Source organism: Variovorax sp. P1_H2, assembly GCF_056405295.1.
On sequence record NZ_JBFUCJ010000040.1, the window covers coordinates 1 to 51,783 of the forward strand.

At 68.3% G+C, this 51,783-nt stretch carries 41 protein-coding genes and 1 pseudogene; 26 read left to right on the forward strand and 16 right to left on the reverse strand.

The window, feature by feature from the left end; genetic code table 11:
* Positions 1–126 precede the first annotated feature (126 nt).
* Positions 127–744 carry a 5-formyltetrahydrofolate cyclo-ligase gene (locus AC1D2E_RS15815; RefSeq protein ID WP_478198255.1) on the reverse strand — a complete coding sequence of 206 codons (618 nt, stop codon included), beginning with the start codon at positions 742–744 and terminating at the stop codon, positions 127–129.
* 9 nt (positions 745–753) lie between these two features.
* Between AC1D2E_RS15815 and AC1D2E_RS15820 the strand changes: the two genes are divergently transcribed.
* From AC1D2E_RS15820 to otsA, 7 genes are all read left to right on the forward strand, one after another.
* Complete coding sequence (locus AC1D2E_RS15820) at positions 754–2,775, forward strand: lytic transglycosylase domain-containing protein (protein ID WP_478198256.1); 2,022 nt, start codon at positions 754–756, stop codon at positions 2,773–2,775.
* Positions 2,776–2,783: 8 nt separating this feature from the next.
* A complete protein-coding gene (locus AC1D2E_RS15825) occupies positions 2,784–3,416 on the forward strand; it encodes a mechanosensitive ion channel domain-containing protein (RefSeq protein ID WP_478198257.1) in 633 nt (210 codons plus the stop codon).
* A gap of 99 nt (positions 3,417–3,515) precedes the next feature.
* On the forward strand, positions 3,516–4,199 hold the full coding sequence (locus AC1D2E_RS15830; RefSeq protein ID WP_478198258.1) for a glutathione S-transferase family protein: 684 nt from the start codon (positions 3,516–3,518) through the stop codon (positions 4,197–4,199).
* Positions 4,200–4,236: 37 nt separating this feature from the next.
* Positions 4,237–5,508, forward strand: coding sequence for a multifunctional CCA addition/repair protein (locus AC1D2E_RS15835; protein WP_478198259.1), 1,272 nt, complete (start codon positions 4,237–4,239; stop codon positions 5,506–5,508).
* 55 nt (positions 5,509–5,563) lie between these two features.
* Complete coding sequence (gene otsB, locus AC1D2E_RS15840; RefSeq protein WP_478198260.1) at positions 5,564–6,331, forward strand: trehalose-phosphatase; 768 nt, start codon at positions 5,564–5,566, stop codon at positions 6,329–6,331.
* The gene (locus AC1D2E_RS15845) at positions 6,328–8,193 is read left to right on the forward strand and encodes a glycoside hydrolase family 15 protein (protein WP_478198261.1); all 1,866 of its coding nucleotides are present in this window, start codon (positions 6,328–6,330) and stop codon (positions 8,191–8,193) included. The genes otsB and AC1D2E_RS15845 overlap by 4 nt, the downstream gene beginning before the upstream one ends.
* Positions 8,190–9,575, forward strand: a complete 1,386-nt coding sequence (gene otsA / locus AC1D2E_RS15850) for an alpha,alpha-trehalose-phosphate synthase (UDP-forming) (protein WP_478198262.1) — start codon at positions 8,190–8,192, stop codon at positions 9,573–9,575. Before AC1D2E_RS15845 ends, otsA begins: the two co-directional genes overlap by 4 nt.
* Positions 9,576–9,587: 12 nt before the next feature.
* Here the strand turns inward: otsA and AC1D2E_RS15855 are convergent, their stop codons facing one another.
* Positions 9,588–9,917, reverse strand: coding sequence for a hypothetical protein (locus tag AC1D2E_RS15855; protein ID WP_478198263.1), 330 nt, complete (start codon positions 9,915–9,917; stop codon positions 9,588–9,590).
* 179 nt (positions 9,918–10,096) lie between these two features.
* Between AC1D2E_RS15855 and AC1D2E_RS15860 the strand changes: the two genes are divergently transcribed.
* Complete coding sequence (locus tag AC1D2E_RS15860) at positions 10,097–11,566, forward strand: aminotransferase-like domain-containing protein (protein ID WP_478198264.1); 1,470 nt, start codon at positions 10,097–10,099, stop codon at positions 11,564–11,566.
* A gap of 73 nt (positions 11,567–11,639) precedes the next feature.
* Here AC1D2E_RS15860 and AC1D2E_RS15865 read toward each other — a convergent pair whose 3' ends face one another.
* On the reverse strand, positions 11,640–12,617 hold the full coding sequence (locus AC1D2E_RS15865; protein WP_478198265.1) for an ABC transporter substrate-binding protein: 978 nt from the start codon (positions 12,615–12,617) through the stop codon (positions 11,640–11,642).
* Between the two features lie 341 nt (positions 12,618–12,958).
* Between AC1D2E_RS15865 and AC1D2E_RS15870 the strand changes: the two genes are divergently transcribed.
* Positions 12,959–13,372 (forward strand): PaaI family thioesterase, encoded by a 414-nt coding sequence (locus AC1D2E_RS15870; protein ID WP_478198266.1) that lies wholly within the window; start codon positions 12,959–12,961, stop codon positions 13,370–13,372.
* A gap of 33 nt (positions 13,373–13,405) precedes the next feature.
* Here the strand turns inward: AC1D2E_RS15870 and AC1D2E_RS15875 are convergent, their stop codons facing one another.
* The 5 genes from AC1D2E_RS15875 to AC1D2E_RS15895 form a co-directional block, all read right to left on the reverse strand.
* Complete coding sequence (locus AC1D2E_RS15875; protein WP_478198267.1) at positions 13,406–14,617, reverse strand: serine hydrolase domain-containing protein; 1,212 nt, start codon at positions 14,615–14,617, stop codon at positions 13,406–13,408.
* Between the two features lie 14 nt (positions 14,618–14,631).
* Positions 14,632–15,558 (reverse strand): ROK family protein, encoded by a 927-nt coding sequence (locus AC1D2E_RS15880; RefSeq protein WP_478198268.1) that lies wholly within the window; start codon positions 15,556–15,558, stop codon positions 14,632–14,634.
* Between the two features lie 90 nt (positions 15,559–15,648).
* Complete coding sequence (locus AC1D2E_RS15885; protein WP_478173250.1) at positions 15,649–15,843, reverse strand: DUF2905 domain-containing protein; 195 nt, start codon at positions 15,841–15,843, stop codon at positions 15,649–15,651.
* A 9-nt stretch (positions 15,844–15,852) separates the two neighbouring features.
* Positions 15,853–16,635, reverse strand: a complete 783-nt coding sequence (gene hisN, locus AC1D2E_RS15890; protein WP_478198269.1) for a histidinol-phosphatase — start codon at positions 16,633–16,635, stop codon at positions 15,853–15,855.
* A gap of 38 nt (positions 16,636–16,673) precedes the next feature.
* On the reverse strand, positions 16,674–17,771 hold the full coding sequence (locus AC1D2E_RS15895) for a class I SAM-dependent methyltransferase (RefSeq protein WP_478198270.1): 1,098 nt from the start codon (positions 17,769–17,771) through the stop codon (positions 16,674–16,676).
* Positions 17,772–17,792: 21 nt separating this feature from the next.
* Between AC1D2E_RS15895 and AC1D2E_RS15900 the strand changes: the two genes are divergently transcribed.
* The 10 genes from AC1D2E_RS15900 to AC1D2E_RS15945 all read left to right on the forward strand — a co-directional run bounded on the left by AC1D2E_RS15900 (position 17,793) and on the right by AC1D2E_RS15945 (position 36,740).
* On the forward strand, positions 17,793–18,590 hold the full coding sequence (locus AC1D2E_RS15900) for an SDR family oxidoreductase (protein WP_478198271.1): 798 nt from the start codon (positions 17,793–17,795) through the stop codon (positions 18,588–18,590).
* 115 nt (positions 18,591–18,705) lie between these two features.
* Positions 18,706–19,095, forward strand: coding sequence for a dihydroneopterin aldolase (locus AC1D2E_RS15905; RefSeq protein ID WP_286504645.1), 390 nt, complete (start codon positions 18,706–18,708; stop codon positions 19,093–19,095).
* 367 nt (positions 19,096–19,462) lie between these two features.
* Complete coding sequence (gene ttcA / locus AC1D2E_RS15910; protein ID WP_478198272.1) at positions 19,463–20,377, forward strand: tRNA 2-thiocytidine(32) synthetase TtcA; 915 nt, start codon at positions 19,463–19,465, stop codon at positions 20,375–20,377.
* 2 nt (positions 20,378–20,379) lie between these two features.
* Complete coding sequence (locus tag AC1D2E_RS15915; protein ID WP_478198273.1) at positions 20,380–21,015, forward strand: DUF4136 domain-containing protein; 636 nt, start codon at positions 20,380–20,382, stop codon at positions 21,013–21,015.
* Positions 21,016–21,056: 41 nt separating this feature from the next.
* Positions 21,057–21,695 (forward strand): histidine phosphatase family protein, encoded by a 639-nt coding sequence (locus AC1D2E_RS15920; protein WP_478198274.1) that lies wholly within the window; start codon positions 21,057–21,059, stop codon positions 21,693–21,695.
* Between the two features lie 366 nt (positions 21,696–22,061).
* A complete protein-coding gene (locus AC1D2E_RS15925) occupies positions 22,062–29,258 on the forward strand; it encodes an amino acid adenylation domain-containing protein (RefSeq protein ID WP_478198275.1) in 7,197 nt (2,398 codons plus the stop codon).
* 40 nt (positions 29,259–29,298) lie between these two features.
* Positions 29,299–34,293, forward strand: a complete 4,995-nt coding sequence (locus tag AC1D2E_RS15930; protein ID WP_478198276.1) for an amino acid adenylation domain-containing protein — start codon at positions 29,299–29,301, stop codon at positions 34,291–34,293.
* 10 nt (positions 34,294–34,303) lie between these two features.
* On the forward strand, positions 34,304–35,020 hold the full coding sequence (locus tag AC1D2E_RS15935) for a 4'-phosphopantetheinyl transferase family protein (RefSeq protein WP_478198277.1): 717 nt from the start codon (positions 34,304–34,306) through the stop codon (positions 35,018–35,020).
* Complete coding sequence (locus AC1D2E_RS15940; RefSeq protein WP_478198278.1) at positions 35,017–35,823, forward strand: serine aminopeptidase domain-containing protein; 807 nt, start codon at positions 35,017–35,019, stop codon at positions 35,821–35,823. The genes AC1D2E_RS15935 and AC1D2E_RS15940 overlap by 4 nt, the downstream gene beginning before the upstream one ends.
* Positions 35,820–36,740: an alpha/beta hydrolase family protein gene (locus tag AC1D2E_RS15945; RefSeq protein ID WP_478198279.1), complete on the forward strand. Its 921-nt coding sequence runs from the start codon at positions 35,820–35,822 to the stop codon at positions 36,738–36,740. Before AC1D2E_RS15940 ends, AC1D2E_RS15945 begins: the two co-directional genes overlap by 4 nt.
* A gap of 10 nt (positions 36,741–36,750) precedes the next feature.
* On the opposite strand, the gene AC1D2E_RS15950 is transcribed toward AC1D2E_RS15945, so the two are convergent.
* On the reverse strand, positions 36,751–39,900 hold the full coding sequence (locus tag AC1D2E_RS15950; protein WP_478198280.1) for an efflux RND transporter permease subunit: 3,150 nt from the start codon (positions 39,898–39,900) through the stop codon (positions 36,751–36,753).
* Positions 39,897–41,111, reverse strand: a complete 1,215-nt coding sequence (locus tag AC1D2E_RS15955) for an efflux RND transporter periplasmic adaptor subunit (RefSeq protein ID WP_478198281.1) — start codon at positions 41,109–41,111, stop codon at positions 39,897–39,899. Before AC1D2E_RS15955 ends, AC1D2E_RS15950 begins: the two co-directional genes overlap by 4 nt.
* 205 nt (positions 41,112–41,316) lie before the next feature.
* On the opposite strand from AC1D2E_RS15955, the gene AC1D2E_RS15960 reads away from it, so the two are divergent.
* The 7 genes from AC1D2E_RS15960 to mdoH all read left to right on the forward strand — a co-directional run bounded on the left by AC1D2E_RS15960 (position 41,317) and on the right by mdoH (position 49,266).
* Positions 41,317–41,811, forward strand: a complete 495-nt coding sequence (locus AC1D2E_RS15960) for a hypothetical protein (protein ID WP_478198282.1) — start codon at positions 41,317–41,319, stop codon at positions 41,809–41,811.
* A 137-nt stretch (positions 41,812–41,948) separates the two neighbouring features.
* Entirely contained in the window at positions 41,949–43,316 is a 1,368-nt protein-coding gene (miaB, locus tag AC1D2E_RS15965) for a tRNA (N6-isopentenyl adenosine(37)-C2)-methylthiotransferase MiaB (RefSeq protein ID WP_478198283.1), read from the forward strand.
* The gene (locus AC1D2E_RS15970) at positions 43,316–44,743 is read left to right on the forward strand and encodes a sensor histidine kinase (RefSeq protein ID WP_478198284.1); all 1,428 of its coding nucleotides are present in this window, start codon (positions 43,316–43,318) and stop codon (positions 44,741–44,743) included. The genes miaB and AC1D2E_RS15970 overlap by 1 nt, the downstream gene beginning before the upstream one ends.
* Before the next feature lie 68 nt (positions 44,744–44,811).
* Positions 44,812–45,411, forward strand: a complete 600-nt coding sequence (locus AC1D2E_RS15975) for a hypothetical protein (protein ID WP_478198285.1) — start codon at positions 44,812–44,814, stop codon at positions 45,409–45,411.
* Between the two features lie 58 nt (positions 45,412–45,469).
* Complete coding sequence (locus AC1D2E_RS15980) at positions 45,470–46,849, forward strand: sigma 54-interacting transcriptional regulator (RefSeq protein WP_478198286.1); 1,380 nt, start codon at positions 45,470–45,472, stop codon at positions 46,847–46,849.
* Between the two features lie 195 nt (positions 46,850–47,044).
* On the forward strand, positions 47,045–47,248 hold the full coding sequence (locus AC1D2E_RS15985) for a hypothetical protein (protein WP_478198287.1): 204 nt from the start codon (positions 47,045–47,047) through the stop codon (positions 47,246–47,248).
* A gap of 5 nt (positions 47,249–47,253) precedes the next feature.
* Positions 47,254–49,266, forward strand: coding sequence for a glucans biosynthesis glucosyltransferase MdoH (gene mdoH, locus AC1D2E_RS15990; RefSeq protein ID WP_478198288.1), 2,013 nt, complete (start codon positions 47,254–47,256; stop codon positions 49,264–49,266).
* A gap of 601 nt (positions 49,267–49,867) precedes the next feature.
* Here the strand turns inward: mdoH and AC1D2E_RS15995 are convergent.
* From AC1D2E_RS15995 to AC1D2E_RS16020, 6 genes and pseudogenes are all read right to left on the reverse strand, one after another.
* Complete coding sequence (locus AC1D2E_RS15995; RefSeq protein ID WP_478198292.1) at positions 49,868–50,293, reverse strand: peptidoglycan recognition protein family protein; 426 nt, start codon at positions 50,291–50,293, stop codon at positions 49,868–49,870.
* Positions 50,286–50,477, reverse strand: a complete 192-nt coding sequence (locus tag AC1D2E_RS16000) for a hypothetical protein (RefSeq protein ID WP_478198289.1) — start codon at positions 50,475–50,477, stop codon at positions 50,286–50,288. Before AC1D2E_RS16000 ends, AC1D2E_RS15995 begins: the two co-directional genes overlap by 8 nt.
* A gap of 11 nt (positions 50,478–50,488) precedes the next feature.
* A pseudogene (locus AC1D2E_RS16005) lies at positions 50,489–50,605 on the reverse strand (Hcp family type VI secretion system effector); the annotation flags it as partial.
* Positions 50,606–50,738: 133 nt separating this feature from the next.
* Positions 50,739–51,176, reverse strand: a complete 438-nt coding sequence (locus tag AC1D2E_RS16010) for a hypothetical protein (RefSeq protein ID WP_478198290.1) — start codon at positions 51,174–51,176, stop codon at positions 50,739–50,741.
* The gene (locus tag AC1D2E_RS16015; protein WP_478198293.1) at positions 51,170–51,370 is read right to left on the reverse strand and encodes a peptidoglycan recognition protein family protein; all 201 of its coding nucleotides are present in this window, start codon (positions 51,368–51,370) and stop codon (positions 51,170–51,172) included. Before AC1D2E_RS16015 ends, AC1D2E_RS16010 begins: the two co-directional genes overlap by 7 nt.
* Positions 51,371–51,388: 18 nt before the next feature.
* The coding region (locus AC1D2E_RS16020; RefSeq protein ID WP_478198291.1) for a peptidoglycan recognition protein family protein at positions 51,389–51,783 on the reverse strand (395 nt) is incomplete at its 5' end.

The following is a 51,783-nucleotide window of genomic DNA, read 5'->3' on the forward strand; positions in this document are numbered from 1 at the left end:
GCAGGGGGCTGAGGAGCCGTGGCTCCAAGCCTGCCTGCGCAGGCTTGGACGGCTCCGAAGGGCCGCTGCCTCTGGCGGCGACTCGAGGCGCCCGGACACGAAGTGCCGGGCAACCTGGGGGCGAGCTCACCCTATCGGCCAGACCACGCCGTTGTCGTTCAGGATGGCGTCGAGCGGCAGGTCGTGCGCCTCCGGCTCGAAATCGTCGATGAAGCCGTTCGCGAAGCCCAGCCCGACCGTGAACGGCCGGGGCTCCAGCGCCGCCAGCGTGCGGTCGTAGAAACCGCCGCCGTAGCCCAGCCGATAGCCGCCGGCGCTGTAGCCCAGGCAGGGCACGAACAGCAGCGTCGGCACGATCAGTTCGGTGTCCTTGGGCTTCGGGATGTCGAAGGCGTCGTTCTCCGTCGGGCAACCCGGATACCAGGCGTGGAAGGTCAGCGTCTTGTGGACCCGGTCGACCACCGGCAGCCCGATGCGGCGGCGCTGCGGCTCGTCGAGCAGCTCGCCATCCTCTTTCCAGCGGTGCAGCGCCGGCAGCGGGTCGAATTCGCCCTTGATCGGCCAGTAGGCACCGATCACGGTGTCCGGCCGCCCCACCAGCCAGATCCGCATCACGCGCTGCAGCAAGTCGGCGCGCGCAAGGCGGTCGGGCATGGCGAGGCGCTGCTCGATCAGCGCCGCGCGCAGTTGTCCCTTGAGAAAAGTGGCCGTTCCCGAGGTGTCGGCACCCTTTGACTTGTCCATAATCCCCCGATGCAGTTCGCAAGCATTTTGGCATCCGCGCGGCGCCTCCCCCGCGCCTCTTTTTCCACCCTCGCTTTTTCGCTCGTCCTGGCCGCCGCCGCGGCACTCCAGCCGGCCCGCGCGCAAATCGGCGGCGACGATGTCCTGCTGCAGATGAAGCAGGCTGCCCAGCGCGGCGACAAGGCCCGGCTGACCGGGCTGCTGCCGCAGGCGCTCGGCCATGCGCTCGAACCCTGGGCCGCCTACTGGGAACTGAAGGCCCGCCTCGGGGAGGCCAGCACCCAGGAAGTGCAGGATTTCCTGGCCCGCTATGCCGGCACCTACCAGGAAGACCGGATGCGCAACGACTGGCTGCTGCTGGCCGGCCAGCGCCGCGACTGGGACAGCTTCGGCGCGCTGCACCCCGACTTCCGCATGAACGACGATGCGCAGGTGCGCTGCTACGCGATCCTGGTCGAGACGCTGCGCTCGGCCAGCGCGACCCAGGCCCAGGCCGACGAGGTGCGGCGCAACTGGTTCGCCCAGCGCGAACTCGACGATGGCTGCCTGACCGCCGCCGACCGAATGATCGGCGCCCGCCTGATGTCGCCCAACGACGCCTGGAAGAAGGCGCGGCTGGCGATCGAGGCCAACCGTCCACAGGCGGCCCGCGCCGCCGTGACGCTGGTGGCGCCGGATGCCATCGGGCTGTTCGACGAAATGAACGCCAACCCGGCCAAGTTCCTGGCCGGCCGCGCCACCGCGGTCGCCAAGTCGCGCCGCGAGCTGGTGGTGCTGGCCCTGATCAAGATGACAGTGGCCGACCCGGCCGTGGCCGCATACCAGCTCGAGGCCAAATGGGACACCACCCTGTCGAACGAGGAGCGCAACTGGCTCTGGGGCGCCATCGGCCGCCAGTTCGCCACCAAGCTCTCGCCGCTGGCCAACGGCTATTTCGCCAACGTCACCAAGCTCGGCGACCTGACGGACGACATGCTGGCCTGGAAGGCCCGCGCGGCGCTGCGCACCCGCAGCTGGAAAGACGTGCAGGCCGCCATCGACGCCATGAGCGAGGCCCAGCAGCAAGACCCGACCTGGGTCTACTGGAAGGCCCGCGCCCTGCTCGCCGGCGGCGGCGACGCGCGCCGCGACCAGGCCCGCATCCTGTTCGAGAGCATCGCCGGGACCCGCGGCTTCTACGAGCTGCTGGCGCTGGAGGAACTGGGCCAGCGCGCCGCCGTGCCGACCAGGCCGGACCCGCTCACGCCGGAGGAAAAGGCCGCCGCGCGCAGCAACCCCGCGCTCAACCGCGCGCTGTACGCGATCATGATCGGGCTGCGCCCCGAGGGCACGCGCGAGTGGAACTACGCCACCAACCTGCACGACAAGGGCGGCATGGGCGACCGTGAGCTGCTGGCCGCCGCCGACATGGCCTGCCAGCGCGAGGTCTGGGACCGCTGCATCAACACCAGCGAACGCACCAAGGGCGTGATCGACGTCGAGCAGCGCTTCCCGATGCCCTTCCACGACACGGTGCTGCGCAAGAGCCAGGAGATCGGCCTCGACCCGGCCTACGTCTACGGCCTGATCCGCCAGGAAAGCCGCTTCATCATGGACGCCCGCTCGGGCGTCGGCGCCTCCGGCCTGATGCAGGTGATGCCGGCCACCGCGCGCTGGACCGCCAAGAAGATCGGCCTGGGCGACTTCACGCCGGGCCAGCTCAACGAGCGCGAGACCAACATCACGATCGGCACCAACTACCTCAAGCTCGCGCTCGACGATTTCGACGGCTCGATRGCCCTGGCTGCGGCGGCCTACAACGCCGGCCCGGGCCGGCCGCGCAACTGGCGCAACGGCCCGATCATGGAGGCCGCGATCTGGGCCGAGAACGTGCCTTTCAACGAGACCCGCGACTACGTCAAGAAGGTGCTCGCGAACACCACCAACTACGCCGCGGTGATCAGCGGCCAGCCGCAGTCGCTGAAGTCACGCCTGGGCAGCGTGGGCCCGCGCAACGCCAGCGAGCCCGAGCCCAACAAAGACCTGCCCTGAGGAAGGGAGTGAACCGAACCCTGCAGAGCCTGCGTGCCCAGCTGCCCGGCTGGGCCGTCGAATGGCTGGAAATCATCATCCCCGTGGCACAGGTGGCGCTGATCCTGCTGGCCGCCTGGCTGACATACAGGCTCGCGCGCCGGCTGATCCTGCGGGTGACCACGGGCTACGCACTGCCCGGCAACGTGGCCCTGATCACGCGCCGCACGGCCGCCTTCCTGATCTATGGCGGCGCCCTGCTGTGGGGCCTGGAGCGGCTGGGCGTCTCGGGCACCGTGCTGTGGACCGCCTTCACGAGCTTCGCCGCCGTCGGCGCGGTGGCCTTCTTCGCCGCCTGGAGCGTGCTGTCGAACATCTTCTGCGCGCTGCTGATCTTCACCACGCGCATGTTCTGGCCCGGCGACACGGTGGAAGTGCTGGAGAACGGCGAGAAGCCGGGCCTCAAGGGCCGCGTGCTGGACATCAACCTGGTCTTCACCACGCTGGAGGAAAGCGGCAGCGCGCAGCAGGGCACGACGCTGAAGATCCCCAACAGCATGTTCTTCCAGCGCGCCGTGCGCCGCTGGCACGGGGGCGCCCCCGTGCTGCCGCCGACGGTCGACCTGGCGCCGCCGCGCGCTCCCGACCTCCCGGCCGGCTGAGCGACGCGAACCGCGCATCAATTCCGGTTCGCGATGGCATCAATCGCGGCGCGCGACGCCGCTAGCATCGAAGGCTTTGCATCTCTCCGGAGGACCGCCATGACCCAGCTCTACATCGGCAACAAGAACTACTCGTCCTGGTCGATGCGGCCCTGGGTGCTGATGAAGCAGGCCGGCATCCCCTTCGAGGAAGTGAGGATGCGCTTCGACTCCTTCGATGCCGGCTCGCAGTTCAAGAACGCCATCGCTGCCCTCAATCCGGTCGCCAAGGTGCCGGTGCTGGTCGACGGCGGCCTGGTGGTCTGGGACACCCTGGCCATTGCCGAGTACCTGGCCGAGACCCATCCCGACAAGAAACTGTGGCCCGAGGCAGCGGCCGATCGCGCCCGCGCGCGCAGCATCTGCGCCGAGATGCACTCGGGCTTCAGTGGGCTGCGCGGCCATTGCGGCATGAACATCGAGGCTTCGTTGCCCGAAGTCGGCGCCCGGCTGCTGCGCGAGCAGCCGGACGTGAAATCCGATCTCGAACGCATCGTCCAGATGTGGGGCGAACTGCTGGCGCAGCACGGCGGGCCGATGCTGTTCGGCGATTTCACCATCGCGGACGCGTACTTCGCGCCGATCGGCACGCGCATCAAGACCTACGGGCTGCCGGTGCCGCCCGCCATCACGGCCTACATCGACCGCGTGCAGTCGCTGCCCGGCGTCAAGGCCTGGATCGACGAGGCGCTGGCCGAGAAGGACTTCCTGCCGTTCGAAGAGCCGTACCGCAGCGGGCGCTGAGCGCCTGCGCCGCGGCCTCTGCGCCTAGACTCGGCGCATGCAAACCTATCTCGTCGGCGGCGCGATCCGCGACACCTTGCTCGGCCGCACCGGCAGCGACCACGACTGGGTGGTGGTCGGCGCCACGCCCGAGCAGATGGCGGCGCGCGGCTACCTGCCCGTGGGGCGCGACTTCCCGGTCTTCCTGCATCCCGAGACACGCGAGGAATACGCGCTGGCCCGCACCGAGCGCAAGAGCGCGCCCGGCTACCGCGGCTTCGTCGTCCACGCCGCGCCCGACGTCACGCTCGAGCAGGACCTGGCACGGCGCGACCTGACGATCAACGCCATCGCGCTGCCGGCCGAGCGCATCGCCGCCGCCGACCGGCTCGACCTCGATCCGGCCGATCTGATCGACCCCTTCCATGGCCAGCGCGACCTGCGGCAAAAGCAGTTGCGGCACGTGACCGACGCTTTCCGCGAGGACCCCGTGCGCATCCTGCGCGTCGCGCGCTTCGCGGCCCGCCTCGCCGATTTCCAGGTGGCACCGGAAACCATGGCCCTGATGTGCGAGATGGTCGAGGCTGGCGAGGTCGATGCGCTGGTGCCCGAGCGGGTCTGGCAGGAACTCGCGCGCGGCTTGATGGAAGCGCGGCCCTCGCGCATGTTCGAGCTGCTGCGTGCCTGCGGCGCACTGGCGGTGCTGCTGCCCGAGGTCGATCGCCTGTGGGGGGTGCCGCAGCCCGAAGCCCACCATCCCGAGGTCGACACCGGCGTGCACCTGATGATGGTGCTCGACATGGCGGCCAGGCTCGCGGCGCCGCTGGGCGTCCGCTTCGCCTGCCTGGTGCACGACCTCGGCAAGGGCAGCACGCCGGCCGACGCGCTGCCGCGCCACATCGGCCACGAACAGCGCAGCGCGACGCTGCTGCGCGCGCTGTGCGAGCGCTGGCGGGTGCCGGTCGAGGTGCGCGAACTGGCCGACGTGGTGGCGCGCGAGCACGGCAACATCCACCGCAGCGGCGATCTCGGCGCCGCGGCGACGGTCCGGCTGCTCGAGCGCTGCGACGCCTTCCGCAAGCCCGAGCGCTTCGAGGACGTGCTGCTGGCCTGCGAGTGCGATGCGCGCGGGCGTCTGGGCCTGGACGAAGCACCGTATCCGCAGCGCCCCCGCCTGCTCGCGGCCCTGGCGGCGGCGYGTGCGGTGGCGACCGAGCCGATCGCGCGCGACGCCCAGGCGGCCGGCGCCACCGGGCCGAAGATCGGCGAGGCGATCGCCCGCGCGCGGGTCGCGGCGGTCGCGGCGGCCCTGCCCGCCCCTGCTTCCTGATTGGCGAACTTGGCCGACGCGCCCGGGAGCGCGAGTCTGCTATGGTTTTGCCTCCATGCAGACGCCCCCCCGACTCCGCCCCGACGCGGCCCTCTTCCTCGATTTCGACGGCACCCTGGTGGACCTCGCCGAGACACCCGAGGCGATCCGCGTGCCTGCGGCCCTGGTGGGCTTGCTCGGCGACCTCCATGGCCTGCTCGGCGGCGCGCTGGCGGTGGTCTCCGGCCGCCAGATCGACGTGCTCGATCGCTTTCTTGCGCCCCTGCGCCTGCCGGCCGCGGGCGAGCACGGCGTGCAGCGCCGCGATGCCGACGGCCGGATGCAGGAGCAACGCGCCCCCGATCTCACGCGGGTTCTAGCTGCCGCCAACGAACTCGCCCGGGTGCACGAGGGTCTGCTGGTGGAACGCAAGCACGCCGCCATCGCGCTCCACTACCGGCTCGCACCACAGCTCGAAGCGGTCTGCCGCGACGCCCTGGCGCGCATCATCTTCGACCAGCCGCAGTTCGAACTGATGCACGGCAAGTTCGTGTTCGAAGTCAAGCCCGCGGGCATCCACAAGGGCATCGCGATCGCCGCCTTCATGCAGGAGGCACCGTTCGCCGGGCGGACGCCGGTGTTCGCCGGCGACGACACCACCGACGAGAACGGCTTTGCCGTGGTGCAGCCGATCGGCGGCATCGCGATCAAGGTGGGCTCGGGCCCCAGCCAGGCGCTGCACCGGCTCGATTCGCCACGCGCGATGTTCGAATGGCTGATCGTGGCACGGGACCTGCTGGCATCGCCCGACAAGACAGACACCCCGAGGAGGACCGAGGAATGACCCCCGCCCACGCTGAGGCCGCCGCCAAAAATCACACCGGCGTTTCGACTGCGATCCCGCACGGCGGCTTCGCGCCGCCGGCGCCGGCCTCGCTCGATGTCGGCGTGATCGGCAATTGCGCCTACAGCGCGCTGGTCGACGCCCGCGGCCGGGTGGTCTGGTGCTGCCTGCCGCGCTTCGACGGCGACCCGGTCTTCAACGCCCTGCTCGATCCGGGTGCGGACGCCAGCGCATGGGCCATCGAGATCGAGGACTTCGCGTCCTCGAAGCAGTGGTACGAGCCGAACACCGCGGTGCTGCGCACCCGGCTCTTCGACAGCGCCGGCCAGGGCATCGAGATCACCGACCTGGCGCCGCGCTTCCACAGCCGCTCGCGCTATTTCCGGCCGCTCACGATGGTGCGCCGGGTCAAGCCGATCCAGGGCACGCCGCGGATCCGCGTCTCCCTGGCGCCGCGCTTCCAGTGGGGCGCGACGGCGCCGACGATCACGCGCGGCAGCAACCACATCCGCTATGTCGGCCCCGACTTCACGCTCCGGCTGACCACCGATGCCTCGGTCTCGCACATCCTTTCGCACCAGCCTTTCGTGCTCTCGCGCGAATACAACTTCGTGCTCGGCGCCGACGAAACGCTGACCGACGGCATCGTCGACACCGCACGCCACTTCGAGCAGGAGACCATCGCCTACTGGCGCACCTGGAGCAAGCGGCTGGCGATCCCCTTCGAGTTCCAGGAAGCGGTGATCCGGGCCGCGATCACGCTCAAGCTCTCGCTCTACGAGGACACCGGGGCGATCGTCGCGGCGATGACCACCAGCATCCCCGAGGCGCCGGGAAGCCAGCGCAACTGGGACTACCGCTACTGCTGGCTGCGCGACGCGTTCTTCGTGGTGCGCGCGCTCAACAGCCTGTCGGAAGTCGGCACGATGGAAGACTACCTGCGCTGGCTGTCCAACGTGGTGATCGGCTCGCACGGCGAGCACATCCAGCCGCTCTACGGCATCGGGCTCGAGCGCGAGTTGCCGGAATCCTTCGTCGAAGGCCTGCCGGGCTATCGCGGCATGGGGCCGGTGCGGGTCGGCAACCAGGCGCAGGAGCATTTCCAGCACGACGTCTACGGCAACATCGTGTTGGGCGCGGCGCAGTCCTTCCACGACCACCGGCTGCTGAGCCGGGCCGGCGTCAACGAATTTCCGTACCTGGAGGCGGTCGGCGAGCAGGCGATACGCGTCTACGGGACGCCCGACGCGGGCATGTGGGAGCTGCGCACGCGGGCCCGCGTGCACACGAGCTCGGCGCTGATGAGCTGGGCCGCCTGCGACCGGCTGGCGAAGATCGCGCGCACGCTGGGCCTGCCCGAGCGCGCGGCCTACTGGCACGGGCATTCGTCGCGGATGCGCGAGGAGATCCTGACCCGGTCGTGGTGCGAGGAGCGCCAGGCCTTCGCCGAGAGCTTCGGCGGCCACGAACTCGACGCCAGCGTGCTGCTGATGGTCGAGGTCGGACTCATCGACGCCCGCGACCCGCGCTTCATCTCGACCGTCGAAGCGATGGAGAAGTCGCTCTGCGACGGTCCCTACATGCGCCGCTACGAGGCCGCCGACGACTTCGGCAAGCCCGAGACCGCCTTCAACATCTGCACCTTCTGGCGCATCGACGCGCTGGCCAAGATCGGCCGCAAGGCCGAGGCGCGGCAGATCTTCGAGACCATGCTGGCGGCGCGCAATCCGCTCGGGCTGTTGTCCGAGGACACCCACCCGCTGACCGGCGAGATGTGGGGCAACTTCCCGCAGACCTACTCGATGGTCGGGATCATCAATGCGGCGGTGCGGCTGTCCGCGCCTTGGGACTCCTGCATATGAGTCGACTCGTCGTGGTCTCCAACCGCGTCGCCGACCCGCGCAAGCCGGCGGCCGGGGGGCTCGCTGTCGCCCTCGGCGAGAGCCTGCACCAAAGCGGCGGGCTGTGGTTCGGCTGGAGCGGCGCGATCGTCGAGAAGGGCCCGACCGGCGAAGGCGATCTGCATCGGCAGCAGGCCGGCAAGGTGACGCTGGCCACCATCGACCTGAGCCGCGAGGACCACGACAGCTACTACCAGGGCTACAGCAACGACGTGCTGTGGCCGGTGTTCCACAACCGGCTCGACCTGGCGCACTTCGACGCCGGCTTCATCGGCGGCTACCGGCGCGTGAATCAGCTGTTCGCGCGCAAGCTGCTTCCGCTCTTGAAGAGCGACGACATCATCTGGGTGCACGACTACCACCTGATCCCGCTGGCGGCCGAGCTGCGCGCGATGGGCTGCAGGCAGCGCATCGGCTTCTTCCTGCACATCCCGCTGCCGCCGCAGATCATCATCGCCGCGATCCCGCAGCACGAGTGGCTGATGCGCTCGCTGTTCGCCTACGACCTGATCGGCTTCCAGGCCGAGCAGGACGTGCAGCACTTCGAGCACTATGTGAAGAACGAAGCCCACGGCGAGATCCTCGAGAACCACATGTACCGCGCCTATGGGCAGAAGGTGCGCTGCAACGCATTCCCGATCGGCATCGACGTCGACGAGTTCGCGGCCCTCACGCACGCCAAGGAATCGCGCGACATGTACGAGACCATGAAGCGCGAATACTCGAGCCGGCGCCTCCTGCTGGGAATCGACCGGCTCGACTATTCGAAGGGCATCCCGCAGCGCGTGCGCTCGTTCCGCGAGCTGCTGGCCAACTACCCCGAGAACCGCCGCAGCGCCACCTTGATCCAGATCGCCTCGCCGACGCGCGAGACGGTCGATGCCTACGCCGACATCCGGCGCGAGCTCGAGTCGCTGTGCGGTGCGATCAACGGCGACTACGGCGAGCTCGACTGGATGCCGGTGCGCTACATCCACCGCATGGTGGCCCGCAAGCGCGTGCCCGGCCTGTGCCGGGCCGCCGCGGTCGGCCTGGTGACGCCGCTGCGCGACGGCATGAACCTGGTGGCCAAGGAGTACATCGCGGCGCAGGACCCGGCCGACCCGGGCGTGCTGGTGCTGTCGCGCTTCGCCGGTGCCGCGGAGCAGCTCAAGGAAGCGCTGCTGGTGAACCCCTACGACACCCACGGCACCGCCGAGACCGTGCAGCAGGCGCTGCAGATGCCGCTCGAGGAGCGCCGCGAGCGGCACCAGAAGCTGCTGGCGCGCATCCGCGAGCAGGACGTGCACTGGTGGCGCCAGGGCTTCCTGCTCGCGCTGCGCGAAGCGGCGAGCGAACGCTAGCCACGGGCCGGTTCAGCGCCAGGCCGCGGCGCCGGTCAACAACTGCACCAGCCGCGCCACGCCCGAGGCGGCCTCCGGCCTTCTGGCCGCGGGCATCGCGACGGCCCCCACCCGGGCGGGCGACAGCGCCGTCACCTCGATCCAGCCGCCGCGCTCGAAGACATGGATTTCGCCTTCTTCGAGCCGCGTCTCGGCGCGGAAGACGGTTTCACCCAGCCAGGACGGCGGCGCGGCCAGGTCGACGCAGCCTTGCGCGACCCTCAGCACGAAGCCGGCATCGACGGCCATGCGCAGCGTCTGGCCGGGCTGCAGGCGGGTGGATTCGGGAAGCTCGGTGGTCATCGCAGGTGCCCTGTCGAAGAGTTGCAATGGCTTCATCGTAGGCAGCAGGCTGCCTCAAAAACAGGCACAGAAAACGGCTTTCAAGGCGCAACAGCGCGATCGGGAACGCATCTGTTATGGTCCATTTCTCGCCAATCTGCACCTGTTTTCACCGACCCGCCTGCGCCAGCATCGACCGCATGGAACCGCCACCGCTCTATCGCCAACTGGCCGGCCACTACCTGGACGCGATCCGCGCCGGCTCGCTGAAGCCGGGCGACAAGCTGCCCTCGCTGCGCAGCCTGATGCGCCTGCACGGCACCAGCCTGTCGACCGCGCTGCAGCTGTGCCGCACGATGGAAGCCGAAGGCTGGGTCGAAGCGCGCGACCGGTCGGGCTATTTCGTCAAGCGCCCGCGCCGGCTCACGATCGCCACCATGGACGAGCCCGCGACCGGCGTGGCGCCCGATCCGGCACAGTACGTCGGCATCCATTCAAAGGTGTCGGATTTCGTCGCGCGGCGGCGGCAGGGCGAGGTGCGGATCGACTTCTCGACCGCGCGCGGGGCGCCTGAGCTCTACCCAGGGCAGGCGCTGCGGGCGATCATGATCCGCCTGCTGCGGCAGCGGCCCGCGCTGCTCACCACGGCCGCGCCCTCGCGCAGCCGCACGCCATTGCGCGAAGCCGCCGCCCGGCGCGGCCTGCGCGTGGGCATGACCCTGTCGCCCGATGAAGTGCTGACCACCAACGGCTGCATCGAGGCGCTCAACCTCGCGCTGCGCGCGGTCGCCCAGCCCGGCGACACGGTGGCGGTCGAGTCGCCGACCTTCTACGGGCTGCTGCAAGTGCTCGAAAGCCTCGGCATGCGGGCGCTCGAGATTCCGACCAGCCCGCAGACCGGCCTGTCGATCGAGGCGCTGGAGATGGCGCTCGATGCCTACGGCCACATCAAGGCCGTGGTGGCCGTGCCGCATCTGCAGAATCCGCTCGGCAGCGTGATGCCCGACGCGCACAAGGAGCGGCTGGTGGCGCTGTGCGAGCGCCACGGCGTCGCGCTGATCGAGGACGACACCTACAGCGAACTGCTGGACGCCGACACGCCGCCGCGCGCGATCAAGTCATGGGACCGCACGGGCAACGTGATCCATTGCGCCTCGCTGCACAAGATCCTCGCACCGGGCATGCGGCTCGGCTGGATCTCGGCCGGCCGCTGGCACAGCCGTGTCGAGATGCTCAAGTACACGCAGACGCGCAGCAACGAGGAACTCTCGCAATGGGCGGCCGGCGACTACATGAACACCGGCGCCTACGAGCGCCACCTGCGCCGCCTGCGAGAACGGCTCCGGCTGCAGCGCGAGCAGACCGCCGACGCGATCGCCGCGCACTTTCCCGCCGGCACGCGGCTGAACTACCCGCCCGGCGGATTGCAAGTGTGGGTGGAACTGCCCGATCGCTTGCCATCGACGACGGTCTTCGACGCCGCGCTGCGCGAGCGCATCCTGGTGGCGCCGGGCACGCTGTTCTCGAACTCGTCGCGCTTCGACCACTACCTGCGCATCAATTGCGGCTGGCCCTACGACGACGCGATCGAAGCGGGGTTGCGCCGGCTGGGCGAGATCGTCGGCGAATGCGCGGTGGGGCCAGGCACGATGACGCGGATAGCGGCCTGACCCGGCACATTCGCGGGCACGCCGAACCAGGTGCCGAAGCCGAAACGTGGGGATGGCGATGCGTTTCTTCGATTCACTGGATCAACGCATCAGCACGAAATAGCAGCGACTTCGGGACGGCAATTCCGAGTGCCTTCGCAGTCTTGAGATTGATCACCAGCTCGAACTTGGTCGGCTGTTCCACAGGAAGCTCACCGGGGTTCCCGCCCTTGAAGATCTTGTCGACGAAGCTGGCGAACCGGAAATAGAGGTCGGGATAGTTCACCGCGTAGGCTACCAATCCCCCGGCTTCGACGAACTCGCGGGCGGGCCAGGCGGCAGGCAGGGAATTGCGTGCCACCAGGTCGAGGATCGTTTGCTGGTGCATCTGGGTAAGACCGTCTGCCCCGATGACAAGCGCGTCGACATGCTGTCGGACTGCCAGCTCGAATGCGCGGCTTAGGTCGCCTTGGCTCCGCACGTCAAGAAGCTCGGCGCGCAGACCTAGCGCGCGGGCCGCCGACTTTGTCTCTTCCCATTCGGGTGGAGCAGCCGGATTGCCCATGTTGTGAAGCAACGCAACGCACGAGAGATTCGGAACCAGCTCTTTGATGAGTTCAATCCGTTTCGCCGTCAACTCGGTGCTGAAGGTCGTCACACCCGTAATATTGCCACCGGGGCGGGCATAGCTTGTCACGATGGCACGCGGGTCGCCCATCGTCGCCATGAGCAATGGAATTGTTCCCGTCGCGTTCTTGGCCGCGATTGCGGCAGGGGTCCCCCTGGTCAAGATCAGATCGACCTTCAGACGTACCAGTTCGGATGCGAGGTCCGGGAACCGCTCGGCACGACCTTCTGCCGATCGATACTCAATGATCAGGTTGCGGCCTTCCACATAGCCGAGTTCCCGCAGCCCGTTACGCAGGGCATCGAGATTGGCGGCGTTCTGGGAGGCGGGGATCGGCTCCAGAATCCCAATGCGATAGATCTTCCCCCCTTGTTGCGCGCGCGCGGCAAGCGGCGCGGCGACGAGAGCACCCGCAACACCACCGATGAACGTCCGCCGGTCCATCACTGAAGAGCCTCGTTGACGATAGAACGTGGGAACATACCACGCCTGCCGCCGAGGCTACACGCCCGCAGACGGGTGACTGCTTTCAGAATATTGCCCGACGCCGCCGAATGTCAGCGGTTGGCCGACTTGCCATGCTTGGGCGGAGGTCGGGGTCGGCGCGGGGGTGGCTGCGGGCGCGGCGGAAAGTAACCGGAATCGGCCTTGCAGCGTGAGTTAACCGAGCGCCCGGGAAGGACAGCAACCGCAAGCCGGTAGTTCCCGCCCCTGCATGCCAGCCCAAGCATTGCCCATCGGCGCCTGGGACCACAATGCTGCACCTCCATCAACAATCGCGATCAATGAACGACGACTTGGACGCACGGATCCGCTCAGGCAAGGCACTGAGCGAATCGATGGGCAATTTCCACGTGACCGAATGGAATCCCGAACGCAAGGCCCTGAAGGCGGCATTCACGGTTCGGCCCGAGTATTGCCACACGAACGGAACGATCGCTCAAGGCGGATTCATCACCGCCTGGCTCGATGCGGCGATGGCGCATGCCGTGATTCACGATACCGGGCATGCGCAAACCGTCTTCAGCCTGGAGATCAAGGTCAGCTTCTACGAAAAGGTCAGCCCCGGCGAGGGTTGGGTCGAGGGACGAGTGATCAGACGCGGCAAGCGGGTCACCTTTCTCGAGGCTTCGCTTTACAACCCCGCAGGCAAGTTGGCGGCCGAAGCCACATCGACCGGCATACTGGCCGATCTCTAGAGCGCAGGGTAGCGAACAACGCCGGCCGCGCGATCAGCCGCCCGGCTTCCCCACCGCCTCGTCGTCGACAGCCTTCTGCACCGCCTTGTAGAAGTCCTCCCGCGCCGTCATCTCGGCACGGGCCGTGGCCCCGCCGGCCCAGTCGCCGTTGGAGGCGATCACCAGCCCGCGCCTCGGATCGATGAAGATGCCTTGGCCGAAGATGCCGCGCGCGGCGAAGCTGCCGTCGTCGTAAGTCCACCACTGGAAGCCGTAGCCGCGGCCCGGTCGCCCGATGTCCGCCTGCCGTGCGGTGGCCTGGGCCAGCCAGCCGTCCGGCACGATCGGTTGCCCACCAACGCGCGCACCGCCGAGGATGAACTGCCCGAAGCGCGCGAAGTCGCGCGTAGCCGCCTGGATGCAGCAGCCGCTGATCTCCTGGCCGGTACGGCTCAGGACCCACGTGGCCTGCTGCTCCATGCCGGCCGGCACCCAGATCTTTTCCGACAGGTAGCTCGCCAGTGGCTTGCCCGTGGCCCGCACCACCAGCACGCCCACCAGATTGGTTTCGCCGGTGCTGTAGTTCCAGCGGGTGCCGGGCGGCGCTGCACGCGGCAGCTTGCGAAGGTAGCTCACCAGCGCATCGACGCCTTCTTCGGGCTTGTGGTTGTTGAAGCGTGCCACGTCCGAATTCGGATCGGCGTAGTCCTCGTTCCAGCGCACGCCGGAGGTCATGGTCAGCAATTGGCGGATGCTGACGTCGTCATAGGCCGAGCCTTTCATCTCGTGGATGTAGTCGCTGACCTTGTCGTCGAGGCTGCGGATGTGGCCGTCACGGACGGCGGCGCCGAGCAGCGTGGACGTGATGGACTTCGCCACGGAGAAGCTGGTCCAGCGCCCGTCGCGGTCGAAGCCCAGGCCATAGCGCTCCAGGCGCAGCTTGCCATCGTGCAGGATCACGAGCGCGGCACTCCGTTGCTGCGCCATGTAGGCGTCGACGTCCAGCGGCAGCGCCAGCGGCGGGCCCCCAAGCAACGGCGACGGCGTACCGCCGGCGGGGACGACGCGTGCCTTGGCGAGCACCGGCAGGCGGTCGAGCGCCCGGAATGCCGCATCGCGCTGCGGCTGGCTCCAGAACAGCACGTCGCGGTCAGTCGGCAGCGTGGCGAGCAGCCCGCGCGTTTCCTTGTCCAGGTTGAACCAGCCTGCTGTGGCAGCGATGGCGACGGCGACGAAGGCCCCGAGAACGATCCTGCCAAGCTTCATGCGGTGAATCCCAATCAATCGACCAACGCCAGCGCCCCATAGTCCCCCACCCTGTCGCCGAGTCCGGCCGGCACGAGCAACGCGCCGCGCGTCAACGCCGCAAGCTTGCCATCGACCTGCGCTTGCAAGCGCGGCAGCAGAAAGTCGCGGTTGTTCCAGAACACGCTTCCACCCAGGCTGACGCGCTGCAGATCGAGCGTGGCAATCAGGTTGTAGAGCATGCGCCCCATGATCCGGCACAGCGCATCGGTGGTCGCCAAAGCCTGCGGTTCGCCGCGCGCGGCGGCCGCGAACAAGTCGGCCGCGGGCTCGCCAAAGCGCCGCGCGATGCCGTTGCCCGCTGCGAGTGCCTCCACGTCGCCGTGGTTGCCGCAGCCGCACAGCGCGCTGTTGTCGTCGTCGGAAACGAAGCTGTGGCCCGCATGGCCCGCGTTGCCGTTCTTGCCGTGCAGCACGCGGCCATCGACGCACAGGCCGACGCCGACGCCGGTGCTCCAGGTGACGTAGGCGCAATGGTCGACGCCTTGCAGCGCACCCCAGCGGCGTTCGGCCTCCAGCGCGGCGACGGCATCGTTCTCGACCCGCACGCGGCCGAAGCGCTGGCGCAGCGGCGCTTCGAGCAGCGCGGTCATCCACTGGTTGGGGAGTCCACGCGCGGGGCCGGCGATGCCGCCGCAGATGTTCGGGGTCGCGAGTTCGACCACGCCGTCGCGCAGTTCGAAGGGGCCGGCGGTCGAGACGCCGACGCAGTCCACGCTCGCGGCGCCGATGCGCTGCTCCGCGCAGACTTCCTCGATCAGCCGGATGATCTGCACCGCGACGGCGTCGTTGCCGCCGGTCTTGGCGGTAGGCTCGCTGCGGCGGCCGAGAAGGGGCGAGGCGCTGTCGGCCGACAGGCTCACGGCCACCTTGGTGCCACCGAGATCGACACAGGCTCTCATGGGTGCCCCCACGCTCGGCACTTCGTGTCCTCGCTGCCCCCCGAGGGGGCGCGAGCTTGCTTGGGGCGGCCCTGCACTGCGCTCATCTGTTCAGATCCATCGTGCGACCAGGGCCGCGATCATGCTCAGCAACACCGTGCTGGCGATCGGCAAGTGCCAGTCGCGGCCGAAGGCACGGAACTCGAAATCGCCGGGCAGCCGCCCGAAGCCGAAGCGCCGCAGCCAGGCCGTGAGCCCGCTCATCAGCACCAGCGCCAGGACGACGACGATCAGCCAGCGAATCATGGCTGCAGTTTAGGCCGCGAGCAGGTCCAGCGCCTGCCGGTGAAGTTCGCGCGTGGCGGCGGCGACCACGCGGCCGTCCGACTGCAGGCCGAGCGGCTGGCCCTGCCAGTCGGTGACGATGCCGCCCGCGGCCTCGATCAGCCCGGTCGGGCCGAGGTAGTCGTAGGGCTGCAGGCCGGTCTCGACCACCAGGTCGATGGTGCCGCCGGCCAGCTGGGCATAGCCGTAGCAGTCGCCGCCGAAGCGGCGCATCGCGCAGCGCCGGCTCAGGCGGTCGAAGGCCTGCCAGTCGGCCGGATCGAAGATGTCGGGCGAGGTGGTCACGATGCGGGCCTCGGCGACGGCGCTGCAGTGGCTGGCGCGAACCGCCCGGCCGTTGCGCTGCGCACCCAGGCCGGCCTGCCCGATCCAGCGCTCGCCGAGCACCGGCATGTCGACCATGCCGAGTTCGACCTTGCCGCCGCGCAGCAGCGCGATCAGCGTGCCCCAGAGCGGCGAGCCGGTGATGAAGCTGCGCGTGCCGTCGATCGGGTCGAGCACCCAGACCCGCTCGGCGTCGACCCGCTCCAGGCCGTGCTCCTCGCCGAAGATGCCGTCGGCCGCGCGCTCGGCGCCGAGGATCTCGCGCATCGCGGTCTCGGCCGCGCGGTCGGCCTGGGTCACCGGGCTTTCGTCCGCTTTCGAGATGACGTCGAGCGGGGTGCGGAACAGGCGCAGCGAGTGCGAGGCCGCCGCATCGGCCAGTGCGTGGGCGACGCGCAGGTCGTCGGCCGGTGTGAAGGTGGAACTCATGGGTGGATTAGAACCCAGCGCCGGCAATGCGATCGCCGTCAGAGGGTGTGGCTGCGGTCGCCTTCGGCGAATCCGATCGCCCGCCAGGGCTCCCCGACGGCGAAGCCGACCACCTTGAACAACTCGCCCATCTCGTGCTCGTGGATCAGCCGCGCCGCCATGGCGCGTTCGGCCAGCGAAGCCGCCTCCATCATCGGCAGGATGCCGGCATTGAGCAGGAACCTGGCCTGGCTGCAGTAGCCGAGCACCTCGAGGCCGGCATCCTGTCCCGCCAGCGCCACGCCGGTGAAGTTGACATGGGCCGTGATGTCCTTGGCGCCGACGTCGGACAACGGATCGCCGTCCGCCTGGTGGCCGCGGTGGCACATCACGGTGCCCATGTGGCGCTGCGGATGGTAGTACTCGGCCTCGGGGAAGCCGTAGTCGATGAAGAAGGCGGCGCCCTGCTTCAGGCGGTCGGCCAGTGTCGCGACGAAGGCCTCGGCCTGCGGATGGATCTCGGTCAGGTAGTCGTGCGCACCCTCGATCTCGAGCGGCGGCCGCAGGGCCGTGGGCCGGTCGTCCCAGACGAAGCCCTGGCCCCGGCGGACCACGCCGCGCTCGTGCCATCGGCCGCCCTTGCGCACCAGCAGCTGCACCGGCATCGCATCGAGCACTTCGTTGCCAACCACCACGCCGCGCATTTCTGCCGRCAGTTCGGCCAGCCATTCGACTTTTCCCGCGTGCTGCGCGAGCGTCTGCTGCTGGCGCTCGCGCAGGGTGCCGGAGAGATCGACGATGCGATAGCGCTCGAGCTGCCCGCCGAGCGCCTCCAGGAGCTGCGAGGCCAGCGCACCGGTGCCGGCGCCGAACTCCCAGACTTCCCGCGTGCCGGTCTTTTCGAGCGCCTCGGCCACCTGCACCGCCAGGGTGCGGCCGAACAGCGGCGTCAGTTCGGGCGCGGTCACGAAGTCGCTGCCCGAAGCCGGCATCCGGCCGAACTTGCGGCTCGCGCTCGCGTAGTAGCCGAGTCCCGGTGCGTACAAAGCCAGGGCCATGAAGCGGTCGAACGGCAGCCAGCCGCCGGCCCGCTGCAGCGTGGCATCGATAATCTTGGTCAACGGGGTGGCGCGTTCGGCGCCCTGCTCCAGGTTCATAAGTAACGGAAATCTATCAGGATGGCTGAATCGACCCCACGCCGAGGCGTGCTCGTGACCGGCGGCGGCCAGCGACTGGGCGCCGCGGTCTGCGAGGCCTTCGCGCGCGCGGGCTGGCGGGTGTGGTGCCAGTACCGCGCCTCGCGGGCGCAGGCGCTGGCATTGTGCGCGCGCCTCGCCGACGAGGGCCACGAGGCGAGCGCGATCGAGGCCGACATCGGCAGCGAGCCGGGCCGCATCGCGCTGGTCGACCAGGCCTCGGCCGAAGGGCCGCTGGCCTGCATCGTCAACAACGCCTCGGCCTTCGAGCCCGACACCGGGCTCGACTTCGACGCCGACGCCGCCCTGCGCCAGCTCGGCGTGAACCTGATCGCGCCGCTGTCCTTCGCCCGGCTGCTGGCGCAGCGCGCCACGCCCGGCGACGGCATCGACCGCTCGGCGATCCACGTCTTGGACCAGAAGGTCTACAACCTGAACCCCGACTACTTCTCCTACACCGTGTCCAAGCTGGCGCTGGAACGCGCGGTGGCGCTGCAGGCGCAGTCGCTGGCRCCCGCGCTGCGGGTCTGCGGCGTGGCGCCGGGCATCCTCTACCGGAGCGGGCCGCAGACCGAAGCCAACTTCGCCCGGGCGCGCCAGGCCAACCTGCTGCGCCGCGCCATCGATCCGGCCGATGTCGCCCGCGCCTGCGTCTTCCTGGCCGGCACGCCCAGCGTGACCGGAACCACCCTTTGCGTCGACAACGGCCAGCACCTGGTGCCGTTGGCGCGCGACATCATGTTCGTCGTCGACGACCTGCTGAAAGCCTCTCCTCCATGAGCCGCCGGGCCGCTCCCAAGGCGAATACCGCAGCGCTTCTGCGCGAAGGTTGCCCAATGAACCGCCGGGCCGCTCCCAAGGCGAATCTGAAGCGCTGCTGCGCGAAAGTACTCCAATGACCACCGCTGCCCTCGACCCCCTTTTGCTGACCTGCCGGCGCGTCTTCCTGCGCGACTACGAGGTCTGGATCAACATCGGCGTGCACGAATTCGAGAAGCGCGCCGAGCAGCGCGTGATCATCAACGTCGACCTCTACGTGCCGCTCGACGTCTCGACGCCGAAGGCGGACGAGCTCGACGAGGTGGTCGACTACGACTTCATCCGGCGGACCGTCGCCACGCGCCTGAGCAAGGGCCACATCCACTTGCAGGAAACGCTGTGCGACGACATCCTGACGCAGGTGCTGGCGCACCCGAAGGTGCAGGCCGCGCGGGTGTCGACCGCCAAGCCCGATGTGTATCCCGACTGCGATGCGGTGGGTGTCGAAGTTTTCAGGAGCAAGTGAATGTTGCTCGCCCCCAGGTTGCCCGGCACTGCGTGTCCGGGCGCCTCGAGTCGCTGCCAGAGGCAGCGACTCTTCGGAGCCGTCCAAGCCTGCACAGGCAGGCTTGGAGCCGCGGCCCCTCAGCCCCCTACCGGGGGCAACACCAGCGGCCGGGCGTTGCCGGTTCCGCGGTGTTTCACCAACGGGCCTGGCTGCGCCGGCCGGGGAGACCGGCGCTGTGGTCGTTTTTCGGCTGCGCGCAGCGCGCCCCTTCGTGGGCAGCCGCGGAACCGGCTTTGCCGGGCCGCTGGCTGCGCCCCCGGTGAGGGTGGGCGGCTACACGAAGTGAGCCAACCTGGGGGCGAGCCAACCCTCGAAAGGATTTGAAATGAGTGTTGTCTGGACTGAAGAAGAACCTGCGGCGATCGGCGCCGCCGCGCTCAAGATCGAGCGCGAGACCCACAAGCTCGAGAAGCGGCTGTGCCGCGAGGTCGGCCGTGCGATCGTCGACTACAACATGATCGAGGAAGGCGACAAGGTCATGGTCTGCGTCTCGGGCGGCAAGGACAGCTACGGGCTGCTCGACATCCTGCTCAAGCTGCGGGCCCGGGCGCCGATCCACTTCGACATCGTGGCGGTCAACCTCGACCAGAAGCAGCCGGGTTTCCCCGAAGACGTGCTGCCGGACTACCTGACGGCCCTGGGCGTGCCCTTCCACATCGAGGAGCAGGACACCTACTCGATCGTCAAGCGCGTGATCCCCGAAGGCAAGACCACCTGCGGCCTCTGCAGCCGGCTGCGCCGCGGCATCCTGTACCGCGTGGCCGACGAGCTGGGCGCCACCAAGGTGGCGCTGGGCCACCACCGCGACGACATGCTGCAGACCTTCTTCCTGAACATGTTCTTCGCCGCCAAGCTGAAGTCGATGCCGCCGAAGCTGGTGAGCGACGACGGCAGGCACATCGTGATCCGGCCGCTGGCCTATGTCGCCGAGAAGGACATGGTCCGCTGGGCCCAGCACCGCGCGTTCCCGATCATTCCGTGCACGCTGTGCGGCAGCCAGGAGAACCTGCAGCGCAAGCAGGTCGGCGAGATGCTGCGCGAGTGGGATCGCAAGTTCCCGGGCCGGATCGAGAACATGTTCAATGCCATGCAGAACATCGTGCCCTCCCACCTGCTCGACGCCAAGGCCTTCGACTTCAAGGGACTGCAGGCGACCGGGGTGGCCGACGAGGAAGGCGACAAGGCCTTCGATCCACCCGAGCTCCCGGCGCCCTCGGCACTTCGCATCGTGCAGCTCTGATCATGAAAAGCGCGCTCGCGGTGGTCCTGCTGGCCATCGGCCTCACCGGCTGCGCGACGCGCTGGGTGGTCGACAGCGATGTGCGGAGCTTTTCCAGCATGGACAGCGTGCCGACCGGCGCGAGCTATCGTTTCGAGCGCCTGCCCTCCCAGCAGGTCGACGAGGCGGCGCAACAGCAGCTGGAGGCGATGGCCGGCGCGGCACTCGACGCCGTCGGCCTGCGCCACGACGACAACGCACCGCAGCTGAGCGCACTGATCGGGGCCCGCGTGACCCCCGAACTCTCGCCCTGGGCCGACCCCTGGCTGGTCGGCGGGCCATGGCCGGGATGGGGCTACGGCCGCTGGGGACCGGGACCCGGCTGGGGGCCCGGCGGCTGGTATGGCGCCGGCTGGTACGGACCGGCGTTCGGGCCGCCGCCCACCCCCTGGTTCGCGCGCGAGGTCAGCATCGTGCTGCGCGAGCTGCCGTCCAACCGCGTGGTCTACGAAACGCATGCCCGCAACGACGGGCCCTACAGCAACAGCGCACGCATCCTGCCGGTCATGTTCCAGGCCGCGCTGCAGGGCTTTCCGAATCCCCCGCAAGGCGTGCGCCGGGTCGACATCGAACTGCCGAGCGCGACCCGGCAGGATTAGGGTGAACAGGTTCTAAGGGTTAGCCCCTAGAATTCATCGCGATGGAGGCCACCCGAGTCATCGCCGTACGCCATGGCGAAACCGCCTGGAACGTCGACGCCCGCATCCAGGGCCAGCTCGACGTCGGCCTCAACGACACCGGGCTCTGGCAGGCGCAGCAAGTGGCCCGGGCGCTCGCGGAAGAACCGATCGGGGCGATCTATGCCAGCGACCTGTCGCGGGCCTGGCAGACCGCGCAGGTGATCGCCCACGCGCGCGGCATCGAGGTGGCGGCCGAACCCGGCCTGCGCGAGCGCGCCTTCGGTCGGTTCGAGGGCCGCACCTTCGCCGACATCGATGCCAGCCTGCCGGCCCAGGCCCGGCTCTGGCGCACCCGGGATCCCGAATTCGCGCCGGAAGGCGGCGAGTCACTGCTTACTTTCAGGGATCGAGTCACGCACATCGCGTCCAGGCTGGCGGCGCTGCATCCGGGCGAGCTGGTGGTCCTGGTCGCCCATGGCGGGGTGATGGACGTGCTCTACCGCGCCGCCACCGGCCAGGAGTTGCAGGCGCCGCGCACCTGGCACCTGGGAAACGCCGCCATCAACCGCCTCCTCTGGACGCCGCAGGGCTTCACCCTGGTCGGCTGGGGCGACACCGGCCATCTCGACGCAGGATCGCTCGACGAAGCCACGGCCTGACCGGCCTCCCGTGAACAAATAGAACTTTTCTATGAGTTCTTGCCGCCGGCCTGGCGATTTCTTTACGACATTTGTATTCAAATTGTAAAAAAGGGGTCAGAATCGTCACCGGGCGAGCGCTTCGTCAATGCATTTGTGGAAACCAAATGCATCGAATGTTGCAGGACCTCCAAACGACATAGGCTGGCCGACATGGCTTTTGTCGGGTGGTGCGAAGAGCGCCCAGGGGGCAACATAGGCCTCAGTCTCGATTTGAATGCTTTGTGACTACGAACTTGGTCGGATACATGTATTGCGAACTTGCGGGCTTTGACACAACAACAACGATTTAGAGGCATCGGCTTTTCACCGCGGAGGCACCCATTCATGGCCCCAGGATCTCAAACCATTTCCCGGTTCTCGGCCGAGCCGACGCCGACGCTCGCCGATCTGTTCGTGCCGCGCCCCGACCCGCAGGGCCAGACCGCCCCAGCGGCCAGCCTCGACATCCCGGCGGCCCTCGCCACGCGATGGACGGAGCAATCACGCGCTTGCGCCTTCCTGCCGGACACCCTCTTCGCTGCCGCATGGACGCTGCTTCGATCCCGCTGGCTGGGTACGTCCCTGGGCGTTGGCGACGAGCTCTCGGCGCAACAATGGCTGTCCGTGGTCGACCGGACGCGGCGCGAGGATCTCGACAGCGGCGACGCGGCCTCGCTGCAGCTGGACTGCCAGGCCATCGACGACCACCCCGGCGTGCTGCGCCTGACCGGCGCCTCGTCCCTGATGGACCGCGACGGCGAACGGGCCGTCCTGCTGGCCATCGCCGACACTGCCGCCGACCTGCTCGACCGGCCATCGGCGAGCCTGCACGAGATCCGCACCCTGCCTGCCGTCGATCGGCAGCGCCAGCTCGACAGCTGGAACACGGCGCCGACCCCGTATGACGCCGCGCTGACCGTGCATGCGATGTTCGATCGCCAGGCCGCCGCGCACGGCGACGCGGTCGCGCTGGTGGGCGAAGACGGCGCATTGCGCTACCGCGAGCTGGCGGATCGCGCCGAGCTCGTCGCTCGCCGCCTGCAGGCGCACGGGGTTCGCGCCGGCGACACCGTCGGCGTGATGCTCGACCGGTCGAGCGCCGCGGTGATCGTGCTGCTCGGCATCCTGAAGGCCGGCGCCGCCTATGTGCCGGTGCAGCCCGACTTCCCGGCCGAGCGCATTGCGTTCATGTTCTCGGACGCCGACGTCCGCCTGGTCCTGACCCAGGCTGCCTACAAGGCGCTGGTGCCGAGCGACCGGCCGCTGCTGTGCATCGACGAAGAAATGGCCGGCGCGGCTTCGCTGCCTCCGTTCGCGGGCGTCGCGGCCGACGGTGAATCCGTGGCCTACGTGATGTACACCTCGGGCTCGACCGGCACGCCCAAGGGCATCGAGATCTGCCATCGCGCCATCCTGCGCCTGGTGGTCGATGCCCACTACGTCGAGCTGCCGGCCGGCGAAGCGATGCTGCATGCGGCGCCGCTCGGCTTCGACGCCTCGACGCTGGAGATCTGGGGTCCGCTGCTCAACGGCGGCGTCTGCGTGGTGCACGACGAGCAGGTGCCGACCGGCGCCGGACTCGCGCGCACGATCGCGCAGCACGCGGTGCAGACCGCCTGGCTCACCGCCGCCCTCTTCAACGCCGTGGTCGACGACGAGCCGGCGCAACTCGACGGCCTGCGCCAGCTGCTGATCGGCGGCGAGGCGCTGTCGGTGCCGCACGTGCGGCGCGCGCTGGCGGCGATGCCTTCGCTCACGCTGGTCAACGGCTACGGCCCGACCGAGTGCACGACCTTCGCGGCGACCTTCCGCATCCCGCACGACCTGCCGGCCGACGCCCGCTCGGTGCCCATCGGCCGCCCGATCAACGACACCACGCTGCGCATTCTGAGCCCCTCAATGGCGATGCTGCCCGCCGGCCTGGTCGGCGAGCTGTGCATCGGCGGCCGCGGGCTGGCGCGCGGCTACCTGCGGCGCCCCGACCTGAGTGCCGAACGCTTCGTCGACGACCCCTTCGGCGCCCCCGGGGAACGCCTCTATCGCACCGGCGACCAGGCGCGCTGGCTGCCCGACGGCAGCATCGAGTACATCGGCCGCATCGACGGCCAGGTGAAGATCCGCGGCCACCGCATCGAGACCGGCGAGATCGAGGCGGCCCTGCTCGCGCATCCCGGCATCAAGTCTTGCGCGGTCGTGCCGCGCAAGGATGCGACGGGCCATCTGCGCCTGGTCGCCTACCTGGTGGCGCGCGCCGGGGAGATTCCGTGGACCGCGCTGCGCGCGCACCTGGCCGAGCGCCTGCCCGAGGCCATGGTGCCGGCGGCGCAGGTCTGGCTGGCCCAACTGCCGGTGACGACCAACGGCAAGCTCGACCGCCGCGCACTGCCCGAGCCCGCACGGCAGCGGCCCGAACTGGCCCAGACCTTCGAGGAACCGCGCAACGACGCGGAACGCCGCGTCTGCACGGCCTTCGCGCGCGCCCTGAATATCGACGCGGTCGGCCGCAGCGACAACTTCTTCGATCTCGGCGGCGATTCGCTGCTGGTGCTCAAGGTGCTGCGCGAGCTGCAGCAAGGCAGCGAGCGCCGCCTGTCGGCCAACCTCTTCTTCCGCCAACCGACGCCCGCGGCGCTGGCCGCCAGCCTGCAGGACGACGCGCCTGCTGCAGCGCCGCAGCGCACCGCAGCCGCCGGACCGGCGACCCATGTCGACGCCGAGCCCGTGGCGCTGGTCGCCATGGCCGGCCGCTTCCCGGGCGCCGCCGACGTCGAGCAGTTCTGGGACAACCTGATGGCCGGTCGCGAGTCGATCAGCTTCTTCGACGACGCGACGCTGGACGCCGGCGTCAGCGCCGCCTTGCGCGCCGACCCGCTCTACGTGCGCGCACGCGGCGTCATCGACGGCATCGACCAGTTCGATGCCGCCTTCTTCGGCATCAACCCGAAGGAAGCCGAACTGATGGACCCGCAGCAGCGCGTGTTCCTCGAGATCTGCTGGGAATGCCTCGAACGCGGCGGCTACGTGCCCGACCAGGCACCCGGCCCGGTCGGCGTCTTCGGCGGCATGTACAACGCGAGCTACTTCCAGCGGCATGTCGCGACCCGGCCCGACCTGATCGAGATGGTGGGCGAATTCCAGGTGATGCTGGCCAACGAGAAGGACTACATCACCACGCGCGTGGCGAACCGGCTGAACCTGACCGGCCCCGCGGTCAGCGTGCACACCGCATGCTCGACCTCGCTGGTGGCCATCGCCCAGGCCTTCTTCGCGCTGCGCACCGGCCAGTGCCGGATGGCGCTCGCCGGCGGCGCCTCGGTCAACTGCCCGCCCCGCAGCGGTTATCTCTACAACGAGGGATCGATGCTGTCGCCAGACGGCCATACCCGCAGCTTCGACGCCGGCGCCAAGGGCACCGTCTTCAGCGACGGCGCGGCGGTGGTGCTGCTCAAGCGGCTCTCCGACGCGATCGCCGACGGCGACACCATCTATGCCGTGCTGCGCGGCGCGGCCGTCAACAACGACGGCGGCGCCAAGGCCAGCTTCACGGCGCCGAGCGTGGACGGCCAGGCCGCGGTGATCGAGGCCGCGCTGGTCTCGGCCGGCGTCGACCCGCGCAGCATCTCCTATGTCGAGACGCACGGCACGGCGACGCCGATGGGCGACCCGATCGAGGTCGAGGGACTCACGCGCGCCTATGCAGCGCACACCAGCGACACCGGCTTCTGCACCATCGGATCGGTGAAGAGCAACGTCGGCCACATGGTGACCGCCGCGGGTGCGGCGGGCATGATCAAGGCCGCGCTCGCGATGCACTTCGAAGCCATTCCGGCCAGCCTGCACTACGAGGCGCCGAACCCGGCCATCGATTTCGACGCCACGCCTTTCCGCGTCAACAGTCAATTGCGCCCGTGGCGACGTGAAGACGCGCCGCGCCGGGCCGGCGTCAGCGCCTTCGGTGTCGGCGGCACGAACGCCCACGTGGTGATCGAGGAAGCGCCGCTGCGCGCACCTTCCGATCCCGCCACCGGCGCGCAGTTGCTCACGCTGTCGGCGCGCTCGCCGGCGGCGCTCGCCGCCGCGGCCGCGCGCCTGGCCGACCACCTCGATGCGCACCGCGCGCTGTCGCTGGCCGACGTCGCCTACACGCTGCGCGTCGGACGCAAGCAGTTCGCACAGCGCGCCGTCGTGGCCGCGGAATCGGTCGAGGAGGCGATCGCCGCCTTGCGCAGCGCCGACTCGCCCTTGCGCGCCGCCGCATCGCTCAACGCCTGGCTGCCGCAGCCGGTCTTCATGTTCCCGGGCCAGGGCGCGCAGTACGCCGGCATGGGCCGCACGCTGCATGCCGAGGACCCGGTCTTCCGCGCCGCCTTCGACGACTGCATCCGGTGCTTCGACGGCCTGCTCGACTTCGACCTCCGCGAGCGCATGTTCACGGACGATGCCGCCGCGCTGGCCCCGACCTCGGTCACGCAGCCCGCCACTTTCGCGCTCGAATATGCGCTGGCCCGCCAGCTGATGGCGCTCGGCGTCAAGCCTGCCGCGATGATCGGGCACAGCGTCGGCGAGTTCGCTGCCGCGGTGCTGGCCGGCGTGATGCGGCTGGACGACGCGGCACGGCTGGTCGCCCGGCGTGGCGCGCTGATGCAGGCGCTGCCCGCGGGCACCATGCTCTCGGTGCGCATGGCCGCCGCAGACCTGCTGCCGCTGCTGCCCGACAACATCTCCCTGGCGGCGGACAACGGCCCCGCCGTCTGCGTCGCCGCGGGCCCGAGCGATGCGATCGAGGCGCTGCGCGCTGCGCTCGAAGCCAAGGGCATCGTCGCCAAGACGCTGCAGACTTCGCACGCCTTCCACTCCGCGATGATGGATGCCGCGGTCGCGCCCTTCGAGGCCCTGGTCCGCGCGACCCCGCTCGCCGCCCCCGCACTTCCGATCTACTCCACGCTCACCGGCAAGCTGCTGACTGCCGAGGAGGCCACCGACCCGCGCTACTGGGCACGCCACCTGCGCGAGACGGTGCGCTTCTCGCCCGCCGTGCGCGAAGTGCAGGCCCAACTCGCGCACCCGTTCTTCATCGAGATCGGCCCGCGCAACACGCTCGCGACGCTGGTGCGCCAGCATGCGACCAAGGCGCAGCCCGCAGCCGCCGCCGCGCTGCTGGCCGACCGGCCGGCCGGCGAAAGCGCGGCCTGGCGCCTCGGCGCCGGCCGGCTCTGGACGCAAGGCGTCGAAATCGACCTCGGCGCCCTGGACACGCGCGGGCGCAAGCATCGCCTGCGCCTGCCCACCTATCCCTTCGAGCGCAAGCGCTTCTGGGTCGACATCGCCGTCGCACCCGCAGCACCGGCGCTCGCGTCGCTTCCTTCCCCATCCGTGCCACTGACCCCCTCGATTCCGGAGTTGCCCATGACCGCCGCCGCAGCCACTTCCGCACCGCCCGCGCGCCGCGCCGGCCTCGTCACGCGCCTGCGCGAACTGTTCGAGAACCTGTCGGGCATCGACATGGCCGACGTCGAGGGCGCCGCGCCCTTCGTCGAGATCGGCCTGGATTCGCTCACGCTCACGCAAGCCGCGATGCAGGTCAAGAAGACCTTCAAGGTCAACCTCACGTTCCGGCAGCTGATGGAAAGCTATCGCAGCTTCGACGCGCTGGCCGAATTCCTCGATGCCACGCTGCCGCCCGAGCCGGTCGCAGCGCCTGCGACCGCTGTGGCGCCGGTCACTGCCATGCAGCCCGCGATGGCGCAAGCGCAGCCTCCGGTTGCCGCCATGGCGCTGCCCGTGATGCAGCCCATGGCCGGCAATGGCAGCCTGGTGCAGCAAGTCATCGCGCAGCAGATGCAACTCATGCAACAGCAACTCGCCTTGCTGTCGGCGGCGCCGACGGTTCCGGCCAGCCCCGTGCTGACGGTTCCGGCGGTGGAGCAACCCACGCCCATGGCCACCGCCGCGGCCACGGCGTCCAATCCCGATCCCGAGGAGGCCGTCGTCACGCCCAAGTACGACGTCAAGAAGGCCTTCGGCGCGATCGCCCGCATCCACACGCAGAGCAAGGAGCCGACCGAACGCCAGAAGGCGCGTCTGGCCGCCTTCGTGCGCCGCTACGTGGAGCGCACCCGCAAGAGCAAGGCCTTCACCGAGCAGAACCGGCCTCACATGGCCGACCCGCGCGTGGTCAACGGCTTCCGCCCGGCGACGAAGGAGATCACCTATCAGATCGTGATCGAGCGCTCCAAGGGCTCGCGCCTGTGGGACATCGACGGCAACGAGTACGTCGACACGCTCAACGGCTTCGGCATGAACCTCTTCGGCTGGACGCCGGACTTCATCAACGAGGCGGTGAAGAAGCAGCTCGACCTGGGCTACGAGATCGGCCCGCAGCATCCGCTGGCCGCCGATGTCACCCGGCTGCTGTGCGAGCTCACCGGCTTCGACCGCGCCGGTCTCTGCAACACCGGCTCGGAAGCGGTGATGGCGGCGATCCGCATTGCCCGCACCGTCACCGGCCGAAGCACCGTGGTGGTGTTCTCGGGCTCCTACCACGGCACCTTCGACGAGGTGCTGGTGCGCGCCGGCCGCAACCACAAGGGCATGTCGGCCGCACCGGGCGTGCTGCAAGGCATGTTCGGCGACATCCGGGTGCTCGACTACGGCACGCCCGAGGCGCTGGAATTCATCCGCACCAACGCCGACGACCTGGCCGCCGTGCTGGCCGAGCCGGTGCAGAGCCGCCGGCCCGACTTCCAGCCGCGCGAGTTCCTGCGCGAGGTGCGGGCCATCACCGAGAAGTCCGAGACCTGCCTGATCTTCGACGAGGTCATCACCGGCTTCCGCTCGCACCTGGGCGGCGCCCAGGCGATTTTCGGCATCCGCGCCGATCTCGCCACCTACGGCAAGGTGCTCGGCGGCGGCTTCCCGGTCGGCGTGATCGCCGGCAAGCGCGCCTACATGGATGCGCTCGACGGCGGCGCCTGGCAGTACGGCGATGATTCCGTGCCGACGGTGGGCGTCACCTATTTCGCCGGCACCTTCGTGCGGCATCCGCTCGCGCTCGCCGCATCCAAGGCGGCCCTCGAGCACCTGAAGCAGGACAACAACAAGCTGCAGACCCAGTTGAACCTGCACACCGCGGCCATGGCCGACGAACTGTCGGCCTTCTGCCGCGAGGTCGGCGCGCCGATCGAGATCCGCTACTTCTCCTCGCTGTGGCGCGTGAGCTGGCTCGAGGACCACCCGCTGCAGGACCTGCTGTTCGCCATGATGCGCAGCCGCGGCGTCCACATCCTCGACAACTTCCCCTGCTTCATGACCACCGCGCACACCCAGCAGGACATCGCCCTCATCAAATCGGCCTTCAAGGAATCGGTGGCCGAACTGCAGGAAGCCGAGTTCCTGCCGCGTCTGGCGCGCAACGACTCCGAGGTGCTCGACAGCGCCAAGCCGCCGGTGCCCGGCGCGCGCCTGGGCCGCGATGCCAGCGGCAAGGCTGCGTGGTTCGTCCCGAACCCGCAACAGCCGGGCAAGTACATGCTGGTGCGCTGAAAAACCGCGCAACCCCTCGTCCATCGAACAGATCAAACCCATGAACGACATGACCCTGCCACCGTTGCCCGAGTCCCAATCCGTGGACTACGACCCCTTTGGCGCCACCGAGGTTCAGCGCGTCGTGCCGACCACCGAGGCGCAGCGCGAGATCTGGCTGGCCGACCAGCTGTCGCCGGATGCCTCGCTGGCCTACAACGAATCGATCTCCCTGGTGATGGAGGGCGCGCTCGAACTGGCCGCGCTGGAACGTGCACTGCAGCTGCTGGCCGACCGGCACGAGGTGCTGCGCTCCAACATCGGCCCCGAGGGTACCGAGCTCTATGTCGCCGCCCACGTGCCGCTGCCGCTGCAAACGATTGACCTGTCGGCGCTGGACGCCGATGGGCGTGCCGCCGGCCTGCAGGCGCAGCGCACGCAAGCCGTCACGCAGCACTTCGACCTGGGTTGCGACGTGCTGATCCGCGCCACCTTGGTGAAGCTCGGTCCCGCCAGCCATGAGTTGATCCTGACGGCACACCACATCGTCTGCGACGGCTGGTCCTTCGGCGTCATCGCCAGCGAGCTGATGCAGCTCTACCGCGACGGCCAGGCCTCTGCGCTACCGCCGGCGCCGGGTTTTTCCGACTACGCCCTCGCCCTTTCGCAACCGGAGGCGCTGCGCGAACGGGCCCAGGACGAGGCCTACTGGGTCGCCAAGTACGACCGCTCGGTGCCGACCATCGACCTGCCGACCGACCGCGCCCGCGCCGCGCTGCGCACCTTTGCCGCGCGCCGCGAGGACATGGTGTTCGGCGCGCAGCGGCTGGAGCGGGTGCGCCGCTTCGGCTCCAGCCAGGGCGCCACCCTGTTCGCCACCTTGCTGGGCGTGTTCGCCGGCCTCGTCAGCCGCTTGGGCGGCCACAGTGACCTGGCGCTGGGCATTCCGGTGGCCGGCCAACTGGCCGAGGGACAGGAAGGCCTGGTGGGCCACTGCGTCAACCTGCTGCCGATCCGGCTGGCAGCCGACATGGACGAAGACGTTGGCGCGCTGGTGCGCAATGCCAGCACCGCCCTGCTGGACGGCTTCGAACATTCGAAGATGACCTTCGGCAGCCTGCTGACGCGCCTGCAGATTGCGCGCGATCCGAGCCGCGTGCCGCTGGTGCCGGTGATGTTCAACGTGGAAGCCGGAATCGCCTTGCCCGAGATGTCGGACGAACAGCCGAAGGTGCGGGTGCACTCCAATCCGCGCCTCTACGAGAACGCCGAGATCTTCCTCAACATCGTCCAGGTCGACGGCAGCCTGGTGCTGGAGTGCCAGTACAACAGCGACCTGTTCGATGCGCAAACCATCCAGCGCTGGCTCTCCCTGTACTGCGAGGCGCTGGACCGCTGCGCCGCCGATCCGGCGATCAGCGCCGCTGCGGCCTTTGCCCCGACCGCGCAGGAAGCGGCCACGCTGGCCATCTTCAACGGCGCCAAGGTCGACTACGACGCGAGGGCGCGCATCGAATCCCTCTTCGACGCTCAGGCCGCGGCCCGGCCCGACGCCATCGCCCTGAGTTGCGGCGACCGGCAGCTGTCCTACGCCGAGCTGCAGCAGCGTGCGAACGCGGTGGCCACGCAGCTGCGCGCCCTGGGCGCCGGCGCGGGCGACCTGGTGGGCCTGTGCTGCGACCGCAGCGAACACATGATCGTGGCGCTGTACGGCATCCTGAAGTCGGGCGCCGGCTTCGTGCCACTGGACCCCACCTTCCCGATCGAGCGCCTGGCCTTCATGGCCGAGGACGCCGGCCTGCGCCACATCGTGGGCGACGACAGCACGCTGGCGCGCTGGCAGGCCACCGGCCGCGCCACCGTCAATGCGGCGCAAGTCACGCCCAGCGCCGAGGCGCCAGCTTCGGCGGGCACGTCCGACAACGTGGCCTACGTGATCTACACCTCCGGCTCGACCGGCCGGCCCAAGGGCGTGATGGTGCCGCACCATGCGGTGCAGAGCCTGCTGGCCGGGCTGCGCGTCATGCCCGGCGTGCAGCAGCACCATGTGATGCTGGCGGTGACCACCCTGTCCTTCGACCTCTCGGTGTTCGAGGACATCCTGCCGCTGACCCTGGGTGCGCGCATCGTCATCGCCGACCGCCCGACCACCAAGGACGGCGACAAGCTTCGCGAGCTGATCGAGCGCGAACAAGTCACCTGCATGGGCGCCACGCCCTCCACCTGGCGCCTGCTGCTGGCCACCGGCTGGCAGGGGCGCGGCGACATGCTGGCCGTGTGCTGCGGCGAGCCGCTGCCGCCCGAGCTGGGGCGCGAGCTGCTGCCGTGCGTAGGCGCGCTCTGGAACGGCTACGGCCCGACCGAGACCACCGTGTTCTCCAACTTCCACCGCCTGGAAGAACCGATCCCGCCGCTGGTGCCGATCGGCAAGCCGGTGGCCAATGCACAGGTGCACATCCTGGACGCCAAGCAGCGTCCGCTGCCGATCGGCGTGATGGGCGAGATCTTCATCTCCGGCGCCGGCGTGACGAAGGGCTACTTGAACCGCCCCGAACTCACGGCCGAGCGCTTCCTCGATGCGCCCACCACCGAGGACCCGCAGCGCCGCTGGTACCGCAGCGGCGACCTGGGCCGCTGGCGCGCCGATGGCCTGGTGGAGTGCAAGGGCCGCACCGACCAGCAGATCAAGATCCGCGGCTACCGCATCGAGCTGGGCGAGATCGAGGCCAACCTGGCCACCCACCCGGCCCTGGAGCGGGTGGTGGTGATCACCCGCGAAGACCAGCCCGGCGACGTGCGCATCGTGGCCTACGTGGTGCCGCGCGGCCCCATGCCCGACGTGGCGCAGCTGCGCGAGCACCTGGGCCGCATGCTGCCCAGCTACATGATTCCGCAGCACTTCGTGCCGATGACGGTGTTGCCCCTCTTTGCCAGCGGCAAGTTCGACCGCCAGTCGCTGCCGGCGCCGGACGCCGGCCAGGCGGCCAAGAGCCGCGGCCAGCGCATTGCGCCGCGCAACGAGGACGAGCGCGCGGCGCTCACGATGATGGAAGAGGTGCTGAACCTGCCGGGGCTCAGCGTCGATGACGACTTTTTCGCGTTGGGCGGCCACTCGCTGCTCGCCGCACGGCTGACGGCGCGCCTGAACCGGGAACTGCACCTTCAGCTGCCCTTCCGCACCCTGTTCGAGGCGCCCACGGCCGAGAAGCTGGCGCGTGCGCTGGCGGCGGCGCGTGCATCCAACGCGCCGCGCCGCGATCCGCTGGTGCACGACGCCGCCCGCCGCAGCGCGCCGATGACGCCGATGCAGGAACGCATCCGCTTCATGGAGCAGCTGCACCCGGGCCGGCCGGTCTACAACGCGCCCTCCGGCCACCGCTTCACCGGGCCCCTGGACGTGGACAAGTTCCGCGCCGCCTTTGCCCAAGTGGTGCGCCGCCAGTCGACCCTGCGCACCTACATGTCCAACGACGAGGATGGCCTCGGCATCCAGGCCATCGCCGACCAGGTGGACTTCGAGATGCCGCTCACCGACCTGAGCGGCCTGCCCGAAGCGCTGCGCGAAGCCCGGCTGACGGAAGAGATGCAGCGCGTGGCCGACTCCTCCATGGACATCCATCAGGCGCCCCTCTTCCGAGTGGCCCTGTTCAAGGTGAGCGACCAGGACCATGCCTTCGCCTTCGTGCCGCACCACCTGATCTGGGACGGCTGGTCCTTCGACCTGCTGCAGATGGAACTGGCCGAGATCTACGGCGCCCTGGTGCGCGGCGAGCAGCCGCAACTGCCGGCATTGCCCATGAGCTATGGCGACTACGCCGAGTGGTACCAGAACTGGCTGGCCCAGGAAGAATGCGCCGGCCAACTGCAGTTCTGGAAGGAACGCTTCGCCAAGGCACCTGTGCCGGTGGCGGCCCAGACCGATATGCCGCGCGGCATCGGCGCCAGCGGTGAAGGCCGGCCGCACTGGATCCGCATCGAGCGAGAAGCCTCGGAGCAGCTGCGCGCGCTGGCCCGCCAGGCCGACCTCACGCTCAACATGCTGATGTTGGCCACCTACAGCCTGATGATGGGCCGCGCGATCGACACCGATTCGGTGGTCATCGCGGTGCCGGTGCGCGGTCGCGAGGCGCCCGAGCTGGAAAAGGTGATGGGCTTCTTCACCAACCTGCTGCTGGTGCAGTTGCAGATCGACGGCACGCAGCGCTTTGTCGACTATGCGCGCTACGTCAAGGAAGAGCTGCTGGCCGTCACCAGCCACCAGCAGATTCCCTTCGAGCGTGTGGTGGCCGAGCCAGAGGTCAGCGCCCGTACCACCGGCGCCGGCCCCTACCACGCCCTGTTCTCCTTTCAGGATGCGCGCGAGCGCCCCAGCGACTTCGGCGCCGGTCTCACGCATCGCCAGTTGCACCTGCGCCAGCGCGGCGCCACCGACGACCTGGGCCTGTGGCTGATGGACAAGCCGCACGGCATGGAGGGCGCGATCATCTACAACGCCGACATCTACCTGCCCGAAACCGGCGAGGCCTTCCGCGATCGCTTCCTCGAGTTGCTGCAGAAGGTGGCGCGATCGCCCGAAGCCCCGGTGGCCGAGCTGGCCGACCCGGCCGGCTCCGCCGCCGCCCAGGTGCTGGCGCGCCTGAAGGCCGATGGCGCCCGAGCCAGCTCGACGCAGCAGGCGCGCCTGGCGGCGCAGCGGCCGGCCAACGGCCACCAGGAACTGCTGATGCCGGAGCAGGCCCAGCTCGCGCAGATCTGGGCCTGCGCGCTGGGCATCGACGTCAACGACATCCACCCGACCGACAACTTCTTCGACCTGGGCGGCGACTCGCTCCTGGCCATGCGCGCGCTGCAACAGGCCGAGCAGGCCCTGGGCTTTCGGGTCGAGGYGCGCCGCTATGTCTTCGAGACGCTGGGGCAGCTCGCGTCGGCAGCGGCCGGCACCCCCCTCTACGCAGCGGGCGCGGCGGGCGGCATGCTGGCCACGGCACCGGCGGAGGCCGGTTCCCGGCGCGGGCTGCTCGGGCGCGTGTTCTCGGGCTGGGGCCGCAAGAATTGAGGGGGCCCCCATGTCGATCAGCCCGCTGCACTTCGACGCGCCCTGCCTGCTCTGGCAGGTCGATCTCGACGCGCCGCCCGAACCGGCCTACGTGGCCTGCCTCTCGGAGGCGGATTGGGAGCGCGCCCGCCGCTTCGTGTTCCGGCGCGACCGCGAGCGCTTCGTTGYCGCGCACGCAGCCCTGCGGCAGATCCTCTCGATGCGCACCGGCATCTCGGCGGCCTTGCTGGAATTCGACCAGGGCGAATTCGGCAAGCCCTCGCTGGCTGGCCAGGCGGACCTCCGCTTCAACCTGAGCCACAGCCAGTCTGTGGCGCTGATCGCGGTCCACGAAGACGCCGACGTCGGGGTCGACATCGAGGTGCTGAGGCCGATGCCCGATGCCCTGGCGCTCGCCGCGACCTGTTTCACGCCTGACGAGATCCGGTTCCTGCAGGCATTGCCGAGCGACGCCCGGGACCACGCCTTCCTGGTCGGCTGGACCCGCAAGGAAGCCTGCCTCAAGTCGCTGGGACTCGGGCTGTCGGCCGATCCCACATGTCTGGAAGCGGGGCTCGAGACCGCCCCGCGGCGCGTTCGCTACACTGCGGAGGATCGTGTTCAACTTATGCGCGTGATGTCGGTGCCCCTGGGTGCGGGCATGGTCGGCGCGCTCGCCTTCGAGACCGAAGGCACGCATGCAGCTGTCGCCAGGACGAACCCGGCGGCGCTGGAGATTCTTCGATGACTCCTTTCTATTTCGGCCCGCCCGAGCGCACGCTGTTCGGCATCTACCACCCGCCCCAGCGAGAGAACGAATCCCGACCGGCGCTGCTGATGTGCTGCCCCTATGGCCATGAGTCGATTCGCGTCCATCGCCTGTACCGGGTCCTGGCAGACCGGATCGCCCGCCTCGGGGTCGCCGTCCTGCGCTTCGACTTCTTCGGCAACGGCGAGTCCGGCGGCGACGACGAAGAGGGCGAGATGAAGGGCTGGCAGTCCGATCTGCTCAGGGCCCACGAAGAGCTCGTGCGCCGCTCGGGTTCGCAGCAGCTGACCTGGCTCGCAGCGCGGCTGGGCGCCACACTGGCGCTCCAGGCCGCACGCCATGCGGAGGGACTGACACGGTTGATCCTCTGGGAGCCGATCCTCGATGGCCCTGCCTACGTGGAGGAACTTCACGCCGGGCAGCTCGCGATGCTCGAAGTGGGCTACTACGCCAAGAACCCCGCGTGGTATGAGCGCCACGAGCCCGACGACGGCGTCCGGATCACCGAGGCGCTGGGCCACCGGGTCAGCGGCGCGCTGGCCGCACAATGGGCGGCGCTGAGTCCGGAGTCGATCACGCTCGATGTCGCCCTGCCGGCGACCGTCTTCGCCCCACCGCAGGACGAGCGGACGCGCCAATGGTGCGCCCGCCAGACTTCCCGCGGCCGCACGGTCACCCATGAGGCGCTCGAGCACCCGATCGTCTGGACAGCCGATCCGATTCCCAACCAGGCTATCGTGCCGGTTGAAGTGACGCGCCGAATTCTTTCGCTCATCCGATGAACGACTATCGAGACGAACCCATCCTCTTCGGACCCGAGCAGCGGCTTCTGGGCGTGGTCACGCGGCCGCTCGGCAACCCCCTGGCAGGCGTCGCCTGCCTGATGTTCAACTTCGGCATCACGCATCGCGCCGGCCCGCGCCGCATCCAGGTCAAGCTGGCGCGACGGCTGGCACGGCAAGGCGTCGCGTCGCTGCGATTCGACCTTTCGGGACTCGGTGACAGCCTGTCGGCGCAGACCGCGCTGGGCTTCGAGGAGCAGGCCCTCGAAGACTTGCGCCTCGCGGTCGACCAGATCGAGCAGCAGCTCGGAATCCGGCAGGTGATCGTCATCGGCCTGTGCTCGGGCGCGGTCCACGGATTCCAAGCCACGCTGCGAGACCCGCGCATCGTGGGCCTTGTCGCCTTCGACAGCCACACGTTCACGAGCCGCAGTGCCAAGCTGGAGCGCAGGCTTCGGCGCTTCCTGAGGTTCCCGGTGGCCCAGACGCGCCACTGGATCGAGCGCCTGCTCGGCACGGACCGGCCGCCCGATGGCGACCTGCTGCGCTCCGGCGTGCAGTCGAAGGTATTGACCGCGGACGATTTCCGGCGCGACATCCAATCCATGACCGCGCGCGGGGTGTCGATCTACCTGATCTATTCCGCGACGCTCCAGAGCCGCGACCGCAACAAGGACCAGCTCCACGCCCTGCGCGGTGACGCTGTCCTGGACCAGCTGCGCTACCAATTCATGCCGAACCTGGACCACTCGTTCACCGAGCTCGCAGGCCAGGCGTTCTTCCTCGATGCGGTCTGCCTGTGGGTGAAGGAATTCCAGGACAAGCGGACCGAGCCGGCAGCCGTCGCGACAGCGGAGGCCGCAGCGCCGACGACCATCGAGATCGTCAGGCGCCAGGAAGCACTGGCGGCTGCCTGACGAGCGCGCCTCAGGCGTGTGCCGGGCCGGAGGCGGCAAGCGTCTCCGAAGGCAGTTCCTGCAGCGGGCCGCTGCCGCTGTAGCGGTCCAGCGCCAGGTAGATCGCGGGCGTGATGTAGAGCGTGATCACCTGCGAGAAGATCAGCCCGCCGACCACCGCCACGCCCAGCGGCTGACGCAGCTCGGCGCCGGCGCCGAGGCCCAGCGCGAGCGGCAGCGCGCCCATCATCGCGGCCAGCGTGGTCATCATGATCGGGCGGAAGCGCAGCCGGCAGGCCTCGCGGATGGCGTCGACCGGCTTCATGCCCTCGCTGCGCTGCGCATCCAGCGCGAAGTCGATCATCATGATCGCGTTCTTCTTGACGATGCCGATCAGCAGCAGGATGCCGATGGTGGCGATCAGCGTGAGGTCGAAGCCGAAGAGCTTGAGCGACAGCAGCGCGCCCACCGCCGCCGAAGGCAGCCCGGCCAGGATGGTGAGCGGGTGGATATAGCTCTCGTACAGAACGCCGAGCAGCACGTAGATCACCAGCACCGCCAGGATCAGCAGCACCGCCTGACTCGACTGCGAACTCTGGAACACCGCCGCATCGCCGCCGTAGCTGGTGATGATCGTCGGCGGCATCTTGAGCTCTTCCTTGAACCGGTCGATCTTCGCCGTGGCATTGCCGAGCGGAACGTCGGGCGCCAGATTGAAGGACACCGTCACGGCCTGAAGCTGGCCCTGGTGGTTGATCGAGGTCGGCCCGACCGTGCGCTTCACCGTGGAGAAAGCCGACAACGGCACCAGCTGCCCGGCCTTGTTGCGCACCGACAGGCGCGACATGTCTTCCTCGAACTGCCGGTCGCTGTCGGCCGCCGAGAGGATGACCTGGTAGGTGTTGCTGGCGCCGTAGATGCTGCCGATCTGGCGGTCGCCGTAGGCGTTGTAGAGCGCGGTGCGAAGGTCGCCGACCGCGACGCCGAGCACACCCGCCTTGTCGCGGTCGATGTCGAGCGTGGCCTGGAGACCGCGGTTCTGCGAATCGCTCGTGACGTCGCGGAAGACCGGGTCGGCGCGCATGCGCTCCATCAGCTTGTCGGCCCACACGTTCATGGCGCCGGCATTCACGCTTTGCAGCGTGTACTGGAAGCGGGCCTTGCTTTGCCGGCCGCCGAGACGCAGGTTCTGGATCGGCTGCATGTAGACCGCAACGCCCGGGATTTCGCGGAAACGCTTGCGCAGAGATTCGAGCACCTGCGGCATCGGCAGGCGCTCCTTGCGCGGCTTGAGCACCACGAACAGCCGCCCGGCGTTCTGCGTGGCCGTCGGGCCGCCGACGCCGATGAACGAATTGACGTAGTCCACGCTCGGGTCGGCCATGAGCGCATTGGCGACGCGCTCCTGCAGGGCCTTCATCGCGGGGAAGGAAATGTCCTCGGCCGCCTCGGTCGTGACCTGGATCTGCCCGATGTCCTCCTCGGGGAAGAAGCCCTTCGGAATGGTGATGAACATCCACGCCGTGAGCGCAAAGGTCGAGGCCGCGACGACCAGCATCACGTTGCGGTGATGCAGCGTCCAGCCGAGCGTGCGCATGTAGCTGGCGTGCACCCAGCGGTAGCCGCGCTCGAAGGCCCGGCCGATGGCGGTGCCCGGTTCCGGATGCTCTTCTTCGTGGTCGATCGCGCCGCCTTCGCGCGGCGTGTGCCTGAGCAGCCGGCTGGCGAGCATCGGCACCAGCGTGAGCGACACGACGGCCGACACCATCACCGCGAGCCCCACGACCACCGCGAATTCATGGAACAGCAGGCCGATCACGCCCGGCATGAAGAAGATCGGGATGAACACCGCCACCAGCGAGATCGAGATCGAGATGATGGTGAAGCCCACTTCGCGCGCACCGCGCAGCGCGGCGGCGAAGGGCTCCATGCCCTTCTCGACGTAGCGCATGATGTTCTCGAGCACGACGATCGCGTCGTCCACCACCAGGCCCACCGCAAGCGTGATGCCGAGCAGCGAGACGTTGTCGAGGCTGTAGCCGAAGGCGTAGAGCAGCGCGACCGCGCCGATCAGCGAGATCGGGATCGTGAGCGCCGGGATCAGCGTGGCCACCAGCCGGTGCAGGAACAGGAAGATCACCAGCACCACCAGCGCGATGGTGCCCAGCAGCGTGAGCTGCACGTCGTGCACCGCTTCGCGGATCGAGAGCGAGCGGTCGTTGAGGATGCGGATATCGACCGACTGGGGCAGCTCTTGCCTGAAGCGCGGCATCAGCGCGCGCACTGCGTCGACCACCTGCACCGTATTGGCATCGGGCTGGCGCTGCACGGCCAGCGAGATGGAACTCTTGCCGTTGTAGGCGCTGGCCGTCTTGACCGACTCGAAGCTGTCCTCGATGGTCGCCACCTCGTCCAGCCGCACCGGCGAGCCGTTGCGCTGGCCGACGATGACCTTGGCGAAGTCGGCCGCCTTCAGCATCTGCTCGTTGGCCTGGATGGTGAGGGTCTGGCGCGGGCCGTCGAGCACGCCCACCGGCGTGTTGGCATTGGCCAGCCGCACCGCGTTGGCGAGTTCGTCGAGCGTGATGTTGCGCGCGTTGAGCAGGTCGGCATCGGCCTTGACCCGCACCGCGAAGCGCTTCTGCCCGTAGACCGCCACCTGCGCCACGCCGTCGATGGTCGACAACGTGGGCGAGACCAGGTTCTCGGCATAGTCGTTGAGATCGGACGGCGTCATCGAATCCGACGTCATCGCGATGAACAGCACCGGCGCATCGGCCGGGTTGACCTTCCGGTAAGAAGGCAGCTGCGTGAGTTCGACGGGCAGCAGCCGCTGCGCGCGCAGCAAGGCGGCTTGCACATCGACCGCCGCCGCGTCGATGTCGCGCGAACTCACGAATTCGAGCGTGACCGAGGTCACGCCCTGGGTGTTGACCGAGCTGATGGTCTGCAGGCCGGGGATGGTGGAAAACTGCTTTTCGAGCGGCAGCGCCACCGACGACGCCATGGTCTCCGGACTGGCCCCCGGCAACTGCGCAGACACGGCGATGACCGGCGTGTTGTAGCTCGGCAGCGCCGCGACCGGGATCTGGAAATAGGCAAAGATGCCGACCACCACCACCGCGGCGGAGAGCAGCACCGTCATCGCAGGACGACGGATGCAGAGCTCGGAGATGTTCATGTGCGCTCCCGGTCCGCGACGACACTGGCGCTGGACGGCGCGACCGAGGCCGCGCTGCCCGGCGAAGGCCCGGGCGCCGCGTTGCCGGGCTGCTGCGCGTCGATGCGGACCTTGCCGCCGGACCGCACGTTCTGCTTGCCCTCGATCACCACCTGCTCGCCCGGCTCGACCCCTTTCACGACCACCTGGGTGCCGAAGTTGTAGACCGTCTGCACCTGACGCCGGGTCGCCTTGCGCTCGGCATCGACCACGTAGACCGAAGTGCCGTCGGCCAGCATCATCAGCGCCGAGGCCGGCAGCACGGTGGCGTTGTCGATGGTGCGCACCGTCACCCGGGTCTCGACGAACTGCCCGGGCCAGAGCGCCTGGTCGGCGTTGTCGAACACCGCCTTGGCGCGCACCGTGCCGATCAGCGGATCGACCGTGTTGTCGACGAAGCTCAGCGTGCCCTGCAGCGGCGCCTTGCGGCCGGCCGCCAGGGCCTCGACCGGCGTGTGCTCGCGCGCCGCCTGCAGCAGGTCCTGCAGCTTGCCTTCAGGCACCGGGAAGCTCACTGCGATCGGGTCCAGCTGCGTGATCGTGACCAGCGACAGGCTGGGCTGCACCAGCGTGCCAGGGTAGATGTTGACCGCGCCGATGCGGCCGGCGATCGGTGCCCGGAGCGTGGCATAGCCCAGCGCCACCTGGGCCGACTGCACCGCGGCCCGGTCGGCCGCCACCGCGGCGCGCTGCGCCTCCAGTTGCGACAGCGTCGCATCGGCGGCGCTCTTGGCGATGAAGTTCTGCGCCACCAGTTCCTGGCTGCGCTTGTACTGGCGCTCCAGGTCGGCCAGCATGGCCTCGTCGCGCTGCTGCTGGGCCCGCGCCTTGGCAAGGTTGGCCTGGTCCGGACGGTCGTCGAGCGTGAAGAGCAACTGGCCGGCCTTGACGAACTGGCCTTCCTTGACATGCACCTCGCGCACCGTGTTCGTCACCTGAGGCCGCAGGTCGACGCTGTTGAGCGAGACCACGCTGCCGTTGACCTGGACCGTGACCGGGACGTTCTGCCGCCGGGCGGCCGCCAGGGTGACCAGTGCCGGCGCGCCGGCGCCGGGGGCGGCGGCCTGGGTGGCCGCGGCGCTGCGGGTCTTGGCGCCCGACCACCACCAGGTGCCCGCCGCAACGGCGACGACCAGCACACCCGAGAGGGCGAGAGCGAGATTCTTCTTCATGGGGTTCCAGGTGGGATCGGATGGATCGGGGGCCTGCGGCGACACAAAATTTCCCGGCGGCAACTATTGGAGCAGCGAGCCGCAGAAAGAGCCCGCATCCATCGTAAAGAAATGTAAAGCGCCCGGGCAGAATGGCACGGTCCAGGGCTTCTCCTGCCCCGCCCGACCGCTAGAATTCGCGCTCCACAGCCTCTGGATGTACCCCATGAATCGCTGCAAATCGCCCTTTTCGAGACGCCTCGCGGTCGCGCTGGCCGCCCTGATCGTGCCCGCCGGCGCGCTCTTCTGCGGCCCGGCCGCGGCCCAGCTGCTCGACCCCTCGGCGACCCAGAACGAAGCCGCCAACGGCGGCCGCAACTTCCCGCCGGGCACCTTGCGCGGCCGCTTCATGGTCGTGAACTCGCCCGAGATCCAGCTCGACGGCCAGCCCGAGCGCCTGTCGCCGGGTGCCCGCATCCGCAGCGCCGAGCGCATGCTGGTGATGCCGGCGGCGATCACCGGCCAGAACCTGCTGGTGAACTACACCCGCGACGCCGCCGGCCTGGTCCACGAAGTCTGGATCCTGACGCCGGATGAAGCCCGCGCCAAGCGCGCCTCGGCCGACAAGCCCTTCTTCAACTTCTGGCCTTTCGTGGCCGACAGCGGCCCGCGCGACGACGGCAAGACGCCCTTCGACCAGTTGCCGAAATACGGCCAGTAAACAGCTCACCCCCAGGTTGGCTCACTTCGTGTAGCCGCCCACCCCCTCTGCGGGGGCGACACCAGCGGCCTGGCAGAGCCAGTTCCGCGGTGTCTCCCGAAAAGACAGTGAACCCCGATCCCCACCGGGAGAGCCCCATGACCCCCAAAGTTTTCATCAAGACCTTCGGCTGCCAGATGAACGAGTACGACTCGGACAAGATGGCCGACGTGCTGCGTGCCGCCGAAGGCTACGAGCCCACCACCAACGTGGACGAGGCCGACCTGATCCTGTTCAACACCTGCTCGGTGCGCGAGAAGGCGCAGGAGAAAGTCTTCTCCGACCTCGGCCGCGTCAAGCACCTGAAGGCCAAGGGCGTGAAGATCGGCGTCGGCGGCTGCGTCGCCAGCCAGGAAGGCGCCGCGATCATCGCCCGTGCGCCCTATGTCGACGTGGTCTTCGGGCCGCAAACCCTGCACCGCCTGCCCGAGATGCTGAGCAAAGGCGCCCGCGAGGGCCGTCCGCAAGTCGACATCAGCTTCCCCGAGATCGAGAAGTTCGACCACCTGCCGCCGGCCCGGGTCGAGGGCGCCACCGCCTTCGTCTCGATCATGGAAGGCTGCTCGAAGTACTGCAGCTACTGCGTCGTGCCCTACACCCGCGGCGAGGAGATCAACCGGCCGCTGGACGACGTGCTGGTCGAGATCGCCGGCCTCGCCGACCAGGGCGTGCGCGAAGTCACCTTGCTGGGCCAGAACGTCAACGCCTACCGCGGCCGCATGGGCGACACGGCCGAGATCGCCGATTTCGCCACCCTGATCGAATACGTCGCCGAGATCCCGGGGATCGAGCGCATCCGCTACACCACCAGCCACCCGAACGAGTTCACCCAGCGCCTGATCGACGTCTATGCCCGCGTGCCCCAGCTCGTGAGCCACCTGCACCTGCCGGTGCAGCACGGCAGCGACCGCATCCTGATGGCCATGAAGCGCGGCTACACCGCGATGGAATACAAGAGCACGGTCAAGAAGCTGCGGGCGATCCGGCCCCGGCTCGCGCTCAGCAGCGACTTCATCGTCGGCTTCCCGGGCGAAACCGACGAGGACTTCGGCAAGATGATGCGGCTCATCGACCAGCTCGAGTTCGACGCCAGCTTCAGCTTCATCTTCAGCCCGCGGCCCGGCACGCCGGCGGCGGCGCTGCATGACGACACGCCGCATGCGGTCAAGCTGGCGCGGCTGCAGCAGCTGCAGGCCGTGATCGACGGCAACGTCAAGCGCTTCGGCGAAAGCCGCGTCGGCACGGTGCAGCGGGTGCTGGTCGAGGGCGCCTCGCGCAAGGACGCGCGCGAGCTGATGGGCCGCACCGAGTGCAACCGGGTCGTCAATTTCGAAGGCGACGCCCGGCTGGTCGGCCAGATGGTCGACCTGCGCATCACGCGCTCGCTGGCCTACACGCTGCGCGGCGAGGTCGTGACGGCCGAATCCACGCAGGCCGGCCGCGCCGCTGCGTTGCCGGTCGCTTGATGGCGAAACTGACTTCGGCCCGCGGCTCGTTCCAGCAACTGCTGCTGTTCGCGTTCCTGCTGATCACCGCGCTGCTGGTGGGCGTGGCGCTGCGCGCGGTGTTCCAGTACGACGTGCTGATGACCCAGAGCCGCGACGCCGCGGCGCGGGCGCTGACGCTGTCCGGCGCCGCGCAGTCCCTGGCCGAGCGCAGCGCCGCCATGGAGCGCGCCGGGCGCCAGTCGCTGGTGCTCAACGACGCCGTGCTGCGGCGCCGCTTCGAGGACGCCGCGCGCGACGCCCGCCAGGTGCTGGGCCGGCTCGGCGCCAACGGCCTCGGTCCCGACGGCCCCGACAAGTGGCGCGAGCAGCTCGACGTCATCCAGGGCCTGATGAGCGGCGCCCCCGAGACCTCGCTGGCACGCGAAAGCTCGATGGCGGTGCAGTTCCGGGAGCTCGACGCMCTCAACACCCAGATCGCGCAGCAGGCGCAGTTCCTGATCGAGACTCAGAACAACGAGCTGGCCCAGCGCATCGAGACCGCGCGCAAGCGGCTGATGCGGCTGGTGATCGCCGCCAGCGCGCTGGCGGTTTCGCTGGCGCTGGCCTTCGGCATCTGGCTGGCGCGCCCGTTCAAGCGGCTCGAGCGCGCGATCGTCGGGCTTGGCGAGAACCGGCTCGACGTGCCGATCGACATCCACGGGCCGGCCGACGTGCGGCGGGTGTCGCAGCAGCTCGAGTGGCTGCGGCTGCGGCTGACCGAACTCGACGCCGACAAGGCACGTTTCCTGCGACACGTCTCGCATGAACTCAAGACCCCACTGGCCGCACTGCGCGAAGGCGTTTCGCTGCTGGAAGACGGCGTGACCGGCGCCCTCAACCCGGCCCAGCTCGAGGTGACGCAGATCCTGCAGCAGAACACGGTCGCGCTGCAGGGCCAGATCGAAGCCCTGCTGCGCTTCAACGCGGCCGCCTTCGAGGCCCGCGAGCTGCGCCGCGAGCGCACGCCGCTGTTGCCGCTGATCGAGGAGCAGATCGAGGCCCAGCGCCTGCAATGGCAGGCCAACGGCCTCACGGTACGGGCCGAGGGCGAACCGATCTCGGTGGTGGTCGACCCGGTCAAGCTCGGCACCGCGCTGGCCAACCTGCTGTCGAACGCGATCCGCTTCTCGGCCCGCGGCGGCACCATCACGATCACGGTGTCGAGCACCGCCGAGACCGCGCAGATCGACATCGCAGACGCCGGCCCGGGCGTCGCAGAGGGCGATCGCGACCGGGTCTTCGAGCCTTTCTACCGCGGCGAGCGACAGCCCCAGCATTCGGTCAAGGGGACCGGCATCGGCTTGTCGATCGTGCAGGAGTACATTGCAGCCCATGGCGGCCGCATCACGCTGCTGCCGGAGGGACCGGGGGCGCGATTCCGCATCGCGCTGCCGCGCTCCGCCTGACTTCCATCGCCCACGCGCCATTTCCTAGGTCCATGCTTTCCTCGATCTTTCGCAGATCCGCCATCGCCATGAGCTGCGTCGTGCTGCTGCTGGCCGGCTGCGCCGCGCCCCGCAAGCCGGCGCCCGCGCCGGTCGCGGTCGCCGTCGCCCCACCGCACGCGCCACCGGCGATCACCCCGGTCGAGGCCGAACCGCTGGCGCCGGCGACCCAGCCCGCCAGCATCTTCAGCCAATGGACCCAGGGCCCGGTGGGCGCCATGCTGGCCTACGCCGACAAGGTGCGGCCGCTGGGCGCGCCCGAGCTGGCGGCCGAACTCAACCGCCTCGGCGACCTGGTCGAGACCCCCGCGGTGCAGATGCAGATGGCGATCGTGCTGGCCCAGACCCGAGGTGCCGGCGACCTCGCGCGCGCCATCGCCCTGCTGCAGCGCCTGATCTCCAACCCTTCCGCCGATGCCCTGCCGCTGCAGCCGCTGGCGCGCGCGCTGGCGGCCCGCTACGCCGAGCAGCGCAAGGTCGAGGACGACCGCGACAAGCAGGCGCAGCAGCTGCGCGACAGCCAGCGCCGCATCGACCAGCTGAACGACCGCATCGAGGCCCTGCGCGCCATCGAGCGCAGCTTCGCGCGGCCCAACCCGGCGCCCGCGGCGCCGAAGGCGGCCCCATGAGCGCCGCCCGGCCGCCCGAAGGCGCTCGCACCGCAGTGCGAAGCGCGGAGGTTCGTTTATGAGCGGCGCCCGCCTGCTGGTGGTCGACGACGACGCCGACATGCTGCGGCTGCTGTCGATGCGGCTGACATCGGCCGGCTACCAGGTCACGGCCGTGACTTCTGCCGAGTCGGCGCTGACCCAGCTCGAGATCGAGCACCCGCAGCTGGTGCTGTCCGACGTCCGGCTGCCGGGCCGCGACGGCCTGGCGCTGTTCGACGAGATCCKCAAGCGCCATCCGACCTTGCCGGTGATCCTGCTGACCGCGCACGGCACCATTCCCGATGCGGTCGAGGCCACGGCGCGCGGCGTCTTCACCTACCTCACCAAGCCCTACGACGCCCGTGAGCTGCTCGAAAAGATCGGCCAGGCGCTGGCCCTGGGCTCCCCGCCGGCCGCGCCCGGCAAGGCCGGCGACGAGAGCTGGCGCGCCGAGATCGTGAGCCGCAGCAACCGCATGGCCGAGCTGCTGGCCGAGGCCCGGATGGTCGCCAAGTCGGACGCCAGCGTGCTGCTGCGCGGCGACAGCGGCGCCGGCAAGGAAGTGCTGGCGCGCGCCATCCACCGTGCCAGCGCGCGCGCCGACAAGCCCTTCGTGGCGGTCAATTGCGGCGCCATCCCCGAGGCCCTGCTCGAATCCGAGCTGTTCGGCCACATGAAGGGCGCCTTCACCGACGCGGTCGCCAACCACAAGGGCTTGTTCCAGCAGGCCGACGGCGGCACGCTGCTGCTCGACGAGATCGGGGACATGCCGCCGGCCCTGCAGGTCAAGCTGCTGCGGGTGCTGCAGGAGCGCGCGGTGCGCCCGCTCGGCGGCAGCCAGTCGATCGCGGTCGATGTCCGGATCATCTCGGCCACCCACCGCGACCTCGATGCCGCGATGGAGGCCGGGCAGTTCCGCGAAGACCTGTACTACCGCCTCAACGTCGTGACACTGAGCCTGCCGCCGCTGTCGGCGCGGCGCGAAGACATCCCGCTGCTGGCCAACCACTTCCTGCAGCGGCTGTCGACCAAGTACGGCAAGCGGCTGTCGGGCTTCGCGCCCGAGGCGCTGAAGGCGCTGACCACCGCCTCCTGGCCCGGCAACGTGCGCCAGCTGTACAACGTGGTCGAGCAGGTCTGCGCACTGTCGAGCTCGCCGCTGATCCCGCTGGCGCTGGTGCAGCGCGCGCTGCGCGTGCCGAGTGTCGAAGTGCAGACCTACGCCGAGGCCAAGCAGCGCTTCGAGCGCGATTACCTGGTCGGTTTGCTCAAGCTGACCGATGGCAACGTGGCCGATGCGGCCCGCCTCGCCGACCGCAACCGGACCGAGTTCTACCGCCTGCTGCAGAAGCACGAACTCACGCCAGGCCACTTCAAGGCCGACGCCCCGTCGCCGGGCGGCGAAAACGGTCGCTGACCAGCGACACGCCAAGTTGTTGATTTGATTGGGTTTTGTCAGTCAGGCTTCCTGGCTGTCGGGCCCAGGCGACAAATTCGGGGGTCTGGCGGCCTTTTTCGCCCGGCGCCCACCGCGAAAAGCCGGAAATTCAGTCCAAGCGATTGATTTCAAAGGGTTTTTCGGCCCTGGCACAGGGTTTGCCCCTGTACAGGCATGACAGCACTCACCAGCCCCACTTTCGCACTGCGTCCGCAGCGCGACGGCCTGCGTCAAAAGCAGTTTTCCCTCTTGCGGCCGCGTGCCGCGGGTCAGGTGCTGGCAGCCCAGGCGGGCGCCGGCCACTTCGCGCCCGAGAGCGTGTTCAAGCGCTTTCCGGCAATCGGCGACACGCCCTCCTTCGACAAGCAACGCGGCTGAACCCCATGAAGCCCACGCAATACGCCCAACCGAAGCTGCTGGCCGAAAGCGATTTCTCGCATCGCAGCCCGCTGCGCGAGGAACGCCACCCGAACTCGGTGACGGCGCCCCCGATCAACCGCGGCTCGATGACGCCCCGCCCCTGGCGCGGCTTCTGGAACAGCATCGGCACCGCCCTGCTCGTGAAGCTGGGCGCCGGTGCCGTGTCCAAGTCGGTCGGCAAGACCGCCGGACCGCAGCAGCCCTGGCAGCGTGCGGCCGCGCAGCGCCGCCTCGCGTTCCTGGCACTGACCGTGCTGAGCACCGTGGCCGCCGCCACCCTGTTCGCCCGCGTCCAGCCCGACTACGACAACCTGTGGCTCGAATACAGCCAGATCGCGCTCTATGCGGTTCTTTCGGGCTGGGTCGTGACCGGCTTCGTGACCGCGCTGATGGGCTTCTACGTCTCGGTGCGCGGTGACAAGCACGCGCTATCGGCCAAGCAGGTGGCCGACCACCCGATGGACCCCGCGGCCCGCACGGCGATCATCATGCCGATCTGCAACGAGGACGTGTCGACCGTGTTCGCCGGCCTGCGCGCAACTTGCGAATCGGTGGCCGCCACCGGCCACGCGCGGCAGTTCGACGTCTTCGTGCTGTCCGACAGCTACACGCCCGAGATCGCCGCCGCCGAGCGCGCCGCCTGGGAAGACCTGCGCGCCGCACTGGCCCTCAACTACGCGAACAACCCCAACCAGCCCCAGGTCGAGGTCTACTACCGCCTGCGGACCCGCCGCACGCACCGCAAGGCCGGCAACGTGGCCGACTTCTGCCGCCGCTGGGGCAAGGACTACCGCTACATGGTCGTGCTCGACGCCGACAGCGTCATGAGCGGCGACTGCCTGACCGCGATGGTCAAGCTGATGGAAGCCAACCCCACGGCCGGCATCATCCAGACCGCGACCCAGGCCATCGGCCATGTCACGCTGCACGCCCGCGCCCAGCAGTTCGCCTCGCGCATGACCGGCCGCCTGTTCACGCTCGGCATGCAGTTCTGGCAGCTCGGCGAGTCGCACTACTGGGGCCACAACGCGATCATCCGCGTCCAGCCCTTCATGGACCACTGCGCGCTGGCGCCGATCAAGGGCAGCGGCGGCATGTCGGGCGGCATCATGTCGCACGACTTCGTCGAGGCTGCGCTGATGCGCCGCGCCGGCTACCACGTGTGGCTGGTTGCCGACCTGGTCGGCAGCTACGAGCAGCAGCCGCCGGACCTCTTGTCCGAGCTGCAGCGCGACCGCCGCTGGTGCCAGGGCAATCTGCAGAACGCCCGCCTGATGGCCGAGCCCGGCCTGCACCCGGTGCACCGCGCAATGTTCGTCACCGGCACCATGGCCTATGCCTCGGCGCCGCTGTGGCTGGCCTTCCTGACCCTCGGCACGGCGCTGTGGCTGACCGGTTCGAGCGTGGTCGAGCACTGGCTCGCGATGCCGATGGAGCTCGCCGGCCTGTGGATCTGGACGCTGTGCCTGCTGTTCCTGCCGCGCATCCTGGGCCTGATCGCGGTCGTGATCCGCGGCGAGCAGCGGCAGTTCGGCGGCATCGGCGGCCTGCTCAAGAGCGCCGCGCTCGAAAGCGCGATGGCGATCGTCCAGGCGCCGGTGCGCATGCTGGCGCACTCGCTGTTCGTGGTGGTCGCGCTGACCGGCCTCAAGCTCGACTGGAAGTCGCCTCCGCGCGAAGCCGCCGCCGTCTCGTGGCGCATCGCGGTCTCGCAGCTGGCGCCGATGTCCTTCGTGATCGCCGCGCTGGCCGTCGGCATCGCGCTGATCGATGCCAGCGCACTGACCTGGCTGATGCCCGTGGGCCTGCCGCTGCTGCTGGCGATCCCGCTGACCGTGCTGACCAGCCAGATCGGCTTCGGCATCGCGCTGCGCGACCGCGGCTTCCTGCTGATCCCCGAGGAATCGCGCTCGCCGGCGGTGCTGCGCAGGGCCTGGATGCATGCGCTGCGGCTGTCGCGGCCTGCTGCCGCCTGAGTCGGTTCGAGCCCTCGAAAAAAAGCCCCGCGATGCGGGGCTTTTTTGCTTTGGAAGATTTGCACGTTGGTCTCACGCTTGCGCGCATTGGCTATGCGCAGACAAGCTGACAGCGGAAGGCAGTCGCCGCATTCGACGAACTGCAAGCGATAAGAATTCGGAGAGCGAAATCTTTTTCTAGCATTCGCCTTCACTGGAATATCCGTACGTGCAGGCAAATGGATCATGCCATCCATTATTTTTGTAAAACAAGTAGACAACATCCTCTCCGAGGAATGTAAACCTAGCCACACCGCTTGAAAACAATATCCACCGGCCACTGTAGTTATCGCTAAAGGTCAGCGAGCCTTCAGCGTAGCACGTGGTATATCGATCATTTCTAATTGCCGCTTCAACCGGGTACGCTCTGTTGAAAAATCTGATCACCTGACTTTTCGTTGGTCTGAATTTCTTACAGGCATTTATCTCGTTTACGTTCGAGACCGACTCAACCGTCGCCCCGATTATTTCAATATTCAAATTCTTTACCGTTCGGGCGTACCCAGTCGCCCCCCCAGCAGCAACAGAGACAGGGCCGCTGTCTTAAGCGACAAATGCGTTCCTACCATTTCGCGGCGCCCGCCTCAGAAGGGGTTTTTCTCGCTATTTCCGGATGACGGTAGATTTCGCTCATCGAGATATTCAGGGTATCGGCAAGTTCACGAACGAGCCATTTAAGAGAGGCATTCTGTGCGTCATTCACATCCTCAAATTGCTGCTCCTTTTGGCCTGGCACTTCAAATGATCGACCAACAATCTCAATCCCAATCGCGTCCGCGTTTATGGGGTAACGGTCTGGAAATGGCTTTCTATACTCTCGATCGGACATAGCTTGAGGCTGCCATTTCTTTTCCAAACCGCTTACCACCTTAAACTCCGCAGGAGTACATTTTTGCGTATGAAGGCATCGCGATCGCAGCATGCCAATGTGGATCGTGACCTTGTATAAGGACGCAGTTTGATAGATCGTGCCGTCTTTATCAATCAGAAAATGGGCGCCCTTTGCACCTTTTGCGCTGTAGCTGCCTCAGGGCGGACTGGAACGACCCACCTGTTTGATGGACAATCAAGCCATTGACCTTGCGCAACGGTCCGCGCTCAATTTGAGGAAATATCTTCATCTTGATTTTCGCCCCGGCATCGACGTGTCCATCTTTTGTGATGTAAAGCATATGCCTTTTTCCGCCTCTTTATTCGCTTGCATGTCGTAGCCGGCCGCAACGGTACCGGCGGACCCGCCCTGCTGATTTTGGATGACGTATTCTTGTTTCACCCTGGCAAAAGAAAGACCAACCTGCTCCGTGCGCTGCGAGCAATTTGCGTACTGAGCGAGTCATTTTGCCACCGATGGGCCGATGGCCACCCTGCGCGGGCAGGCAGGCGACCCAGGCCGCGCCGCCGCACGAAATTCTTGCATCGCTCAGATTTTCGGATTAGCACTCTAGGGTATCGCCCAACCCGTATGAGCAAGCAGTAGGATCAACCCATTTATTATTTTTGTAAAACAAAATAACGGTATCACCTTCCGCCCAGGTTATGCCACCGACCCCGCCCGACGTAATGCTCCAGCTTGCTTCTCCGAAGTCGTCAAAAACGAGGGTTCCTGCCGCATAACAAGGGGCATATCTCTCATGCGAGGCCCAACGACGTGGCACCGGGTAGGCTTTGCTGAAAAAGTTCTTAATCTGCTTTATGGTGGGCTTGAATTGCTTGCACTGCTGAGTCAATCCTTTTTCCATGGTATTTGTAGTCACACCGGACTCTAGAATATTTATCTCTTTGATGGTTCTAGAGCTTGCATGAAAAGAAATCGCCAACGCAAATACGGCGATGGCCGATCTGACAAATGATGCGTTCTTGGTGGTTACCATTTTGCGGTACTCGCTTCAGTTTCATTTTTTCTGCCGATCTGCGGATGCCTGTAAATTTCTTGCATTGATACACCAAATGTTTCGACAAGCTCTTTCATCAGCCATTTAAGAGACGAATTTTGCGCATCCGTTACAGACTCGTATATTTCTTTCCCTGGGTTGCCATACGACATGCCAACGATTTCAATCCCAATGGCGTCAGCGTTGGAGGGCTATCTATCGGGCCATTTTTTTACCTTCTCGTTCGCGTGGATCGCCTCAGCTCTTTCGCTGTTGCCTTTTATTTTCTCCAAGGCACTTGCACTCTTCAACTCTGTAGGCGTGCATTTTTGCGTGATTACGCACCTCGATTGAAGAAAGCCTACATGATTGGTCACTCTGAAAAGCGATGCGGTTTGGTAAATCTGCCCATCCTTGTCAATTAAAAAGTGAGCACCGTTGGGCGGCCTGGGGCCTTTTGTGTTGGCGTATGAATTAAATGCGCCTTGTGCGGTGGGGTTATTGGTTTGATGGACCACGATGCCGTTCACCGCATCGAGCTTTCCGCGCTCGATTGTTGAATAAATCTTTACCTTGATTTTTTCCGCATCGACGATTCCGCCACGGC

Bases quoted from the DNA above. Each gene is read 5' to 3' on its own strand.
- AC1D2E_RS15815 (WP_478198255.1), bottom strand. From the start codon at position 744: ATGGACAAGTCAAAGGGTGCCGACACCTCGGGAACGGCCACTTTTCTC.
- AC1D2E_RS15830 (WP_478198258.1), top strand. From the start codon at position 3,516: ATGACCCAGCTCTACATCGGCAACAAGAACTACTCGTCCTGGTCGATG.
- otsB (WP_478198260.1), top strand. From the start codon at position 5,564: ATGCAGACGCCCCCCCGACTCCGCCCCGACGCGGCCCTCTTCCTCGAT.
- AC1D2E_RS15845 (WP_478198261.1), top strand. From the start codon at position 6,328: ATGACCCCCGCCCACGCTGAGGCCGCCGCCAAAAATCACACCGGCGTT.
- otsA (WP_478198262.1), top strand. From the start codon at position 8,190: ATGAGTCGACTCGTCGTGGTCTCCAACCGCGTCGCCGACCCGCGCAAG.
- AC1D2E_RS15855 (WP_478198263.1), bottom strand. From the start codon at position 9,917: ATGACCACCGAGCTTCCCGAATCCACCCGCCTGCAGCCCGGCCAGACG.
- AC1D2E_RS15860 (WP_478198264.1), top strand. From the start codon at position 10,097: ATGGAACCGCCACCGCTCTATCGCCAACTGGCCGGCCACTACCTGGAC.
- AC1D2E_RS15865 (WP_478198265.1), bottom strand. From the start codon at position 12,617: ATGGACCGGCGGACGTTCATCGGTGGTGTTGCGGGTGCTCTCGTCGCC.
- AC1D2E_RS15870 (WP_478198266.1), top strand. From the start codon at position 12,959: ATGAACGACGACTTGGACGCACGGATCCGCTCAGGCAAGGCACTGAGC.
- AC1D2E_RS15875 (WP_478198267.1), bottom strand. From the start codon at position 14,617: ATGAAGCTTGGCAGGATCGTTCTCGGGGCCTTCGTCGCCGTCGCCATC.
- AC1D2E_RS15880 (WP_478198268.1), bottom strand. From the start codon at position 15,558: ATGAGAGCCTGTGTCGATCTCGGTGGCACCAAGGTGGCCGTGAGCCTG.
- AC1D2E_RS15885 (WP_478173250.1), bottom strand. From the start codon at position 15,843: ATGATTCGCTGGCTGATCGTCGTCGTCCTGGCGCTGGTGCTGATGAGC.
- hisN (WP_478198269.1), bottom strand. From the start codon at position 16,635: ATGAGTTCCACCTTCACACCGGCCGACGACCTGCGCGTCGCCCACGCA.
- AC1D2E_RS15905 (WP_286504645.1), top strand. From the start codon at position 18,706: ATGACCACCGCTGCCCTCGACCCCCTTTTGCTGACCTGCCGGCGCGTC.
- ttcA (WP_478198272.1), top strand. From the start codon at position 19,463: ATGAGTGTTGTCTGGACTGAAGAAGAACCTGCGGCGATCGGCGCCGCC.
- AC1D2E_RS15915 (WP_478198273.1), top strand. From the start codon at position 20,380: ATGAAAAGCGCGCTCGCGGTGGTCCTGCTGGCCATCGGCCTCACCGGC.
- AC1D2E_RS15920 (WP_478198274.1), top strand. From the start codon at position 21,057: ATGGAGGCCACCCGAGTCATCGCCGTACGCCATGGCGAAACCGCCTGG.
- AC1D2E_RS15925 (WP_478198275.1), top strand. From the start codon at position 22,062: ATGGCCCCAGGATCTCAAACCATTTCCCGGTTCTCGGCCGAGCCGACG.
- AC1D2E_RS15940 (WP_478198278.1), top strand. From the start codon at position 35,017: ATGACTCCTTTCTATTTCGGCCCGCCCGAGCGCACGCTGTTCGGCATC.
- AC1D2E_RS15945 (WP_478198279.1), top strand. From the start codon at position 35,820: ATGAACGACTATCGAGACGAACCCATCCTCTTCGGACCCGAGCAGCGG.
- AC1D2E_RS15950 (WP_478198280.1), bottom strand. From the start codon at position 39,900: ATGAACATCTCCGAGCTCTGCATCCGTCGTCCTGCGATGACGGTGCTG.
- AC1D2E_RS15955 (WP_478198281.1), bottom strand. From the start codon at position 41,111: ATGAAGAAGAATCTCGCTCTCGCCCTCTCGGGTGTGCTGGTCGTCGCC.
- AC1D2E_RS15960 (WP_478198282.1), top strand. From the start codon at position 41,317: ATGAATCGCTGCAAATCGCCCTTTTCGAGACGCCTCGCGGTCGCGCTG.
- miaB (WP_478198283.1), top strand. From the start codon at position 41,949: ATGACCCCCAAAGTTTTCATCAAGACCTTCGGCTGCCAGATGAACGAG.
- AC1D2E_RS15975 (WP_478198285.1), top strand. From the start codon at position 44,812: ATGAGCTGCGTCGTGCTGCTGCTGGCCGGCTGCGCCGCGCCCCGCAAG.
- AC1D2E_RS15985 (WP_478198287.1), top strand. From the start codon at position 47,045: ATGACAGCACTCACCAGCCCCACTTTCGCACTGCGTCCGCAGCGCGAC.
- mdoH (WP_478198288.1), top strand. From the start codon at position 47,254: ATGAAGCCCACGCAATACGCCCAACCGAAGCTGCTGGCCGAAAGCGAT.
- AC1D2E_RS16000 (WP_478198289.1), bottom strand. From the start codon at position 50,477: ATGCTTTACATCACAAAAGATGGACACGTCGATGCCGGGGCGAAAATC.
- AC1D2E_RS16010 (WP_478198290.1), bottom strand. From the start codon at position 51,176: ATGGTAACCACCAAGAACGCATCATTTGTCAGATCGGCCATCGCCGTA.